This is a genomic window from Stenotrophomonas sp. NPDC077421 (assembly GCF_049545505.1).
GTDB classification, from domain to species: Bacteria; Pseudomonadota; Gammaproteobacteria; order Xanthomonadales; family Xanthomonadaceae; genus Stenotrophomonas; species Stenotrophomonas nematodicola.
This window is the reverse complement of sequence record NZ_JBMWDP010000008.1, coordinates 52770-110203: the sequence shown is the minus strand read 5'-3', so window position 1 is coordinate 110203 and position 57434 is coordinate 52770. Positions and strand designations below refer to the sequence as shown.

General features: G+C 67.4%; 49 protein-coding genes (1 of these 49 only partly in view). 27 read left to right on the top strand and 22 right to left on the bottom strand.

The features are described from left to right. Together ACPEH1_RS06405 and ACPEH1_RS06400 are read right to left on the bottom strand one after the other, a co-directional pair. On the bottom strand, window positions 1–273 hold the 5' portion of the coding sequence (locus ACPEH1_RS06405; protein WP_153165413.1) for an SDR family NAD(P)-dependent oxidoreductase. 477 nt of this gene lie to the left of the window's left edge; 273 of the gene's 750 nt are visible here — the first part of the coding sequence; it begins with the start codon at window positions 271–273; its stop codon lies beyond the left edge, outside the window. A 39-nt stretch (window positions 274–312) separates the two neighbouring features. Then, complete coding sequence (locus tag ACPEH1_RS06400; RefSeq protein ID WP_229296571.1) at window positions 313–852, bottom strand: hypothetical protein; 540 nt, start codon at window positions 850–852, stop codon at window positions 313–315. 102 nt (window positions 853–954) lie between these two features. Between ACPEH1_RS06400 and ACPEH1_RS06395 the strand changes: the two genes are divergently transcribed. Beyond that, window positions 955–1425 carry a DUF1456 family protein gene (locus tag ACPEH1_RS06395; protein ID WP_017357042.1) on the top strand — a complete coding sequence of 157 codons (471 nt, stop codon included), beginning with the start codon at window positions 955–957 and terminating at the stop codon, window positions 1423–1425. Here ACPEH1_RS06395 and ACPEH1_RS06390 read toward each other — a convergent pair. Next, window positions 1391–2326: a LysR family transcriptional regulator gene (locus ACPEH1_RS06390; RefSeq protein ID WP_136006796.1), complete on the bottom strand. Its 936-nt coding sequence runs from the start codon at window positions 2324–2326 to the stop codon at window positions 1391–1393. The genes ACPEH1_RS06395 and ACPEH1_RS06390 overlap by 35 nt on opposite strands. 112 nt (window positions 2327–2438) lie before the next feature. On the opposite strand from ACPEH1_RS06390, the gene ACPEH1_RS06385 reads away from it, so the two are divergent. Further along, window positions 2439–3614 (top strand): MFS transporter, encoded by a 1176-nt coding sequence (locus tag ACPEH1_RS06385; protein WP_017357040.1) that lies wholly within the window; start codon window positions 2439–2441, stop codon window positions 3612–3614. 46 nt (window positions 3615–3660) lie between these two features. Here ACPEH1_RS06385 and ACPEH1_RS06380 read toward each other — a convergent pair whose 3' ends face one another. After that, window positions 3661–4299 carry a TorF family putative porin gene (locus ACPEH1_RS06380; protein ID WP_423715476.1) on the bottom strand — a complete coding sequence of 213 codons (639 nt, stop codon included), beginning with the start codon at window positions 4297–4299 and terminating at the stop codon, window positions 3661–3663. 240 nt (window positions 4300–4539) lie between these two features. On the opposite strand from ACPEH1_RS06380, the gene ACPEH1_RS06375 reads away from it, so the two are divergent. Continuing rightward, on the top strand, window positions 4540–4929 hold the full coding sequence (locus tag ACPEH1_RS06375) for a DUF6165 family protein (protein ID WP_017357038.1): 390 nt from the start codon (window positions 4540–4542) through the stop codon (window positions 4927–4929). Between the two features lie 21 nt (window positions 4930–4950). On the opposite strand, the gene ACPEH1_RS06370 is transcribed toward ACPEH1_RS06375, so the two are convergent. Together ACPEH1_RS06370 and ACPEH1_RS06365 are read right to left on the bottom strand one after the other, a co-directional pair. Beyond that, window positions 4951–5694 carry a FadR/GntR family transcriptional regulator gene (locus ACPEH1_RS06370; protein ID WP_136006792.1) on the bottom strand — a complete coding sequence of 248 codons (744 nt, stop codon included), beginning with the start codon at window positions 5692–5694 and terminating at the stop codon, window positions 4951–4953. A 90-nt stretch (window positions 5695–5784) separates the two neighbouring features. Further along, the gene (locus tag ACPEH1_RS06365) at window positions 5785–8676 is read right to left on the bottom strand and encodes a TonB-dependent receptor (RefSeq protein WP_423715469.1); all 2892 of its coding nucleotides are present in this window, start codon (window positions 8674–8676) and stop codon (window positions 5785–5787) included. Between the two features lie 281 nt (window positions 8677–8957). On the opposite strand from ACPEH1_RS06365, the gene ACPEH1_RS06360 reads away from it, so the two are divergent. From ACPEH1_RS06360 to ACPEH1_RS06335, 6 genes are read left to right on the top strand one after another with little or no spacing between them, the layout of a single operon-like run. Continuing rightward, a complete protein-coding gene (locus ACPEH1_RS06360) occupies window positions 8958–11183 on the top strand; it encodes a polysaccharide lyase 6 family protein (protein ID WP_423715467.1) in 2226 nt (741 codons plus the stop codon). Next, complete coding sequence (locus tag ACPEH1_RS06355) at window positions 11183–13420, top strand: oligoalginate lyase (RefSeq protein WP_312708159.1); 2238 nt, start codon at window positions 11183–11185, stop codon at window positions 13418–13420. The genes ACPEH1_RS06360 and ACPEH1_RS06355 overlap by 1 nt, the downstream gene beginning before the upstream one ends. Beyond that, on the top strand, window positions 13417–14709 hold the full coding sequence (locus ACPEH1_RS06350) for an MFS transporter (protein WP_312708123.1): 1293 nt from the start codon (window positions 13417–13419) through the stop codon (window positions 14707–14709). Before ACPEH1_RS06355 ends, ACPEH1_RS06350 begins: the two co-directional genes overlap by 4 nt. Before the next feature lie 42 nt (window positions 14710–14751). Continuing rightward, window positions 14752–15507: an SDR family NAD(P)-dependent oxidoreductase gene (locus ACPEH1_RS06345; protein WP_423715464.1), complete on the top strand. Its 756-nt coding sequence runs from the start codon at window positions 14752–14754 to the stop codon at window positions 15505–15507. 35 nt (window positions 15508–15542) lie between these two features. Further along, window positions 15543–16724, top strand: coding sequence for a GDSL-type esterase/lipase family protein (locus tag ACPEH1_RS06340; protein ID WP_423715462.1), 1182 nt, complete (start codon window positions 15543–15545; stop codon window positions 16722–16724). Continuing rightward, on the top strand, window positions 16721–17824 hold the full coding sequence (locus ACPEH1_RS06335; protein WP_423715460.1) for a sugar kinase: 1104 nt from the start codon (window positions 16721–16723) through the stop codon (window positions 17822–17824). The genes ACPEH1_RS06340 and ACPEH1_RS06335 overlap by 4 nt, the downstream gene beginning before the upstream one ends. A gap of 15 nt (window positions 17825–17839) precedes the next feature. Here ACPEH1_RS06335 and ACPEH1_RS06330 read toward each other — a convergent pair whose 3' ends face one another. Then, a complete protein-coding gene (locus ACPEH1_RS06330; RefSeq protein WP_423715459.1) occupies window positions 17840–18436 on the bottom strand; it encodes a TetR/AcrR family transcriptional regulator in 597 nt (198 codons plus the stop codon). Window positions 18437–18548: 112 nt separating this feature from the next. Here ACPEH1_RS06330 and ACPEH1_RS06325 point away from each other — a divergent pair, with 112 nt between their 5' ends. From ACPEH1_RS06325 to ACPEH1_RS06315, 3 genes are read left to right on the top strand one after another with little or no spacing between them, the layout of a single operon-like run. Then, window positions 18549–19604: a sugar phosphate isomerase/epimerase family protein gene (locus ACPEH1_RS06325; protein ID WP_017355196.1), complete on the top strand. Its 1056-nt coding sequence runs from the start codon at window positions 18549–18551 to the stop codon at window positions 19602–19604. Next, window positions 19604–20497 carry an alpha/beta fold hydrolase gene (locus tag ACPEH1_RS06320; RefSeq protein WP_423715458.1) on the top strand — a complete coding sequence of 298 codons (894 nt, stop codon included), beginning with the start codon at window positions 19604–19606 and terminating at the stop codon, window positions 20495–20497. Before ACPEH1_RS06325 ends, ACPEH1_RS06320 begins: the two co-directional genes overlap by 1 nt. Next, window positions 20494–21426: an alpha/beta hydrolase gene (locus tag ACPEH1_RS06315; RefSeq protein ID WP_017355198.1), complete on the top strand. Its 933-nt coding sequence runs from the start codon at window positions 20494–20496 to the stop codon at window positions 21424–21426. Before ACPEH1_RS06320 ends, ACPEH1_RS06315 begins: the two co-directional genes overlap by 4 nt. Before the next feature lie 114 nt (window positions 21427–21540). On the opposite strand, the gene ACPEH1_RS06310 is transcribed toward ACPEH1_RS06315, so the two are convergent. The 9 genes from ACPEH1_RS06310 to ACPEH1_RS06270 form a co-directional block, all read right to left on the bottom strand. Further along, window positions 21541–22113, bottom strand: coding sequence for an Ax21 family protein (locus ACPEH1_RS06310; RefSeq protein ID WP_017355199.1), 573 nt, complete (start codon window positions 22111–22113; stop codon window positions 21541–21543). 177 nt (window positions 22114–22290) lie between these two features. Further along, complete coding sequence (locus ACPEH1_RS06305) at window positions 22291–22515, bottom strand: hypothetical protein (RefSeq protein WP_423715456.1); 225 nt, start codon at window positions 22513–22515, stop codon at window positions 22291–22293. Further along, window positions 22512–23207 carry an SMI1/KNR4 family protein gene (locus ACPEH1_RS06300; RefSeq protein WP_423715454.1) on the bottom strand — a complete coding sequence of 232 codons (696 nt, stop codon included), beginning with the start codon at window positions 23205–23207 and terminating at the stop codon, window positions 22512–22514. The genes ACPEH1_RS06305 and ACPEH1_RS06300 overlap by 4 nt, the downstream gene beginning before the upstream one ends. Before the next feature lie 338 nt (window positions 23208–23545). Continuing rightward, window positions 23546–23986, bottom strand: a complete 441-nt coding sequence (locus tag ACPEH1_RS06295) for an SMI1/KNR4 family protein (RefSeq protein ID WP_051008574.1) — start codon at window positions 23984–23986, stop codon at window positions 23546–23548. A gap of 366 nt (window positions 23987–24352) precedes the next feature. After that, entirely contained in the window at window positions 24353–24898 is a 546-nt protein-coding gene (locus ACPEH1_RS06290; protein WP_423715452.1) for a DUF4303 domain-containing protein, read from the bottom strand. Window positions 24899–24923: 25 nt separating this feature from the next. Further along, entirely contained in the window at window positions 24924–29609 is a 4686-nt protein-coding gene (locus tag ACPEH1_RS06285) for an RHS repeat-associated core domain-containing protein (protein WP_423715451.1), read from the bottom strand. Between the two features lie 18 nt (window positions 29610–29627). Next, complete coding sequence (locus tag ACPEH1_RS06280) at window positions 29628–29756, bottom strand: hypothetical protein (RefSeq protein ID WP_017355205.1); 129 nt, start codon at window positions 29754–29756, stop codon at window positions 29628–29630. Then, complete coding sequence (locus ACPEH1_RS06275) at window positions 29753–31375, bottom strand: hypothetical protein (RefSeq protein ID WP_165699843.1); 1623 nt, start codon at window positions 31373–31375, stop codon at window positions 29753–29755. The genes ACPEH1_RS06280 and ACPEH1_RS06275 overlap by 4 nt, the downstream gene beginning before the upstream one ends. A gap of 22 nt (window positions 31376–31397) precedes the next feature. Continuing rightward, window positions 31398–33653 (bottom strand): type VI secretion system Vgr family protein, encoded by a 2256-nt coding sequence (locus ACPEH1_RS06270; protein ID WP_423715450.1) that lies wholly within the window; start codon window positions 33651–33653, stop codon window positions 31398–31400. Window positions 33654–33894: 241 nt separating this feature from the next. Between ACPEH1_RS06270 and ACPEH1_RS06265 the strand changes: the two genes are divergently transcribed. Then, window positions 33895–34254 (top strand): DUF1428 domain-containing protein, encoded by a 360-nt coding sequence (locus ACPEH1_RS06265; RefSeq protein ID WP_017355208.1) that lies wholly within the window; start codon window positions 33895–33897, stop codon window positions 34252–34254. 24 nt (window positions 34255–34278) lie between these two features. Here ACPEH1_RS06265 and ACPEH1_RS06260 read toward each other — a convergent pair whose 3' ends face one another. Beyond that, window positions 34279–34950, bottom strand: coding sequence for a hypothetical protein (locus ACPEH1_RS06260; RefSeq protein WP_423715448.1), 672 nt, complete (start codon window positions 34948–34950; stop codon window positions 34279–34281). Window positions 34951–35073: 123 nt separating this feature from the next. Further along, entirely contained in the window at window positions 35074–36015 is a 942-nt protein-coding gene (locus ACPEH1_RS06255) for a histone (protein ID WP_262071722.1), read from the bottom strand. A 608-nt stretch (window positions 36016–36623) separates the two neighbouring features. Here ACPEH1_RS06255 and ACPEH1_RS06250 point away from each other — a divergent pair. The 9 genes from ACPEH1_RS06250 (at window position 36624) to ACPEH1_RS06210 (ending at window position 45404) form a co-directional block, all read left to right on the top strand. After that, the gene (locus ACPEH1_RS06250) at window positions 36624–38051 is read left to right on the top strand and encodes a Do family serine endopeptidase (protein WP_017355211.1); all 1428 of its coding nucleotides are present in this window, start codon (window positions 36624–36626) and stop codon (window positions 38049–38051) included. A 114-nt stretch (window positions 38052–38165) separates the two neighbouring features. Next, a complete protein-coding gene (locus ACPEH1_RS06245; protein ID WP_017355212.1) occupies window positions 38166–38531 on the top strand; it encodes a hypothetical protein in 366 nt (121 codons plus the stop codon). Window positions 38532–38539: 8 nt separating this feature from the next. Beyond that, window positions 38540–39040 (top strand): phage holin family protein, encoded by a 501-nt coding sequence (locus ACPEH1_RS06240; RefSeq protein ID WP_017355213.1) that lies wholly within the window; start codon window positions 38540–38542, stop codon window positions 39038–39040. Beyond that, a complete protein-coding gene (locus ACPEH1_RS06235; protein WP_313243300.1) occupies window positions 39037–39498 on the top strand; it encodes a protein sip-5 in 462 nt (153 codons plus the stop codon). The genes ACPEH1_RS06240 and ACPEH1_RS06235 overlap by 4 nt, the downstream gene beginning before the upstream one ends. 116 nt (window positions 39499–39614) lie before the next feature. Further along, window positions 39615–40706 (top strand): AI-2E family transporter, encoded by a 1092-nt coding sequence (locus tag ACPEH1_RS06230; protein ID WP_017355215.1) that lies wholly within the window; start codon window positions 39615–39617, stop codon window positions 40704–40706. A 174-nt stretch (window positions 40707–40880) separates the two neighbouring features. Next, window positions 40881–41591 carry an HAD family hydrolase gene (locus tag ACPEH1_RS06225; protein ID WP_017355216.1) on the top strand — a complete coding sequence of 237 codons (711 nt, stop codon included), beginning with the start codon at window positions 40881–40883 and terminating at the stop codon, window positions 41589–41591. A 28-nt stretch (window positions 41592–41619) separates the two neighbouring features. Further along, window positions 41620–42987, top strand: coding sequence for a leucyl aminopeptidase family protein (locus ACPEH1_RS06220; RefSeq protein WP_017355217.1), 1368 nt, complete (start codon window positions 41620–41622; stop codon window positions 42985–42987). 774 nt (window positions 42988–43761) lie between these two features. Beyond that, window positions 43762–44874, top strand: coding sequence for a catalase family peroxidase (locus tag ACPEH1_RS06215; protein WP_423715447.1), 1113 nt, complete (start codon window positions 43762–43764; stop codon window positions 44872–44874). Continuing rightward, window positions 44871–45404 carry a cytochrome b gene (locus ACPEH1_RS06210; RefSeq protein WP_153165432.1) on the top strand — a complete coding sequence of 178 codons (534 nt, stop codon included), beginning with the start codon at window positions 44871–44873 and terminating at the stop codon, window positions 45402–45404. The genes ACPEH1_RS06215 and ACPEH1_RS06210 overlap by 4 nt, the downstream gene beginning before the upstream one ends. Window positions 45405–45431: 27 nt before the next feature. Here ACPEH1_RS06210 and ACPEH1_RS06205 read toward each other — a convergent pair whose 3' ends face one another. From ACPEH1_RS06205 to ACPEH1_RS06190, 4 genes are read right to left on the bottom strand one after another with little or no spacing between them, the layout of a single operon-like run. Next, window positions 45432–46034, bottom strand: a complete 603-nt coding sequence (locus ACPEH1_RS06205) for a response regulator transcription factor (protein ID WP_017357033.1) — start codon at window positions 46032–46034, stop codon at window positions 45432–45434. Further along, window positions 46031–47269 carry a sensor histidine kinase gene (locus ACPEH1_RS06200; RefSeq protein WP_153165433.1) on the bottom strand — a complete coding sequence of 413 codons (1239 nt, stop codon included), beginning with the start codon at window positions 47267–47269 and terminating at the stop codon, window positions 46031–46033. Before ACPEH1_RS06200 ends, ACPEH1_RS06205 begins: the two co-directional genes overlap by 4 nt. Window positions 47270–47275: 6 nt before the next feature. Continuing rightward, a complete protein-coding gene (locus ACPEH1_RS06195) occupies window positions 47276–48046 on the bottom strand; it encodes an ABC transporter permease (RefSeq protein WP_313243241.1) in 771 nt (256 codons plus the stop codon). Continuing rightward, on the bottom strand, window positions 48043–48942 hold the full coding sequence (locus tag ACPEH1_RS06190; RefSeq protein WP_017354751.1) for an ABC transporter ATP-binding protein: 900 nt from the start codon (window positions 48940–48942) through the stop codon (window positions 48043–48045). The genes ACPEH1_RS06195 and ACPEH1_RS06190 overlap by 4 nt, the downstream gene beginning before the upstream one ends. A gap of 216 nt (window positions 48943–49158) precedes the next feature. Between ACPEH1_RS06190 and ACPEH1_RS06185 the strand changes: the two genes are divergently transcribed. The 5 genes from ACPEH1_RS06185 to ACPEH1_RS06165 all read left to right on the top strand — a co-directional run bounded on the left by ACPEH1_RS06185 (window position 49159) and on the right by ACPEH1_RS06165 (window position 57011). Next, window positions 49159–50385, top strand: coding sequence for an efflux RND transporter periplasmic adaptor subunit (locus ACPEH1_RS06185; RefSeq protein ID WP_423715446.1), 1227 nt, complete (start codon window positions 49159–49161; stop codon window positions 50383–50385). Window positions 50386–50541: 156 nt separating this feature from the next. Further along, window positions 50542–51231: an ABC transporter ATP-binding protein gene (locus ACPEH1_RS06180; RefSeq protein ID WP_017354749.1), complete on the top strand. Its 690-nt coding sequence runs from the start codon at window positions 50542–50544 to the stop codon at window positions 51229–51231. A 14-nt stretch (window positions 51232–51245) separates the two neighbouring features. Further along, window positions 51246–52403: an ABC transporter permease gene (locus ACPEH1_RS06175; protein WP_017354748.1), complete on the top strand. Its 1158-nt coding sequence runs from the start codon at window positions 51246–51248 to the stop codon at window positions 52401–52403. A 15-nt stretch (window positions 52404–52418) separates the two neighbouring features. Next, the gene (locus ACPEH1_RS06170; RefSeq protein WP_136006666.1) at window positions 52419–53729 is read left to right on the top strand and encodes an ABC transporter permease; all 1311 of its coding nucleotides are present in this window, start codon (window positions 52419–52421) and stop codon (window positions 53727–53729) included. Between the two features lie 432 nt (window positions 53730–54161). Further along, the gene (locus ACPEH1_RS06165) at window positions 54162–57011 is read left to right on the top strand and encodes a TonB-dependent receptor plug domain-containing protein (protein WP_313243245.1); all 2850 of its coding nucleotides are present in this window, start codon (window positions 54162–54164) and stop codon (window positions 57009–57011) included. Window positions 57012–57434: the final 423 nt, after the last annotated feature.

The following is a 57434-nucleotide window of genomic DNA, read 5'->3' as shown; positions in this document are numbered from 1 at the left end:
GGTGCCCTGGGCCAGGCCGGCATTGTTGACCAGCAGGTCGATGGCGGCGAAGTCCGCCGGCAGGGCGGCCAGCGCGGCCTCCATCGCGGCGGTGTCGCGCACGTCGAAGACGGCGGCATGTACGCGCTCGGCACCATAGGCGTCAACCAGCGGCTGCAGCCGTTCGGCACGTCGCCCGGTGGCGATGACGCGCCAACCGGCCTGGGCGAAGCGATGGACGGTGGCAGCGCCAAAGCCGGAGGTGGCGCCGGTAATCAGAGCGGTACGGGTCATCGGGGTACTCCGTGGGAATCCCCTGCATTTTCGCACCGATCAGCGGATGCGGAACACGCGCGCCTTGGGCAGGTCTTCATCCACCTGCAGGAACCAGCGCCCGGCGATGCCAGGTACCACCACGATGTCGGGGTTGCTGCGACTGGCCTTGAGTGTGATCTCGCCCTTGAGCACCTGCCACTGCTGGCCGTTGTCCAGGGTGAACACGGTACCGGGCGCCCAGCCATCCACCTGGCCGGTGACCTTGGCCTTGATCGGCCCGTCATCCAGGCCGGGGAACATCGCACCCGGTGCCGGACCTCCCGCGGCAGCCATCGGCGCCGCAGCCACCGGCACCGCCGGGGTGCGGGCATCGGCCTCGCGCAGCAGGCGGTTCAGAGCCTCCAGCTGAGCCGGGCTGAGCCCCACCTGCGCCAGTTCCTGCGGGTCCACGCGCGCTTCAATTGCCACATACGGGACCTGGGCGGCGGCCGTTCCGGCCAGCCACAGCATCCCCACACCCGCCACCGACTGCCACCTGCGCATTGCCTGCTCCACTGCCTGTACGGGCTCGATGGCGGCACTGTGCTTCACTTTCATGGCAGCCAGATGACAGCCACGCCGGTCGCGCCGGGCACAGAGGCCGGCAGGGGGTAAAATGGCGGCCAGCCGCGCAGCCGCGCCGGCGGTATTGGACGTCACATGATCAACAACGATGTACTGCGCAGCATCCGCTACATGCTCGACCTCAGCGACGGCATGATCGTCGACACCTGTGCCCTGGCCGATCCGGCCTTCGTGGTCGACAAGGCCGACGTGGCCGGGTGGCTGCGCAAGGAAGACGAGGAAGGCTTCGTGGCCTGCGACGACCGCACACTGGCGCACTTCCTGGACGGACTGATCGTGCACTTCCGTGGCCGCGACGAGAGCCAGCCGCTGCGCCCCGTGGAAAAGCGCATCACCAACAACCTGGTGCTGAAGAAGCTGCGCGTGGCCTTCCAGCTGAAGGACGTGGACATGCACGAGATCTTCCAGCAGGCCGGTTTCCCGGTGTCCAAGCCGGAGCTGTCGGCGCTGTTCCGCCAGCCGGACCACAAGAACTACCGTGCCTGCGGCGACCAGCTGCTGCGCAACTTCCTCAAGGGCCTGACCCTGCGCGTGCGCGGCGCCTGAGCCCCACGCCGGTACGTGGCTCCGCCTGCGGCGCCACGTGCTGCAGCAGTTCGTCCATGAACGCCCGCGCCGCCGGTGTGGGCAGTTTCGACCACACCGCATGCACGCGCCGCACCGGCGCATCCTGGATGGCGACACAGGCCACGCCGGTAAAGCCGGCGGCGATCTGCGCGGGCACGATGCCCACCGCCAGGCCCTGCTGCACGAAGCGCTCGATCAGCGACATGTGGTTGATCTCGAACGGCACCCGGTGTGGCAACCCGGCCGCGGCAAAGGCTTCGTCGGTCTGCCGGCGCGCGCCGCTGCCGTACTGGAAATCCACCAGCGGCAGCTCGGCCAGCGCGGCCAGCGACAGCCGTCTGCGGTTGGCCAGCGGGTGCGCGGGCGGCAGCACGGCCACCATCGATTCCTCGGCCAGCAGGCGATGGCAGGCGCCGTCGATGGCGGTGCCCGGCGACAGGCCGACCAGGGCGACATCCACGCGACGCTCGCGTACGTCGTCCATCAGCACTTCGCTCCTGTCCATGCGCAGACGGAATTCCACCTGCGGGTAGCGCGTGTGGAAGGCCGCGAGGCAGGCGACCAGGTCCACGGCGGTGAGCGAGGTGATCTGGCCGATGGTGAGCGTGCCGCGCACCTGGCCCGCCACGGCCGCGACGTCTTCGCGCAAATGGCGCAGCGCGTCGAGCACCTGGCGCGCGTGAGTGAGCAGGACCTCACCGGCCGGGGTGACCCGTACCTGGCGCGGCAGGCGTTCGAACAGGGTCGCCTGCAGCTCTTCTTCGAGGTGCGCGATCTGGTGGCTGAGGGCGGACTGCACCACATGGCAACGCGCGGCGGCCCGGGTGAAGCTGCGCTCTTCGGCCAGGGCCACGCAGAATTCGAGCTGTTTGAGGTTCACGCCGGCATCTCCACCACCCATCTCATTTTCAGATGCGTTGGATGATAACTATTCATTTCCATCATCACGCAGGGAGGCGGACACTGGCGTCCCCCTGAAGTCTGGAAGCCGCATGACCGCCGATGTCCACACCCCCCTGAGCCGCTGGCAGGTGCTGCTGATGGCCTTTGCCACGGGCGTGGCGGTGGCCAGCAACTACTACGCCCAGCCACTGCTGCACACCATCGCCAGTGAGTTCGGGGTGTCGTTCGGGCGCGCCGGGATGCTGGTGACGGCCGCGCAGTTGAGCTATGGCCTGGGCGTGGTGCTGCTGGTGCCGCTGGGCGACATGTTCGAGCGGCGGCGGTTGATCGTGGTGATGTCGCTGTTGTCGGCGGCCGGGCTGGTGGTGAGCGCAGTGAGCCATACGTTTGTCTGGCTGGTGGTGGGTACGGCGATCACCGGCCTGTTCTCGGTGGTGGCGCAGGTGCTGGTCCCGTTCGCGGCAACGCTGGCGCGGCCGGAAGAGCGTGGCCGGGTGGTGGGCACGGTGATGAGCGGGCTGCTGCTGGGCATCCTGCTGGCACGCACGGTGGCCGGCGCACTGTCGTCGCTGGGCGACTGGCGCTGGGTGTACTGGATGGCGGCGGGCACGCTGGTGCTCACCACGTGGGTGCTGTATCGCGTGCTGCCGCGCTTCCATCAGCACGCGGGCCTGGGCTATGGCGCGCTGCTGCGCTCGATCGGCACGCTGTTCGTGGAGGAGCCGGTGTTCCGCCTGCGCACACTGCTCGGCGCGCTGAGCTTTGCGATGTTCGCGATGTTCTGGACACCACTGGCCTTCCTGCTGGCGGGTGCGCCGTACCACTACAGCGATGCGACGATCGGGCTGTTCGGCCTGGTGGGCGCGGCAGGTACGTTGGCGGCAGGCGTGGCAGGCCGGATGGCCGACCGTGGCAAGGCGGCCCTGGCGACGACGCTGGCGCTGGTGCTGCTGGCCGCGTCGTGGCTGCCGCTGGGCTTCTCGACGCAGTCGCTGGTGGCGCTGGTGGTGGGCGTGCTGCTGCTGGACCTGGCGGCGCAGCTGCTGCACGTGAGCAACCAGAACGTGGTGTTCGCGTTGCGCCCGGAGGCGCGCAACCGGCTCAACGCGGGCTACATGACCGGGTACTTCATCGGCGGTTCGGTGGGCTCGCTGGTGTCGGCGCAGGTATACGGCGCATACGGGTGGACCGGCGTGTGCGTGACCGGCGCCGGTGTGGCGGCGATGGCGATGGCGGTATGGGCGATGGCCCGCGGGCGCGGGTAGCACCCGAGGGCAGCAGCCGACCCACGGTCGGCGCTGCCTGTTGGTGTCAGAAGGTGGTCTGCAGCGCGAACTCGACGCGGGAGCCGGCGTTGCCGGGGAACAGGCGTTGGGCGGCGCGGTCGGTGTCGTGCGCGGTCAGGCGCAGCTCCCACGGGCCGTGGACGCGCCAGACGGCGCTGAGCTGGCCATGCAGGTAGTCATCGCTCTGTGCGCTGTCGAGCCAATAGTGGCCGATGGCACCTTCAAGCCGCCACGCCTCGCCCAGCGGCAGGCGTGCGCCGAGCTGGGCATACATGCCCCCGTGGCCGCCGGCCAATGCGTTGTCCGATACGCCCACCTGCAGCCAGTAGCGCTGCTGCCAGGTCAGCGTGCCGTTGAGCTCGGTCCAGTCCAGGTCCACGTTGGCAGACGGGTACAGGTAGCGGGTCAGGTTGACGTCCACCGCCCAGTCGTTGGCCACGGCACCGCTCCACCCGGCCACCAGATCGAATTCGCTGCGTGCACCGTTGTCGGGCTGGAACGACACGCCCGAGCCCCAGGCCGAGGCATACCAGCCGCGCGAACTGGTCAGCTTCACGCCGGCCTGCGCCGCCGGATCGCCATCGCTCTGCGAACTGCCGCGCCAGACGTAATCGGAGGTCAGGCTGGCGTTGCCCTCCACTGCGGCCGCCGCCGCACCACTCATCGCCAGGCCCACCAGCAGGCCGCTGCAGCGGCGCACCAGGCGCCCTTTCACTTGTTCAACCACCACGTTTCCACTCCAGGGACGGCGGCGCCGTCGAGGCGTGCAGTGTTCCCGGGGCGGCCGTAAAGCCGCTATGGCGCACCGGCCGGATCGGCGCAAAATCGCTGTAAATCCTGCGTTTCGGGATGGCGCGAGGGGCGCGCGGTATCATGGCTGCTCCGACCTGCTGCGAGTAATCACGTGGACGCGATCCTGACCCCGGTATCGATTGGCGAGCTGATCGACAAGATCACCATCCTGGAAATCAAGGCCGAGCGCATCACCGATGCGGCCAAGAACGCCAACGTGCGCCTGGAACTGGAGGGGCTGTTGCCGCTGTGGCAGGAACTGCTGGCCGCGCAGCCGGGCCTGGAGGCGCTGAAGTCGGCGCTGAAAGTGATCAATGCCCGCATGTGGGACATCCAGGACCAGCTCCGCGACAAGGAAGCGGCCCAGGACTTCGATGCGGTGTTCATCCAGCTCGCGCGCGGTGTTTACGGCACCAATGGTGAACGCGTCAAAGTGAAGAACGAGATCAACCGCATCGCCGGCTCGCAGCTGGTCGAGGAAAAGCAGTACCAGGGCGAGTAGACCCTCGGCCCGACGCCGGGCCTACAGCCCGGTGGCGGCCATGAAGCGTTCGCGATCCTGCTGGGTACGCCGCCGGATCTCGGCGAGCGCCTCGTTCTCGGTGGCTTCCAGCATCGACTCGAACAGCCGCTGGAAGTGGTTGCGCATGGCCAGCCGGGCCGCAGCCGGGTCGCGCTGGCGCAGGGCGTCGAGAATGGCGGTGTGTTCTTCGTCGCGGGTGTCGTCGTCGTTGTGGCAGACGTTGGCATAGACCTGCTTGACGCGCGGCAGCTCGTTGCGCATCCGCCAGATCAACTGCACGCAATGCTCCACCACCGGGTTGCCGGCGATGCGGGCGATGGACAGGTGGAACTGCCGGTCGGCCTCGCTGGCGGCGGCCTCGCCCGAAGCCGGGTCGACCATCGCGGCGATCAGGCCGGCCAGATCCTGCAGTTCCTCATCGGTGATGCGGCTGGCCGCCATCGCCGCCGCTTCGGCCTCGATCACCGCGCGGGCGGCGGTGAGGTCGAAGGCCGAGACATCCGGCAATGCGCCCGGTGCCTGCGACGGACGGGCCTTCACATAGACGCCCGAGCCGGTCTTGATGGTGATCAGCCCCTGCGCTTCCAGCGCGATTTCCGCCTCGCGCACCGTCACCCGGCTGACGCCCAGGCGTTCGGCCAGGTCGCGTTCACCCGGCAGGCGCGAGCCCGGCGGGAATTCGCCTTTCTCGATCAGCGCGACGATTTCGGCGGCAATGGACTGGTACAGACGGGGTTCGGACATCATCAAAGGCCTGGCTGACAGGTGGCTGGGGACCGACACGCGGGCCGCGCCCTCAGAGAGCGGCGCGGTCCTGGAACCGCGCCACTGACCTCAGAAGCGGTAGCGCACCCCCAGATAATAGCGCCGCCCGTAGGTGGTGTACTCGCGGAAGCTGCCGAGGATGGGCATATCCGACACCCGCGGCTCGTCGGTGAGGTTGCTGGCCGACAGCGATACCGACAGGTGCTTGTTCACCTTGTAGGTGGCGCGGAAGTCCAGCGCGCCATTGTCCCGCACGTAGCGGTTCTGCGACGGGTCGCCGACGAACTGCTGGTAATAGTCCGAGCGGTACTTGTAGATCGCCTGCAGATCCAGCTTGCCCAGACCCCAGTAAACCTGCGCCGATGCCACATGCCTGGACAGGCCGAAGATGTTGGCCGGCTCGACGATGCCCGGGGTGACCACGCCGGTGGCGGGGTTGGTGGACTCGCCCAGGCGCAGGTCTTCGGTCCTGAAGTTGGAATCGGCGTAGTTGTAGCTGGCCTTCACACCCAGCCCGGAGAAGATGCCCGGCAGGTAGGAGAAGCTGTGCGAGGCGGTGAACTCCACGCCGAACAGATCGCTCTTCTGGTCGCTGGTGGCCAGCTGTTCCACCGGCACGGTCACGCGCTGGCCGTCGATGTCGAAGGTCTCATCAACGATCACCGGCATGGAGCCGCCGTTGAACTGCTTGTAGTACAGCGCCGTGGACACCATCGTGTCCGCGTTGGCGTACCACTCCAGCGACACGTCGGCATTCCACGACATCAGCGGCGTGGCGCGCGGGTTGCCGGTGGCGGTGATGCTGCGCAGCGCGTCGGCGACGCTGCTGAACTCGGCATCCACCTCGCCCAGGTTGAACGTGCGGCCGAAGCCTTCGGCGGCCAGGTCCGGGCGCGACATCGCCCGGTAGGCACCCACGCGCAGCAGCAGGTCCGGGTGCAGTTCGAAGGCGGCATTGAAGCTGGGCAGCCACTCGGTATTGCTGGACTTGAGCACCTGCGAGGTGAAATCGCCGGTGGGCTGCAGGGTCACGGTGCCATCGGGGTTGTTGACCACGTCCAGGCCGCTGCGTAGTCCCACCGAACGCACCTCGGTACGCACCCCGCGCACGCCGATGTTGCCGGTGACCGGCAGGCCGAACCACTCGGCGCTGTAGTCGCCCATCAGGTACAGCGCGCTGGTTTTCTCGGTCACATCGTTGTTGGCCGGGTTGCGCAGGTCTTCGCTCAGGCCGGTGTCGTCCTGGCCGGTGAAGGCCTTGAACAGGCAGCGGCTGTCGAAGCTGGCCCAGCGGTCGATGGTGTTGCCGCTGGCATTGGCCAGGAAGTCGTCCTGCGGGAAGTCCTGGCGGCAGGCGAGGTTCGCGGCGCGGATCGCGGCGACGTTGGTGGTGGTCACGTCCACCGTGTCGGTGTAGTCGGTGTAGGTCGCCTCGGAGCGGCGCAGGCCACCCTTGATCGCGGTGAAGAAGCCGCTTTCCGGAGTGAACGCGGCATCGAAGCGGCCGGCGCGGATGGTGTGTTCGCGATGCTGCTGGCGGCGGCGCACCAGGGCCGAGTCGGTGAAGTTGTCCGGGTTGTTCACATCGAATGCCGGGTCCAGGATGATGCTCGGCACATCACCGCTGTAGTCGTAGGTGTAGTCGACGTAGCGGGTGTTCTTGATGCCGCCCACCGGTCTGCCGTTGACGTCGGTGCGGCCGGCGCGCAGGCGGGTGGAGCGTTCGATCTGGTCGCGGCGCGTGTTGGAGTAGGACAGGTCGGTGGAGAGCGTCCACGCCGGGGTCGGCCGGAAGATCACGTTGAGGCCGCCGCCGGTGTACTCCTCTTTGCGCTCCAGGAAGTTGCCGGTGGAATCGACCGTGGTGCTGCCGGTGTGGTGCAGCAGCGCGCCGTCGTCACTGACCACGCGGTTGTTGAGGTTGCGCATCATCGAGGACAGCGACAGGTCCGAGCGGTCTTCGGTGTAGTCGCGCTTGGAGAACTGGTAGTCCAGGTTCACCTCGACCGCATCGTTGGGCCGCCACTGCAGCGCGGCGAACTGCGAGTCGCGCTTGTCGTGCTCGATGAACTGGCGGTAGATGCGGCTGCCGGGCACCAGGTAGTACGGCACGCCGTTGGCCACCTGGTTGCCGTTGACCTGGGTGCAGTTGCGGGTGGCGCCCACCACTTCGCGGCCGTCGCAGGCCACCCAGGTGGAGCTGCTGGAGAACATTTCTTCCGGGTTGCTGCCTTCCAGCGCCTGCACGCCGATGGACACGCCGAGCTTGCCGGCCGCGCCCATGTCGAACTGGTCGATGTAGCTGGCCGTGCCGCGCCAGCCCACACCGTCCTTGTCCTTGAGCCGATCGTCGTACTCCTGCCACGTGCCGCGGCCATCCACCTGGAAGGTGCGCTTGCCGTACTCCAGCGGTTTGACCGTTTCCATGTTGACCGTACCGGCCACGCCGCCTTCGACGAAGTCGGCGCGCTGGGTCTTGTAGATGGCCACGGTGTTGATCAGTTCGGACGGGAACTGGTTGAAGTTCACCGAGCGGTCGCCGCTGCCGTTGGTCGCCTCGCGGCCATTGAAGGTGGACGAGCCGAGGAACGGCCCCAGACCGCGGATCGAAATTTCCGACGCGCCGCCCTTCTCGCGGTGCGTGGAGGCGCCGGTGATGGTTTCGATGGCCTCACCGATCGACAGCGCGGGCAGGTCGCCGATGTCCTCGGCCGCCAGCACATCGGAGACCACGGTCTCCTCGCGCTTCTTGTCGATCGAGGTCTGGATCGTGCCGCGGATACCGGTCACCTGGACCTGGTCCAGGGTGGTGGCCTGCGCCGGCGGGGTCGCCGGGGCATCGGCATCCTGTGCGTGAGCCAGCGGCAGGGCCGCGGTGGCGCACAGGGCGTAAAGCAGTGCGCCATGCAGCGCGGTGTGGCGAAGGCCTCGTGGCGAGGCCGTACGGCGGTCATGCAACATCGTGATCTCCCTCCCAGGATGGATCGTCCGACTACACGGATTCGATCCGGACAATTCACGGTTGCTGGACCAATGTCAATGAATTGGTACTAAAGTCTACCCCTGTGATCCACCCAGACCACTTTGGCGGTATTTAATGTGCGGATGCAGCAGGAATATGCGCAACAGGCCAACCACATGCACCTAAAGTGGTATGCGATTGTGGTTGACGAACGCCGCGCACGACCTGTTACGATCCGGACTCGCGTTGGACGCCACGGTTGATCTGGGAGGGTAAGCCTGTGACTTTGCACCATTCGCATGCGCCACGGGCGCTGCGCCCGCTTGCGGCGGCACTGGCCGCAGGCCTGCTGCTCGGCGCCCTGCCAGCGGTCGGGGCAGATCATCTGGTCCACGACGCCGCCGGCTATGCGCAGGTGGCCGGCCGGCTGCAGCCGGGTGATACCGTGATCCTGGCCAACGGCGTCTGGCGTGATATTGACCTGCTGCTGCGCGGAACCGGCAAAATTGGTCAACCAATTAGATTGACGGCACAGACGCCGGGCCAGGTGATCCTCAGCGGCCAGTCGCAGCTCCGGCTTGCCGGCGCGTACCTGGAGGTGTCCAACCTGGTGTTCCGCGATGGCTGGGCGCCGGGCGGCGAGGTGGTCTCCTTCCGCGCCTCGTCGAAGGAGTGGGCCAACCACAGCCGGGTGACCGGCGTGGTGATCGACCGCTACAACAAGCCGGACCGCCAGCAGTCGGACAACTGGGTGGGGATGTACGGCCAGCACAACCGCTTCGACCACAATCAGCTGGTGGGCAAGACCAATGCCGGCACCACCCTGGTGGTGGTGCGCAACGCCACCAGCGGGCTCGACAACCGCCACCGCATCGACCACAACTGGTTTGGCCCGCGCCCCAACCTGGGCAGCAACGGCGGGGAAACCCTGCGCGTGGGCACCAGCCACGATTCGCAGTCCGAGTCGCACACGGTGGTGGAGAACAACTGGTTCGAACACTGCGACGGCGAGGTGGAGATCGTCTCCAACAAGTCCGGCGGCAACCTGTACCGCGGCAACGTGTTCTTCGAATCGCGCGGCTCGCTGGTGCTGCGCCACGGCCACGGCAACGTGGTGGAACGCAATGTGTTCCTGGGCAACAACAAGCCGCACACCGGTGGCGTGCGGGTGATCAACCGCGGCCAGGTCGTGCGCGACAACTATGTCGAGAACGTGGCCGGCGACAACTTCGCCGCCGCGCTGGCGGTGATGGCCGGCACCCGCGACGCGCCGCTGAACCGCTACGAGCAGGTGGCCGATGCGGTGATCGAGCGCAACAGTTTCATCAACGTGCGCCAGCTGTTCCTGGGTGCCGGGCTGGATGACGAGCGCAACGCGATGCCGGTCAACAGCCGCATGACGGCCAACCTGTTCATCGGAGACGGCAAGCAGACCCTGCTGCGCAGCCAGGGCGACCTGTCGGGCATCGCCTTCAGCGCCAACGTGCAGAGCCCCGCCGTTTCGGACGGCTTCCCGGGCGGGGTGAGCGCGGCCAACGTGACCCTGCAGCGCGCGCCCAACGGCCTGCAGTACCCGGTGGACCCCATCGCTGCCGGTGCACCGCGCGACCTGGCACCGATCGCCCGCGACCAGGTCGGGGTGGCGTGGTACCCGAAGGCGCTGGACACCACCGCACTGGGCAGCGGCAGCCTGCGCCAGGTGGCGCCGGGCGAGGACACCCTCACCCGCGCCATCGCGGCCAGCGCACCGGGCGACCGCCTGCAGCTGCAGCGCGGCCAGTACCGGGTGGACCAGGTGCTGGGCGTGAACCACCCGCTGAGCGTGATTGGACCGGCGCGCGGCCAGGCGCGCCTGCAGTTCACCCGCCCCTCCCTGTTCGAGATCCGTGCGGGTGGCTCGCTGAAGCTGTCGCGACTGGACATCGACGGCGCACTCGCCCCGGACACCGCCGGCAATGCGGTGGTCCGCATCGCCCCGGGCAGCCAGGCGTTCAACTACACCCTGCTGATCGAGGACAGCCGCGTCCACGGGCTCACCGCCAACAAGGCGTTCGATGTGGTCAATGCCGGCAAAGGCAGCCTCGCCGCGCGCATCGGCATCAGCAACACCACGGTGGACGACATCAGCGGCAGCGTGATCGCCGCCGCCGCCGAAACCGATGACCTGGGCACGTACAACGCCGAACAGGTGGACATCGTCGATTCGCGCTTCACCCGCATCGGCGGGCCGCTGCTGGACCTGTATCGCGGCGGCACCGACGAGAGCACCTTCGGCCCCTCCCTGCGTGTGCAGGGCAACCAGCTGCAGGCCGTGGGCGTGGCCGACGACACCAGCCTGCGCCTGCATGGCGTGCAGCAGGCCACGCTGGTGGACAACCACTTCGCGCACAGCGGCCGGGTGCGCTTCAGCCACCGCGTCGGCGAGCCGCGTCTGCGCACCCGCGACAACGTGCTCACCGCGACCGCGGCGATGCAGTCCGATACCCCAGCCGAGACCCTGCCATGATGCGTTCCACGCCCCTGTTGCTGCTGCTGGCCGCTTCCCTCGGTCCGGCCGTGCTGCCCAGCGCGCACGCCGCACCCGCCCGTACCCAGCAGGCAGCCGCCGATGCGACCGCCCCGGTGCTGGTGACGCCCGCGCAATGGACGCAGATGCGCCAGGACGGCGCGCGCGCGCCCCTGTTCGCACGGGAACAGCAGCGCGCCGAACAGCGCGTGCGCGCGATGATGAAGGCAGGCATCGATGTGCCCGTCCCGAAGGACAAGGGTGGCGGTTACACCCATGAACAGCACAAGCGCAACTACCAGGCCATCCAGGCCGCCGGCGCGCTGTACCGGTTGACCGGCGACACCGCCTATGCCGACTACGCGCGCGACCTGCTGCTGGGCTACGCCAAGCTCTATCCCGGTCTGGGCGCGCATCCGCAGGGACGCGGGCAGATTCCCGGCCGGCTGTTCTGGCAGACCCTCAACGATTCGGTGTGGCTGGTCAGCGCGGTGCAGGGCTACGACGCGATCCGCGACACCCTCAGCGCTGCCGACCGCGCCACCATCGACAACAACGTGTTCCGCCCGATGGCCGACTTCCTGAGCGGTACGCCGGAGAACTTCGACAAGATCCACAACCACGCCACCTGGGCGGTGGCCGCGGTGGGCATGACCGGCTACGTGCTGCGCGACCCCACCTACGTGGACAAGGCGCTGAAGGGCAGCCGGCGCGATGGCAGCGCCGGTTTCCTCAAACAGGTGGACCAGCTGTTCTCGCCGGACGGCTATTACGAAGAAGGCCCCTACTACCAGCGCTATGCGCTCGCACCGTTCATCCTGTTCGCCAACGCCATCGAGCGCAACGCCCCGCAGCAGGACATTTTCAAACGGCGCGACGGGGTGCTGCTGAAGGCGGTGGATGCACTGGTGCAGACCAGCTACGGCGGCTACTTCTTCCCGATCAACGACGCCATCCTGGACAAGGGCCTGGACACCGAGGAACTGGTGGCCGGCATCGACATCGCCTACGCGCAGACCGCCGATGCGCGCCTGCTCTCGGTGGCCAAGGCACAGAAGCGCGTACTGCTCTCGCCCGAGGGCCTGCAGGTGGCCCAGGCGCTGGCGCAGGACAAGGCCACGCCGTTCGACTTCGTCCCCACCCTGCTGCGCGACGGACCGGAGGGTACTGAAGGCGCGCTGGCGATCCTGCGCATGGGCGGTGCCGATGGCCAGGCGCTGGTGATGAAGAACACCAAGCAGGGCATGGGCCACGGCCACTTCGACAAGCTCAACTGGCTGTTCTACGACAACGGCCAGCGCGTGGTCACCGATTACGGCGCGGCGCGCTTCCTCAACATCGAGGCCAAGTCCGGCGGCATCTACCTGCCGGAGAACACCAGTTGGGCACGCCAGACCATCGCCCACAACACGCTGGTGGTGAACGAGCAGAGCCATTTCGGCGGCGACTGGAAGAAGGGCCAGGCGCTGGCACCGACGCCGCTGCTGTTCGCCACCGGCCACGATACGCAGATCGCCTCGGCGCGCATGGTGGGTGCCTACGACGGCGTCGCCTTCACCCGCACACAAGCGCTGCTGTCGCACCCGGCACTGGGCGAACCGGTGGTGCTGGACCTGCTGCGTGTCACCGGCAGCAAGGCGGCACGCTACGACCTGCCGCTGCATTTCAATGGCCACATCATGGAGGTCGGGTTCAAGACCCAGTCCGCAGTGACGGCGCGGCCGGTGCTGGGCAAGGCCAACGGTTACCAGCATGTGTGGATCGATGCGGCCAGCGAGCCCACGAGCGAGGCGCGCAGCCTCACCTGGCTGCTTGGCGGCCGCTTCTACACCTACCGCTTCGCCAGCACCGCGCCCTCGCGTGCGCTGATCGGCGAGAGCGGCGCCAACGACCCCGCGTTCAACCTGCGCCGCGAACCGATGCTGCTGCAGCGCGTGGACGGCCAGGCCGCCACCACCTTCTACGGCGTGCTGGAACCGCACGGCAGGTACGACGGCACCGCCGAAACCGTGCGCGGCGCCAACAGCCGCATCGACCGTATCGCCCACTACCGCGGCAAGGATGCCGACGTGCTGGTGCTCGACCTGGCCGGCGGCCAGCGCATCGCGCTGGGCATCGCCGACGAACCGGGCAAGGCCGGCAGCCATGAGGTCAGCGGCGACGGACAGCGCTGGCGCTGGGAGGGCGGCTGGAAGCGCTTCGACACCGGCACCGCTACCGGCAAGGACAGCAAATGAAGGTCACCACGCAGGCCCGTACCTACGTCCGCTGGCTGATCGTGGGTTTGATCGCCGTGGCCACGGTGATCAACTACATCGACCGCAATGCCCTGGCCGTGATGTGGCCGCAGATATCCAAGGACGTCGGCGCGACCAAGGAAGACTACGCGCTGCTGGTCACCGTGTTCATGCTGTTCTACGCGGCCGGGCAGTTCGTGTTCGGGCGGCTGTTCGACATCATAGGTACCCGGCTGGGCTTCGCCCTGTCGATCGCGGTGTGGTCGATCTCCATCGCCCTGCATTCGGTCACCCATTCGATCCTGTCCTTCAGCCTGGTCCGCGCCCTGCTCGGCATCAGCGAAGCCGGCGCATGGCCGGGTGCGGTGAAAGCCAACGCAGAGTGGTTCCCGGCACGTGAGCGGGCGCTGGCGCAGGGCGTGTTCAATGCCGGCGCGTCGATCGGCGCAATCGTGTCGGCACCGCTGATTGCCGTGCTGTTCCTGTGGCTGGGCTGGCGCGGCACCTTCATCCTGATCGGCGCGATCGGCTTTGTGTGGCTGCTGCCCTGGCTGATCATCTACCGCGCCGGCCCCGACAAGCACCCGTGGGTGAGCGCGGCCGAGCGTGCGCTGATCCTGGATGCCCCCACCGAAACGCCGGCCGTGCCCAAGGCGGAGTACGTGCCCAACGTGCGCCAGCTGCTGGGCCATCGGCAGACCTGGGGCATCCTGATCTCGCGGTTCTTCCTGGACCCGATCTGGTGGCTGTTCGTATCGTGGCTGCCGATCTACCTGGCCGACACCTTCGGCTTCGACATCAAGCAGATCGGCATCTTCGCCTGGGTGCCCTATGTGGGCGCGATGATCGGCAGCCTGGGTGGCGGCTGGTTGTCCGGCCGCCTGATCGGCGCCGGCTGGAGCGTGGACAAGGCGCGCAAAGTGGTCATCACCCTGGGGGGCGCGATCATGGCCCCGGCGCTTCTCGGCGCCGTGCTCGCCACCGACCCGGTGTGGGCCGTCATCACCATCGCCTTCGTGCTGTTCGGCTTCCAGATCGCCATCGGCAACATCCAGACCCTGCCCGGCGACATCTTCAGCGGCAAATCCGTCGGCTCGGTGGCCGGCCTGGGCGGCATGGCCGCGGTGGCCGGCACGCTGATCACCACCTGGCTGGTACCGGCCATGACCCACCAGTCCTATGCCCCCATTTTCATCCTGGTGGCGGCGCTCGTGCCGGCCTCGCTGCTGGCGCTGTGGCTGGTCACCGGCCGCGTCGAAAAACTCGACGGCCCGACCACCCCGCGCTGAGCCTTCGTTCCCTTTCCCCCAACGCACTACCGGAGTATTTCCATGTCCCAATTCAACGACAAGGTGGCCATCGTCACCGGTGGCGGCCGTGACATCGGCCGCGAGATCTCGCTCAAGCTGGCCGCTGCCGGCGCCAAGGTCTGCATCAACTACGCCAACGACGAAGCCAGCGCGCAGGACACCCTGGCGCAGATCCAGGCCGCGGGCGGCACCGCGATCGTGCACCGCGCCGACGTTACCGACGCCGCCGCCGTTGCCGGCATGGTCGCGGCCACCCAGGCCGCGTTCGGCGAGCGCATCGACGTGCTGGTCAACGTTGCCGGCGGCATGGTGCAGCGCCGCCCGCTGGCCGAGATCGACGAAGCGTTCTTCCACAAGGTGATGGACCTCAACATGAGCTCGGTCTTCCTCACCACCCACGCGGTGGTGCCGCACATGCCCGAGGGCGGCGCGATCGTGAACTTCGCGTCGCAGGCCGGCCGTGATGGCGGTGGCCCGGGTGCGTCGATCTACGCCACGGCCAAGGCGGCAGTGATGACCTTCACCCGTGCGATGGCCAAGGAACTCGGCCCGCGCGGCATCCGCGTCAACGCGCTGTGCTGCGGCATGATCGCCACCCGCTTCCACGATGAATTCACCAAGCCGGAAGTGCGTACCGCCGTGGCCGGCAACACCCCGCTGCGCCGCCAGGGTCGCCCGCAGGAAGCGGCCGATACCGCCGTGTACCTGGCCTCGGACGCCGCCGGCTTCATCACCGGCGCCAACGTCGACGTCAACGGCGGCACCTACTTCTCCTGATAGACACGTTCCGCTGACCGCCTGGGAGGGCTGCCATGCTGCGCTGGATCACTGCATTGTCGATTGCACTTGCCACCAGCGCCGCTGCGCTGCCCGCCCATGCCCAGGTCTGGGTGCCGGCGTGGACCGCCTCACCGGCACCCGACCGCAAGGACGGTACGCCCGACGCACCCGTACAGTTCGCCAACCAGACGGTACGCCAGGACATGCGCCTGGCCAGTTCCGCCACGGCGCTGCGCTTCCGCATCAGCAACGAACTGGGCGATGCGCCGCTGACCATCGGCGGCGTCACCGCTCACCGCACCGGCACGGCCACACCGGCCAAGCTGGTCACCTTCAATGGTCGCAACGCGGTGGTGGTGCCGGTCGGCGCCGCCCTGCTCAGCGACCCGGTCGCGATGACGGTGCCGGCATTGGCCGATGTATCGCTGACCGTGTACTTCCCCGAGCCGACCCGGCCTGCGGTGCGGCGCACCGCGCTGCGCATCGCCGACGGCCGCCAGGCCGAGGTGGGCGACAAGGTCAAACTCGCCTACCGGCAGAACGTCGTATCGGCCGTGCTGGCCGAGCGCGCCACCAGGCCGGTGGTGGTGGTCGCCCTGGGCGATTCGATCACCGAAGGCGCCACCGCCACGCGCGGCAGCAACGGCGACTGGCCGGCACTGCTGGCCACCCGCCTGCAGCAGGCCTGCCCGGACCAGGTGGTGGTGGTCAACGCCGGCATCAGCGGCAACAAGGTCATGGACCACGGCCGCAGCCACAGCTCGCTGGCGCGGCTGGACCGCGATGTGATCGCCCTGCCCAACGTGAGCAAGGTGATCGTGTTCGAAGGCATCAACGACATCCGCCACGATGGCGGCACCCCGCCCAAGGCCGGCCGCAACGCCGAGGACATGGTGCTGGGCTACCGCCAGATCGCCGAGCGCCTGCACGGCAACGGCATCGGCGCGATCGCCGCCACCATCACCCCGTTCGGCGGCTCGGACCGCTACGAACCGCTGTCGGCGGCGACCCGCACCACGCTCAACACCTGGATGCGCGGCGGCCGCAGCGGCTACGACGCGCTGATCGACTTCGATGCGGTCCTGCGCGATCCGTCCACCCCGGAGAACCTGCCCGAGGACATCACCCGCGATCACCTGCACCCCAACGACGAGGGCTACCGGCGCATGGCTGCCGGCATCGACCTGGGCCTGCTCGGGTGCAAGGCACGATGAGCGCGCAGCAGTTCGCGGTGGCGGCATCGACCGGCCAGCGCTGGGATGCCCTGGCACTGGGCGAGGTGATGCTGCGCTTCGATCCGGGCGAAGGCCGCGTGCGCAACGCGCGCCAGTTCAGCGTGTGGGAAGGCGGCGGCGAGTACAACGTGGCGCGCGGCCTGTGCAGCACGTTCGGACACCGCAGCGCGGTGTTGACCGCGCTGCCGCGCAACGCGCTGGGCGAATTGGCCCGGCAGTTGATCCAGGCCGGTGGCGTGGATGCCAGCCAGATCCTCTGGCGCGATTACGACGGCATCGGCCGCAACACACGCATGGGGCTCAACTTCACCGAACGCGGCTTCGGCGTGCGCGCGCCGCTGGGGGTATCCGACCGCGCGGGTTCGGCTGCCGCGCAGCTGCAGCCGCACGAGATCGACTGGGAGACGGTGTTCGGTCGCGATGGCGCACGTTGGCTGCATACCGGCGGCATCTTCGCGGCCCTCTCCGAACACAGCGCGCAGACCGCGATCAACGCCGTGCGGGCCGCGCGCCGGCACGGGGTAGCAGTGTCCTACGACCTCAACTACCGCGCCAGCCTGTGGGAAAGCCATCCCGATCCGGACGCGGCGCGCCATGCCAACTGCGCGATCGCCGCCGAGTGCGACCTGCTGGTGGGCGACGAGTATTCCTTTGCCGCGTGCCTGGGCATGGACCTGGACGACCTGGGCAAGCGGACCACACCGATGGACGTGGGCCCGGCCGATGCCGCCGCGCTGCGGGCGCTGACGCGCTTCCCGAATCTGCAGGCGGTGGCGTTCACCCTGCGCGATGCCGCCACGGCCGCGCGCCACGGCTGGGCCGGTGCGCTGCGCACCCGCGAGCGGCTGTTCCTCTCGCGCACGCGCGAGGTGGACCTGTTGGACCGGGTGGGCGGCGGCGATGCATTCGTGGCCGGCGTGGTCCACGCCCTGCTCAGCGGCAAGGGCGAACAGGCCGCCGTGGACCTGGGCGCGGCGCATGGCGCACTGGCCATGTCCACGCCGGGTGACACCGCGTGCGCCAGCCTGCAGGAAGTGGAGGCGGTGGCCCGCGGCGACGGCGCGGCGGCGCGGCGCTGAGCCGCGCCGGGTTCATCAGGCCGTTGGCCGCACCGGCAACGCCTGCATCGCCACGCTCACGGCGGCCAGCAGGCGCGCGCGGCTGGCGCCATCGCGTGCCTGGGTGGAAATGCCGTGCAGTACGGTGGCGTAGTAGTCACCCAGCGCCTGTACGTCGCTGCCGTCGGGCAGTTCGCCGGCGCTGGCCGCCTGCCGCAGGCGCGTGATGATCTGCGCGGTGCGCTGGCGGCGGTGCTCGGCCAGCCAGTCCATCACCGCCTCGTTCTCGGGTGCGGTGCTGGTGGCCGCCGACACCACCAGGCAGCCCTGCGCGCGGCCGCGCCGCGTGTAGGTCAGCACGGCATCGTGCAGCATGCGCTCGATCGCCGGGCGCACCGCCTGCTCGCGCAGTGCCCGGTCGGCAAAGCAGCCATCGCCCGCTTCGTAAAGCGCCACCGCCTCGCGGAACAACTGCTCCTTGCTGCCGAAGGCCGCATAGATACGCGCCGAGGCGATGCCCAGCGCCTCCACCAGCGCCGACATCGAGGTGCCCTCATACCCGCGCTCCCAGAACAGCAGCATCGCCTGCTTGAGGGCGTGGTCCTTGTCGAATTCGCGGGGGCGGCCGGCCATGAGCATCACTACGGATTGAAGCGGTGCGGCGATTCTATCCAAACCGGGCGTTGACCGGAACGAATCTGCGGCCTATTCTTTGTCGTTCGACAAATAATAAGGCAACACCTTCATGCGTACCCTTAAAGGCCCCAGCCTGCATCTGGCCCAGTTCAGCGCCGATCAGGCTCCCTTCAATGACCTGCCTTCCATCGCCGCGTGGGCCGCCGGCCAGGGCTTCAAGGCCCTGCAGATTCCGGCGTGGGACGAACGTCTGTTCGATGTGGAACAGGCCGCGCACAGCCAGCAGTACTGCGACGACCTGATCGCGATGCTGGCCAGCCACGGGCTGGTGATCAGCGAACTCACCACCCACATCTTCGGCCAGCTGGTGGCGGTGCACCCTGCCTATGACGCGCTCTGCGACAGCTTCGCGCCGGCCGCCCTGCACGGCGACCCGGCCGCACGCACCGCGTGGGCGGTGGAACGGCTCAAACTGGCCGCGAAAGCCTCGCAGCGGCTGGGCCTGGACCGGATGGGCACCTTCTCCGGCGCCTTCGCCTGGCCGTACCTGTTCCCGTTCCCGCAGCGGCCGGAAGGGCTCATCGACGCCGCGTTCGAGGAACTGGCGCGGCGCTGGTTGCCGATCCTGGATGTCTGCGACGCGCACGGCATCGACCTCTGCTACGAGATCCATCCCAGCGAAGACCTGCACGACGGCACCAGCTTCGAGCGCTTCCATGCCGCCGTGGGCATGCACCGTCGCTGCCGGATCCTGTTCGATCCCAGCCACTTCGTCCTGCAGCAGCTGGACTACCTGAGCTTCCTGGACATCTACCGCGATTTCATCGGCATGGTCCACATCAAGGATGCCGAATTCAATCCGAGCGGGCGCCAGGGCATCTACGGCGGCTACAGCGGCTGGACCGAACGCGCCGGACGTTTCCGCTCCCTCGGCGACGGCCAGGTGGACTTCAAGGGCATCTTCTCCAAGCTGGCCCAGTACGACTACGACGGCTGGGCCACGCTGGAATGGGAGTGCTGCCTGAAAAACCAGGAGGACGGCGCGCGCGAGGGCGTGGCGTTCATCAATGCACACATCATCAAGGTCACCGATCGCATCTTCGACGACTTCGCCGGTGCCCCGGTCAGCCGTGCGCAGATCCACGGCATGCTGGGGATCCACTGATGAAGACCGTACACGACCATTCCACCTCCGCCGCGCTGGACGGCGTGGTGCACCGCCATGTCCGCATCGAGGGGCGCAGCGTGCACTGCGCGATCCTCGGCCAGGGGCGGCCGGTGCTGCTGATCCCCGGCTGGCCGCAGACCTGGTATGCCTGGCGGCACATCATGCAGGCGCTCGCCGCACAGGGGTTCCAGGCGATTGCCGTGGACCCGCCGGGCACCGGCGATTCGGACACGCCGGCGCACGGCTACGACACCGGCGCCACCGCCGCCACCCTGCACCTGCTGATGCAGCAGCTTGGCCACGCGCGCTACCAGGTGGTGGGCCACGATGTCGGCATGTGGGTGGCCTATGCGCTGGCCAGCGACCAGCCCGACGCCGTGCAGCGGCTGGCGATCACCGAAGCGGTGATTCCCGGCCTGGCCGAGGCGCCGCCGGTGTTCGTGGCACCGGAAGACAACATCTTCCTGTGGCACTTCATGTTCAACCAGGTACGCGACCTGCCCGAGGCGCTGATCGCCGGGCGCGAGCGTGCCTACCTGACCTTCATGTTCGACCGCTGGGCGCATCGCCGCGAAGCGGTGGCCTGCGAGGTGTACATCCGCGCGTACTCGGCACCGGGCGGGCTCAGTGGTGGCTTCGGCTACTACCGCGCCATTCCCGAAACGATCCGCCAGAACCGTCAACGTGCGCTCACCCCGCTGGCGATGCCGGTCCTGGCGATCGGGGCCGAGCACGCCACCGCCGACATGCCGATGGACACCATGCGCGCCCATGCCAGCGACCTGCGCGGGGCGATGATTGCCGACTGCGGCCACTTCGTCATGGAAGAAGCGCCCGAGGCCTTCCTGGCCCAGCTGCTGCCGTTCCTGCTGCCGGCGTGCCAGGCATGAGCCTGGACCCGGATATCGCGCGCTTCCTGGCTGCACTGCCACCGCCGTCGGCAGTGGCCGAGGCATCGCTGCTGGACCTCCGCGCGGCCAGCGAGACGGCACTGCCGGCACTGCAGGGCCCACTTGAGGACGTCGCGGCAGTCCGCGACGTCCTCGTGGCCGCCACCGATGGCCACGCCATCGGCGTACGGGTGTACTGGCCCGCCGGACACAGGCCTGGCCACGCGCGGCCAGGCCTGGTGTTCGCGCATGGCGGTGGCTGGTTCCAGGGCTCGCTGGCGGTGTACGACAACCCGTGCCGTGCCTTGGCCAATGCGAGCGGCTGCGTGGTGATCGCGATGGCCTATCGGTTGGCACCGGAGCACCCCTTCCCGGTGCCGCTGGAAGACGTGTATGCGGTGCTGGACTGGAGCCACCGCACCGCCGCCGCCCTCGATGTCGATCCTTCCCGCCTGCTGGTCGGCGGTGACAGCGCCGGCGGCAACCTCGCCGCCGGCGTGGCGCTGCTGGCGCGCGACCGCGGCGGCCCGCCCATCCATCACCAGCTGCTGCTGTACCCGGCACTGGATACGGCGGTGGACACCGACAGCCACCGCCGCTACGGCGAAGGCCACTTTCTCACCACCGCACTGATGCAGCGCTGCTGGGAGGCCTATGTGGGCGCCCACAGCCTGGCCAGCCCGTACGCGGTGCCTGCACGCGCGCAGGACCTGACCGGGCTGCCCGCCGCCAGCATCCTGGTCTGCGACCACGACCCGCTGCGCGATGAGGGCGAGCACTACGCGCGCCGCCTGCAGCTGGCCGGGGTACCGGTACGGTGCGAGCGGTTGCCGGGCATGGTGCATGCGTGCCTGCACCTGCTGGGCGCCGCACCGGCATCGCGCATCCTGCTGGACCGCAGTGCGGCCCTGCTGGCCGAGGTGATGTAGGCGGTCCTGCGGCGTGCGCACAGGCGTGGTGGTAGCGCCCACGAAAAAGGCCCGGCAGTGCCGGGCCTTTTCTGCCACACCAGTACGGCGCGTGGCGATGCCGTCAGACAGCGCTTACCAGCTGAAGCGCGGGCCGACCGACCATTCCTTGTCACCGTGGCGATCCATCTTGATATCGCCGTTGATGCCCCAGTTCTGGTTCAGCTTCACCTGGCCACCCAGGCGGCCGTAGAACTGGCCATCCGGATTGATGCCGTGCTTCTTGCTGTAGTCCTCGTAGCCCGCCATTGCGTAGACTTCGGCGTGCTGGCCGAACGCGGTACGGATACCGGCTTCAGCGCTGTAGCCGTTGAAGTCCAGGCCTTCCTTCGGGTCGAACTTGTTGTAGGCCACGCGGCCCACGAAGTCGGTGCTGTTGCCGATTTCCTGGTTGTAGCCCACGCCCACGCGCCACTGATCAACCTTGAAGTTGCCGATGTCGGTCTTCTGCTGGTTGTACTCGCCAAAGGCGTGGAAGTTCGGCAGGAACCCGTAGGAACCCTTCACGCCCCAACCGTCGGCCTTGCCGCCGTCGGCGTCGGTCTTGACGTAATCGCCTTCAGCGTAGTTGTAGGACAGGCCTTCGGCAGCGGACGCGGCGAACGGCAGGGCGGCGGCGAGCGCCAGAGCAATCAGGGAAGTCTTCATGGGGGGGTACACCTCTGTTCTTGCAGCGGCGCACTGCGTGCCGCCTTGGAAATGTAAATTCTCCGTTATTCGCCCGAACCCGCCCTGAAAGCGGCCGCTGCGCGAACCGTGAATTTTCTGCAGCGGTTCAGGCGCGCTCTGGCATACGCGCGCCTGCGCAGGTGCGTTGCTGGCGCCCTAGAACTGGGTGAAGCCCGCTGCCACCTCCACCACCTCACCGCCGATGCCGCGCTTCCCATACACGCATAGAGCGCCATAACCGAATGGATAGTCGCCAAGCACGAACCCCTCCGGAAATCCGTTCTCGTCCACCTGAAGGAGGAACTCGCAGCCATCGCGAATCAAGGCGCGTACGTAGTAATCCTCTTCCTGGATCCGTCGGCGCCCACTGCCAACCTTCACGAACCATGCCCCGTCGATGTCACCGCCCCCGGTTGCGGGAAGTCGGACCCCGCGAGGCACACGAAGAACCGTGCACCGGGACGTGCCTGCCCGGACTTCACCAGCGCATCCGGCGAACATCCGCCTACCCTGGAACTGCCCGCATCCCCGGGAACAAGATCAAAGTATCTGTCGCTTCCCATCATCGGCTCCTGCCGGACTGAGAAGTGCACAGGATAGCGGGCAAGGCGCCGCGCAAGACCCGATCGGTACACGTGCACCAACGTGATCATGAACTCGAGGAAGGACGGAGAGAAAAAGTGAAACACACCTTCATCATGATCAAACCTGACGACAGGGTACTCCCCCTCCTTCAACCCTCCCCTTGTATCAAAATAGAACGCTTCATCTGACCCCGGAATAAAAACTGGGAGAAGACCAAGCGGAGGAAATCCATTTCCCACGGCAAGGCGGGTGTTGTACACCAGATCATCATCGGCGATATCCCGGTCCTCTATGGGCGCAAGTGTGAACACCTGCGTGTCGCCAACACTCAGATTCCCGTACCTGAGCAGCCACGCCTTATACGTATCGGGCAACGGGATGCCGAGCTCACGCTCCGCATCCTCAATCAGGGCGTGGGGCACGCCCTGCCCTGGGAACACTTTCAACCGGGCAGACTTAGCTACCACGTCATCAATGACATCGAACATTGCCACGCTCCCGAACATCAATGGACACGCCACGCGTCAGAACGCAGCACGCACCTTCCTCAATACGCAACGCAACCATGTTGCGAACTGGCATCACTTCACCGCAATCGATAATTGACGGAGGGAGCTCCGGAGCTATCCAGCGTAAGCGACAAAAACTGAGCCAGCCGCCACCTATCTGAAGTATGTATCAGACGCTCCACCCCGCACCCGCCCGTTGGAAGCGGAATCGCAAACACGTCACCAACCGCAATATTGATCTTCTTCGCCATTTCAGCCACTCGAACCCAACTCTAGACCTCGATGCCTGGCAACGATTACCCATGAATTTGAATCAATCACAAGCCGTCAAACCTAGGAAGCAGAGGAGCGTACCCGGACCTCATCACATCCTTGATGGATCCACTGCATAGTTTCTCAAGCAGTTCGCCCAGTGACTCTGCCGCATACCGAAGACCCGCCATTCGAGCACCAATACAGTAGATCGAATACTCACCCGCGCGCTTTTCGTTGATATCCCAGGCAAAGCACTCACCGTTCTCGCTGGCTGCAAAGGGATACAGGCGAGCGGCGATTTCATTATCTCCGTCCGGCTCGAACTCGAAGTAGTCATCGGCGACAGCATCATTTATGAACCCTTTGGCGCGTGCGCCCTGAACTAGAATTGAATCTTGGTGTTCGGGCACGCCCGAATAGATGATGGCCAAGCCGCCAAAGCGGCCATAACCGAGCGTCGCTGCAAATTCGCAGTAGGATCCCGGGAGCCTGAAACCTTCCACGCGAATTAGGTCAAGTGAGCTTCTAGCAGCCACTGAACTTGAAGGATCAATTGTTTGAGTATTCTTTCGTCCATCTCAGACCCCAAATCCTGCAGCTTTGCTTGACGTGTCGAGACCCATTCGTAGCAGTCGCATCCACAAGAACATTTTCCCAAGCATCTATGACGTACATAGTTACTGACCTTGGAACTAGTTCATCACCCTAGCAATCAGTGATCACTTCCATCAGCACGGCATTTCCTTTGTTCATGTGTCGACGCACAACGCCCTTTTCCTGGTGAGGTCGCCGGTAGCGCCGTCGAAGTGGCGGGTTCCTTAGAGCCTCTTCATGCGCACTCCAAAGCAAGAAGGAATATGCAAACGAACTCAATCGTCCACTTCTGCAGCCTCCTCCAACCACTGCTTGAAGATTTGCGAGTCAGTGTCGTTCAGCCGCGCCACGCGGTCTACGTTGGAAGGCACTGGAGGCATGATCTCCACTGCGACAAGTAGCTTGCTGCGACGCTGCCCTGTGCCGAATGCACCCTCTTCATCCAACTGGCGTGCGGCCTGCTCTACAGCAGCCATGCGGAACTCAATCTCCCTTTCCCACTCATCGATACTGAGGTCTTGTAGGTTCGGCCTGGCGAGGAAGGGCGCGCGAAGCTCTTCAGTGTGTTCGCTTCCAAAGTCAACGTATGGAGAATCTGCATACGACCATTTCAGTTCCGCAGCTACTTCCGGGCCTTCGCCGCTTTCGTCCACTGCCCTTGCAAGTGCCTCTTCAGACCACGCCGAAAGAAATGGCGCGTGGCCTTCCTCCGTCATGACGAAGGTGCAGTAGTAGAAGTTCTCACCACTTCTAAACAAGTGGAGTAACGCAGGCCGAAATGCCTTGACGACCAAGTTCACCAAAATATTGACATCTTCCATTCTCAAATCTCCGCGAGTCGTCTTGCTAACCTCGGCACGAAGCCGTGAACTCTCTACCAATTTGCCGCAACTCTCTTCGGAGGGCACTCCTCGTCGCACGATGACCATATCCAGCTGCAGACATCCTGTCGACGACCGCAGTCAGTCGCGCCTTCACATCCATGTGGAATTTCCTCGTGTGCATTTTATTGTGCGGCCGCGGATGATCCACTGGAACACCATTAGCGGCATCATTGATCTCAATGTCATATGCCGAAAGGATATCTCTCGAGTCTGCGGCTGCAGCCCAGTGTCCCTTGGATCCTGTTGACGCAACGATGTGACCTGCGGCTTGCCCAGGAGCGACCGCTCTCCCTTCTCGGTTCATGTTTCGGCGAAGGATGTCGGCGTTTTCCCCGGTCGTTCGGCCGCCAGTCAGACCCAAAGGATCTGTCCAATTTATGTAATTGAGTCCGTAAGCGTAAAGATTTGTTCCTCCACTGAGCCCAATCGGATCGGCCGAACAGAACTGACTCGACTCCCGGTCAAAGTAGCGCGCAAGGTTGTAAACCAATCCGGTTTCCACATCGTGATACTGACCGAGCGAACGAACGCAGCTCAGTTCGTCATCGCAACCGTCATCACGCGTGTCTTCAGACGGAGCAACCCAAGCTACCCTGCCTTGAGCTGTAAAAATTCGATTGGGGCACCCATTGGGATCACACTGGTACAGGAAAAATCTATTGCTCGCTCCGTTTAGCGTCTCCGTAGATGCATGGACCGCGTCTAGTAGTCGCCCATCTGATTCGGTATGCACCAACTCATCGGGTGCCGTGCCGCTTTCGGACAATGGACGAGCCGGATTACGGTGCGTCGTAGGAGTCTGGTGCCCAAGAGGCTTAACCGCATCTTTGGGGTTCGATGCCACCGTTCTATCGGGTCCAAGACCAGTAGCCCCCAGCCTGGTACCCCAAGCACTCTCGGGCTGCAAACTGGCTTGCCCAGCTCTTTCGACAGGCAAGCCAATCGCCGCGTCTTGATTCGCAAGCGAGAGGTTGCCAAGCGTACCCAATCCGTTTGCGCTGTAGTCCGCTGAGCGTAGTCTTCCAGGCGGAGAGCTGTCACGTTCTGGACGCTGACCGGAGCCGTCGGCTGTCGTTACGACGCTAGAAAGCGAAACAGACGGGGACTGCGCGTCACGCCCAACAGTGTCAACTCGATAGTAAGGTTCTGACTCCAGTTCACTACCAGTGCCGGCAGATGAATCACCTCGCCTCTCCAGCATCGCCAACGGCACGAAGCTTCGCGGGTAGTACACATACTCCCGCACCCCCTCATGCAACTTCTCCAACCGTCGTTGCCGCCGCTTCACTTCGATCAGGCTGGCCACGTTGTCCACCCACACCGGTGCAGCGTCCTCGGCGTCGTTGGCCTGCTTCACCTCGCCCAGCAGTGCATCGCCGTCCCAGAAGAACCACGTGGTCTCCGTCGGGTTGCGCTTGAACACACGGCGGCCCAGCGGGTCGTAGCCGTAGTACGTGCTCTTGCCGTCCCGCCGGCTCTCGGCCAAACGATGGTTGGCATCCCAGATCAGCTCCAGGTCGCTCGCATCCCCGCCCCCCGGGCTGCCCTTGCGTACCATGTCGCCGGCGCGGTCGAACACGTAGTGCACGCCCTGGTAGGTGCCCTCGCGCGTCCACAGCACCTCGGCCTGGTCATCGCCGCCAGCCACCTTGCGCATACGCACTTCGCGGATGTCGGTGCGCAGGCGATCGCCGGCCGGGTCGTTGTAGTACTGGTGCAGCACGCCCTTCGGATCGGTATGCGCGAGCAGTCGCCCTATGGCGTCGTAGCGGTACTCGTCCACGCCTTGCGCACTGTCCTGGCGGCGGGTGAGGTTGCCGGTGCGATCGTAGTCGTAGCGGGTGTCGAACAGCGGGGCGGCGTCACGTAGTACGGTCTGCGCGGTGAGCAGGTTGCGCGCGTCGTAGTCGAAGCGTCGCTCAAGGTGCGGGCTCAGCTGCTCGCGCGTGGTGCGTCCCAGCGCGTCGCGCTCGAGGGTGATCGGCACTTCGTCGTTGATGCCGATCTCGCTGACCTGGTCGCACAGATCGTAGGCGAACGCGATGGCATTGCCGGCGCTGGTCTGTCGCTGGGTGCGGTTGCCGGCCTCGTCGTAGGCGTAGCCGACACGGAAGCCATCCTGGATCTCCTCCAGCAACTGGCCCAGCGGGTCGAAGCGGCGGGTGACGTGGCGGTGCGCGTTGCGCAGGTCGACAAGCTGGCCGCGCGCGTCGTACTGGAAGGTTTCCTTGACCTGGCGACCCGGCTGGCGGATGTCCGGCAGGGTCTTGGCGGTGATGCGCCCGAGCTTGTCGGTGGCGAAGACGATGCGTTGGCCAAGCGGGTCCACGGTGGTGGTGAGGCGTCCAGCGGCATCGTAGCTGTAATGGCGCGACTGGCCCCAGTAGTCGATTTCCTCGACGATCCGGCCGAGCGGATCGCGGTTGAGCAGGTAGTGCTCGCCGCGCTGGTTGACCACGCCGATCAGCTGCTCTTCGGTGTCGTAGCGGTACTCGACCACGTGCCCATCGGCCTGCACGCGCTTGCCGATCTGGCCGATGCCCACGTACTGCAGGCGGGTGCGCGCGCCCGCTTCGTCCAGGTAGGTGATGAGCTGGTCTTCGGCGTCGTACTCACAGCGCACGCCGCTGCTGTCGGGCGCCTGCACGCCCAGCAGGCGGCCCTTGGCGTCGTACTCGTAGGCCGTGGTCTGGCCAAGCGGGTCGGTCTGGTACAGCAGACGCCCCAGCGGGTCGTGCTGGTACCGGCTTTGGTGGCCAAGCGGGTCCAGCACACTGGTCACCAGGCCGTGGCGGTCGTAGCCGACGGCGGTGACGGCGCCGCGGGGGCTGGTCTGGGCCTGCAGCAGGCCGTAGGCATCGTACGTGTAGCGGGTGGCGGCCTGCAGTGGGTCGGTCTGCTCGATGAGCAGGCCGCGGGTGTCGTAGTGCTGCTGCCAGGTGTTGCCCTCCGGATCGGTGACGGCGAGCAGCTGGTCCTGGTCATCGAACTGCTGCTGCAGCGTGGTTCCATCCGCCCGCACCAGCACCACCAGGTTCCCGCGTTCGTCGTACTCGAAGCCGGTGCGCAGTCCCTCCGGGTCGGTCACCGCCACGGTGCGGCCAACATCGTCGTACTCGAAGATGGTCACCCCATCCAGCGGGTCGATCTCGCACAGCGGCAGACGGTTTTCATCGAACTTGACCAGCGACACGTTGCCCAGCGAGTCGGTGATGCGGGTTTCGCGCAGCAGCGCGTCGTAGTCGAAGTGGTAGTCGTACAGACCGCCGTCGCCCCAGGAGTGCACCACGCGCCACTGTGCGTCGAACGCGTAGTAGAAGGACAGGCCGACGCGGTCGGTGTGGCGCACCATGTGGTGCTGGGTGTAGCCGAAGGTACGCGGGGCGCCGAGCGGGTCCACGGCGGCGATCAGGTCGCCGTCGGTGTAGCGGTAGCTCACCAGCGGGTGGTTCAGGCCGGTGGCGGGATCGTGCAGCTGCAGGTCGTCGATCCGCCCGTGGCGCGCGGTGACGGCGATGTAGCGGCCCTGCTGGTCGTCCACGCCGCGTTCGACGATGCGCACCAGATGGCCATCGCGGCGCTCGAAGCGCCAGAAGTTGCCGCAGCTGTCTTCGATGCGCTCGATCGGCAGGTGCTGCTCCTGCGGCAGCTGGGCCACGCCGGGCGCGGCAGCGCCGTCGAAGCGGTAGTGCAGGCCGCCCTTGAACCGCACGATCCACTGGCCCTGCTGCCGCCACAGGCGCGCGCCATCGACGAAGTCCAGGACCGCCACGTCGGCGCCGTCGCGGCGCGGCAGCTCGGGGAAGAAGGCCACCTGGTCCGGGCCGGACAGCCAGGCGCTGCCATCCGGGGCCAGTGCCAGCGCGATGTCGGCCGGGGTCTGCCAGCCGAAGCCGCAGGCGCCTTGGCGCTGTGCGTGGCGCGAGGCGTACACGCGGCGCCAGGCCAGCGGCAGGCGGCCGGGGATGCTGAAGTCGTCGTGGGTGACCGAGACGCTGCCGTCGCGGATGTCCACCGGCTCGGCGCGCAGCACCTTGCACTTGAGCGTGCCCGACGGCAGGTGCCCCCAGCGGGCGCGGCGCCATTGCGCGAAGGCATCCATCTTCTTGCGGAAGAAATCGCTTTTGCGCAGCTTGCCGAGGCCGGCAAAGGCGGCGCGGAAGGCCAGCGCGGTCCACGATACGGTGGGCGGGCCACCGATCTTGACGCTGGTGGGAATGGCCACGTTCAAGCCGGTGGGCAGCGACATCGCGCGCAGCGGCTTCTTCGGCTTCTTGACCCGGAACGGGTTGATCATGCCGGCCAGGTTGCAGTCCAGCACGGGCATGGCCAGGCGCGAGAACGGCTCGCCATCGGCCGACACGGTGCGGCTGCCCATGAAGATCTCCTCGCCGTCGAACTGCGGGCCCATCGGCGCGGCCAGCGGCGGGCCCCACACGCCCAGCGGGATGTGGATGTCCAGGCCACCGGTCCCGGCGGTGCCGCGGTGAACGCCGTTGACCTTGACCGTGGAGCCGATGAAGGGGATGTAGTCGAACGGGTCCAGCACCAGGCCGATGTGCGGGGTGGGCAGCGGGCACGGCGGCACCGCGTACATATGGATGTCGATGCCCAGCTGCGGATCGAAATGTTTGGCGGCGATGCTCATGGCGGCCCTCCGTGGCCTTTACAGCGCGCGCAGCAGCGCGCGCAGGAACGCCTTGACCTCGTCGCGGTACTCCACGCCGAGCCAGACCACGATGGCCATGCCCAGCAGCACAGCGACGGTCATCAGCAGGGTCTTGTTGGCATTCATGCGGCGACAACTCCGTTGGGTGCCGCAGCGGAAGCGACGGTGGGAGCATGCTGGGGATCCAGCAGCGGGGCGGGATCGGGCAGAGGCTGCATGGCCGGCGGTTCGCTCCATACCGGGATGTCGTGGTCCAGCGGGTGCTGGATCGCCGGCAGACCGTTCCAGCCCGGGTCGAGGAAGTCGCGGCCGACCGCGACGATGCGGCGGAAGAACTCGTCGCCGCCCTGGATCAGGCGCTCGCGCTCACGCTGCACGCGGTGGAAGGTCTGCTCCAGCGCGCTGTGCAGCTGGGCCTGGATGACGTCCAGCGGCGGTCGCGCCGGCTGCGTGCCGAGGCGGGCGGCGGCATCCTCGGCCTGCCCGTGCAGCGCGGTGGTCTGTTCCAGGTAGGTGCGCGCGGTGTCCTGCAGCCGCTCGCAGCGGCGTGGGTCCTGCAGCTGCAGCAGGTCCCACAGGGCCTGCGGCAGGGTGGTGGCGTGGCGGTCCTGCGGCGAGAGCGGCGTGGCAATGCGGATGGCCTCCAGCAGCTGGGTGCGGGCTTCCTCGCGCTTGCCCTGCTGGAGCAGGCAGTAGCCGGCCATGCGCTGGCCTTCAAGCTGGAACATGGGGTGCGGAATGCTGGCCGCGGCCGTGGCGGCCTGCAGGTAGCCCTGCGTGGCCTGGCCCGGATTGTTGGCGGCGAGCCAGCAGCCGGCTTCGCCGAACCAGCTCTGCATCACCAGCTCCGGTGCGGCCGCGTGGCCCTGGCTGCGCGCGGTCTGGGCGGCGCTGCGTGCCTGGCGGTACGCGTTGATCGCCTGCCCGTGGTCGCCGCCTTTGAGCCAGGCTCCAGCCACCATCATCTGCACGACCGCCTGCTGGTCCTGCCAGCCGTGGCGGTGGGCCAGCCCCAGCGCGCGCTCGGCACGGGCGGCCACCTGCTGCGGGCTGCCGCGCTCGAGCAGCAGCATCAGGTCGGCAAGCAGTTGGCGGTACAGCACCTCCGGGCCGGTGCCGGCGGACTGGGCTGCGGTGTCGCGGGCGATGGCGAACAGGTCCACCGGTGCCTCGATGCGCGCCGCCACGTGGGCATGGCGTTCCAGCAGGGGCTGCCAGCGCGGGTCTTCGTCGGTGTCCAGCAGCACCAGCCGCAGGCACTCGCCCGGCGCGGCGGCCAAGGCGGCGTCGATCCAGCGCGCGAGACCATCGCCGGGCACGCAGCGCTCCGGGTCGATCACCACGGCCAGCAGGCGCAGATGGCGTTGATGATGGGTGGCGAAGCTGTCCAGGACCTGCACCACGCCGTGCGCACTGTCCGGGTGCGCGTCGTGCGGGCCGCGCCAGCCCAGCGCGACACCCTGCGCGCGCAGTTCGTCCTGGCTGCCGAGGTAGCGTTCAAGCAGGCTCTGCTTCACCTCGCGGCTGTAGGCGAAGCCGGTTTCAAACGCGGTATCCAGGCGCAGGAAATAGTCCGGCGTGTCGCGGCCTTCGTCGTGGCGCTGGGTCTCGAAGAACGCGGCGAGCAGGCGGCTGGCGTTGGCCGGCACGCGCCACACCAGCAGGCGCCGGGTCGGATCGGCGCTGGCGTTGAGCCAGGCCTCGCCCAGGCGTTGGATGGCGCGCAGCATGGGAGTGTCGTGCATGGAAGTCCCTCCGTTGGACCGGTCAGCAGTTGAGCTTGATCTCGCTGCCGTTGACCGACACGCCGCCGCTGTTGATGACCACCTCCGAGCCGCCGGCGGAGATCCGGATCTCACCGTCGGTGACCTCGATGAAGGCACCGCCCACCGCTGCGGTCAGCTTGCTGGCCGAGCCGAGGGTCATGTCGCCGTTGGACAGCTGGCTGTGGGTACCGGTGACTTCATGATCGAAGGTGCCGTCCACTCCCACGGTGCGTGCGCCGATGTTGGTGTCCTCCACCGCGCCCTGCACACCGCGCTTGTCCAGGCCGGTGATGGTGGTCTCGCGCCCGGCCGCGTACTCCTGGGTGACCTTGCCGAGCACCTGGCGCAGCGAGGTGGCGGTGACGGTCTCCTTCCAGGTGCCGGTGCGCTGGCTGGTGTAGTTGCCGGTGAGGGTGGTACCGAAGTCGCCGGTGATGGTCTCGGTATAGCCGGCGGCGGCAATCGTCTTGGTCTGCCCGGCCTGGTAGGCCTCGGTGACTGCGCCGGTCACGTTGGTGGTGCGCGTGCCGGTCACGCCGAGGGTGTCGGTGCCGGTCACGGTGATGCCGCGGTTGGCGCCGACGCTGATGTCCTGGTTGGCGCCCACGCTCATGCTGTGGTTGACCGCCACGGCGGTGGACTTGTTGTTCTGGATGCTGGCGTTCTGGTCGTTGAGCACGGTGGTGACCATGTCGCGCTGCGCGCGCATGTTCAGCAGCTCGCCACCGGCCGTGTCATGCATGGTCATTTCGTTCCAGCCGGCACCCTTGACCGTCTTGGACTTCAGGCCGCTCACTTCCAGCCCGAACGGCGGCATGTTCTCTTCGTTGTAGACGCGACCGGTGATGATCGGCCGGTCCGGGTCGCCGTCGAGAAAGTCCACCACCACCTCCTGGCCCACGCGCGGCGGCGACACGCCGCCCATGTCGGCACCTGCCCAGGGGCTGGCGCTGCGGATCCAGCAGGAGCTGTTCTCCGCGCCATTGTCGCGGCGGTCTTCCTTGCGGTCCCAGTGGAACTGCACCTTCACCCGCCCGTAGGCATCGGCATGCAGCTCTTCGCCGGGCGGGCCGACCACGGTGGCGGTCTGCGGGCCCGGCATGCGCGGCCACGGGGTCTGGCGCAGCGGGCGGTACGGAATCCGGCGGCGCAGCACCTCGGCCTCGACGGTGTGGCTGGGCGCGTCGGCGCTGCCGAAGTCACTGGCGAAGTTGTTGCGCCCCTCCCGCTGCAGGCGCACCACGAAGAACTGGCGGTCCTCGGCGCCACGGCCGATGAAATCCGGCTGCTGCTCCAGGGCGAAGCAGCCGCCGGCCTGCAGGCCGGCCACATTGCCGGCACATTCGAACAGCTTGGTCGGCCAGGCGGCCTCTTCGTTGCGCACCGCCGCCAGCGCCTCGCCGATGCGGCTGTCGGCAAAGCGCGCGGCACCGTCGTAGCGGTACTGGGTGAATTCGGGCAGTACGCCGCGCGGGGCCTCGTTGCCGCGCACCACCCGCAGCGGCGTGCTGGGCTGCTTGAAATCAAAACTGCTCAGCGACTGCGCCCCCGGGCCCACGCGGCGGCGCGCGCCCCAGCGATGCAGCCCGGTCTGCAGCTGCACGCCCTGGTCGGCACGGAAGTACACCGGCGCCGGTTCGCCGAGCGCCACGCTCAGGGTGGAGTCGTCGCTGAGCACCAGGCTGTGGCCGTCGGCATCGTGGCGGACGCTGTAGTAGATGCCGGCGTCTTCAAGCAGGCGCGAGACGAAAGCGAAGTCCGATTCGTTGTACTGCACGCAGTACGCGAGCCTGGTCAGCCGCCCGGCATCGAGATCCAGATCGAAACGCGCCAGGTCCGGGTAGTCGGCGAACACCGCCTCCACGATCTGCAGTGCGGTCATGTCCTGGAAGATCCTGCAGTTGCTGGTGTAGTCCAGGAAGGCGAACCAGGGCGCGATCTCGGCGCGGTAGCAGGTGAACTGCGCTTCGCGGCCGACGCTGGCAAACTCGCGTACATAGCCATGCACGCTCTGGCCGTCGAACTCGTCACCCAACTGCAGGCGCAGTGGCTGGCCCACCAGTTGCTTGAGCTCGAGGCGCGGCTCGGTGGAGAGCAGCTCGATCTGGTAGGCGAACGGCTGGGAGACCTGTTCGCTGCCCTGAAAGCGTTTGACCAGGAAAGTCTGCGGGTCCAGCACGGTGTCCACACGGATCAGGCGGTGGTCCTGCTGCAACCGCGTCAGGGCATGGAGGGGCGCGAGTGATTCGGCATGCATCGGGCGTTCCTTCGTCCCATGATCGTCGAGACCCCGACTGTGCCATCGCACCATGACAGGTGCCAACTTTCTGACGCGAAGATGCGATTCATCCGATAAATGGCTTCAGCTTTGTGGAAGAAAATGCGGTTTTCATCACATTCTCCACGCGCCAATGGGCGCAGCGTGTCGACTTTCCGTGCCGTGGTTCGTCATATCACCGAGGCGCCCATTTCCGGTGCGCCCCTTCCGGAGGTGTTCCATGTCTTACATCGATGGTTTCGTCATTGCCGTCCCCACCGCAAACAAGGAAGCGTTCCTGGCCCATGCCCGCATGGGCGATGCGATCTGCATCGAGCATGGCGCCACCCGCGTGGTGGAGTGCTGGGGCGACGACGTGCCCCACGGCAAGCAGACCGACTTCTATCGCGCGGTGGAGGCCAAGGCCGATGAGACAGTGCTGTTCTCGTGGATCGAGTGGCCGGACAAGGCCACCCGCGATGCGGGCATGCAGAAGATGATGGAAGACCCGCGCATGGACCCTGCACACAATCCGATGCCGTTCGACGGCAAGCGGATGATCTACGGCGGTTTCGTGCCGGTGGTGGAACTGGGCAAGTAGGCGGCCCGGCGCAGGGCGTCGGGATCAGCGTGGGGGGTCGGGCGCGTCGTCGAGGGCCTGCCCGCCGCCCATGCCACCCATGCCGCCACCACCGCCTTTCGCACCGCCCTTGTCGGCCCCGTCGGCCTTGCCTTTGGCAGCGGCCGACGGACGCGCCGGTCCCTGCCGCGGGATCGCGACGCTGGCGGGAATCAGCGCCAGGTCGAGCGCACCACGGATGAAATCGCGCAGCGACACGACCAGTGCCGCCGTCGGCACTGCGCGCCCCTGCGCCAGTTCGGTGGCCGCGTGCGCGGCCAGGCGCACCTGTTCGTCGGTGCCGAGCAGAATGATGTCCGACAGTGCGGCCTCGACGGCATCGCGGATGCGCCGGGCGCGGTCGCTGCCGGCGGTAGCCACGGCGTCGGCCAGACGCAGCGCCGCATCGTCGGGGTGGTCCTCGTGCGGGGCATGGCGCAGGTCGCGCAGGTGGCGTGGGTCCACGTCCAGCGCGCCGGTAAAGGAGCCGCCCAAGGTCTTGTAGGCCGCGATCAGGGTGCGCAGACGTTCGTTGATCTGTCGGTTTTCGCGCTCGCGGCGCTGTTGCAGGGTCTGCATCACCAGCAGGCGGATACCCACGCCAATCAGAGTGATGACCGCCAGCCCGATCAGGGTGGACAGCATGGCCTGCCAGGAACTGAAGTCGAGACCGCGCATGAACACTCCCTCGCTTGGGAGCCTCACCGTAGCAGGCGCCAGGTGAGTGCGGCATCGGCGGCGGGCGGCTGCCTGGCCGCCGCCATGCCGCTCCCGCCCTCGGGCGGGAACGGCACGCAGGTCTTACTTGCGCGCGCGCTTGGCCGGGGCCTTGCGGGCCACGGTCTTGGCAGCGCCGGCACGCTTGGCCGGGGCGGCCTTGCGGGCAGCGGTCTTCTTGGTCACGGCCTTCTTGGCGGTGGCGACCTTCTTGCCGACAACCTTCTTGGCGGCGGCGGTCTTCCTGCCGACAACCTTCTTGGCAGCGACGGTCTTCTTGCCGACGACCTTTTTGGCAGCCGCGGTCTTCTTGCCGACAACCTTCTTGGCAGCCGCGGTCTTCTTGCCGACAACCTTCTTGGCGGCCGCGGTCTTCCTGCCGACAACCTTCTTGGCAGCCGTGGTCTTCTTGCCGACAACCTTCTTGGCAGCCGTGGTCTTCTTGGCGACGGCCTTCTTGGCGGTGGCGACCTTCCTGGTCACGGCCTTCTTGGCGGCGACAGTCTTCTTGCCAGCCACCTTCTTGGCGGTCGCGGTCTTCTTGGCGACAGCCTTCTTGGCGGTGGCGACCTTCTTGGTCACGGTCTTCTTGGCAGCGGCGGCCTTCTTGGTCACAGCCTTCTTGGCGGTGGTGGCCTTCTTGCCGGCAGCCTTGGTGGTCTTGGTCACGGCCTTTTCAGCGGCGACCTTCTTCTTGGCGACCTGCTTCTTCAGCGCGGCGGCCTCGGCCTTGGCGTTGCTCTTGGCGGTTTCCAGCTTCTTCTTGGCGGAGGCCAGGGTCTTGCCGACCGACTTGGCCGCCTTGTCGGCCTTCTTGGCGACGGTCTTCTCGGCCTTCTTGACGGCCTTCTTGACCTTGGCGACCTGGGTGGTCGCGGCCTTGCGGGCGCGCTTGACGGTCTTCTTCACCGACGCCACGGCATCTTCAGCGGTGGTGGCGATGGTCTCGCCCACTTTGCCGGCCACTTCTTTCACTTCTTCGACGCCCTGCGACAGGGTCGCGGTCACACCATTACCGTTGCTCATGATTGCCTCCTAAGGGGCCTGGTCAGTTAAATCGCTGGCGATGCTATACCGGCGCGGTCCATCGTGGAACGGTCTTGTCGCAGCCCGTGAGCCGCATCTGTGCTTGGCGCGCGGCCGACGCGGCGGCCCCTGCACCAGGTGGTGCACGGCAAACTGCTTGAAAACAGCTTCCGTGCTTGTGTCGACCGGTGCGGCAACCGTCGTTCCGTCGTCTGTCGAACGGGGTGGAGGCGGCGTGCATTTCCGCGTCGCGCATGATCGGTTCGTTGCCCCTTGCCTCCACAACTGCGCCGATTGCGAACACGAAACCGACCACGATGGGCGTGTCGGCAACCGGCGGCGGAGCCTCGGGAGGGTGGGGTGGAAGCATGCCGGTCGCGATCGACCGGCCGCCGATGCGAGGGCAACGACACGGCCTCCGCGCGGGCCATCGCCACGGGGGGAGACGGGCTGTTGAAGGCAGCCTCCCCCGCTCCAGAACAGATCAACCGGCGTCGGGTGCGCGTTTTTTCATGGCGCGTTTAGCCGCGAGCGGACACACTCATTCAGCTTGCACTACCGTATAGCCGCTTTCCCGCCCTGCACCCTCGTTACGGAACCGCCGGACCATGCGACCGATCCCGACCCTGCTGACCCTTGCCCTCGCCGCCGCATTCGGTGGATTCGTCGCCACCGCCATCACCGCGCAGCTGGACAACCGCGCTGCCGCATCGCCTGCATCGCTGGCCATTCCGGCCACCGCCGCCCTGCCCGCAGCGGTAGCCGGCCAGCCGGTGCCCTCGCTGGCGCCGATGCTGGAGCGGGCGATGCCGGCGGTGGTGAGCGTCAACACCAAGCAGGTGGTCCGGGTGCGCAACCCGTACTTCAACGATCCGTTCTTCCGCCGCCTGTTCCCGGAAGTGCCGCAGGAACGCATCAACGAATCGCTCGGTTCGGGCGTGATCATCGATGCCGCCGAAGGCCTGGTGCTGACCAATCACCACGTCATCGACAACGCCGACGACGTGCAGGTCACCCTCGCCGACGGGCGCACGGTCAAAGCCGAGTTCATCGGTTCGGACCGGGATACCGACGTGGCACTGATCCGCATTCCGGCCGACAAGCTCACCGCCCTGCCGCTGGGCAACAGCGACCAGCTGCGCGTAGGCGACTTCGTGGTGGCCATCGGCAACCCGTTTGGCTTCAGCCAGACCGTCACTTCCGGCATCGTCTCGGCGGTGGGCCGCAGCGGCATTCGCGGGCTGGGCTACCAGAACTTCATCCAGACCGACGCATCGATCAACCCGGGCAACTCCGGCGGCGCGCTGGTCAACCTGCAGGGCCAGCTGGTGGGCATCAACACCGCCAGCTTCAACCCGCAGGGCAGCATGGCCGGCAACATCGGCCTGGGCCTGGCCATTCCCTCCAACCTGGCGCGCGACGTGGTGGACCAGTTGGTCAAGCACGGCGTAGTGGTGCGCGGCACCCTCGGCATCGAGGCACAGAACCTGACCCCGCAGATCGCCCAGGGCCTGGGCTTGACCGAAGTCCGCGGCGCGCTGGTGACCCGCGTGCTGGCCGGGTCCGGTGCGGCTGCCGCCGGCCTCAAGCCGGGCGATGTGGTGGTCGCCGCCAACGGCCAGCGCGTGGACAGCGCGCAGGCGCTGCACAACGTGGAAGGCCTGCAGCCGGTGGGCAGCACGCTCACGCTGGATCTGCGCCGCGACGGCAAAGCCCTTCAGCTCAAGGTGGCGCTGAAGGAACAGGCGCGCGCGGTCACGGGCGACACCCTCGACCCGCGGCTGGGCGGTGCCACCTTCGTCGACCTTCCCGAAACGCTGCGCCAGGCCGGCGTCAGCGGCGTGCTGGTCAGCGAGGTGAAGCGCGGCAGCCGCGCCGCCGCCTCCGGCCTGCAGCAGGGCGATGTGGTCACCGAGGCCACGGTGGGCGAGTTTGCCGACCTGGCCAGCTGGCGCGCCAACTTCCAGAACCGACCGCAGCAGCTGGTGCTGCGCATCGTGCGCGGCAACGTGCGCGGCGAGCTGGTGATGCGCTGAACGGGTCAGGATGCCGTAACGCCCCTTACACCCGCGCGGTGCTATTACCTTGTGTTCCTCGCCGTCCGGTTTCGTCCGCGGTCACCATCCCCCATCGCATACAGGAGATACACGATGAGCCCCACCAATACCGAGAACCTGAAGGAACACCTGGGTGAAGCCGGTTCGCACCTGAAGTCGGCGGCCACCGCCGCAGGCGGCGCGATCAAGGGCGCCACCGGTGCCGCCACCGACGAACTGCGCATCGGCAAGGCCAACGTCAAGGCCGAGCTGTCCGACACCGCGCTGTCGGGCCTGGCCGCCGCCGAGTTCGGCGGTGCCGCGGCCAAGGAGCAGGTCGATGCGCTGATGGACAAGGGCAAGGACCTGGTCGACAGCGCGGCCGAACTGATCCGTGAGCGTCCGCTGGCCTCCTTCGGCGTGGCCTTCGCGGCCGGCTGGATCATCGCCAAGCTGGCCCGCAGCGGCGGCGACAAGTAAGCGTCGGCGTGAGCGATCAAGCCCACACGGCCGCCAACGGTGGTGCGGATTCCCCGCCACCGGATGGCGGCGACACCGCACCCCGGCTCGATGAGAGCATCCGCCAGGTCGGCCAGGCCGGGCGCGCCACCGTGGACTCGGCCAAGCATACGCTGCGCTCGCTGCGGCGCTTGGCATCGGCCGATTTCGCCCTGGCGCGCAGTGCGTTCGGGCGGGCGTTGGCATGGAGCGGCGTGGCGATCGTGTTCGGTGCGTCGGCGTGGCTGCTGCTGGCCGGCACGCTGATCGCGCTGATGCAGCATTGGGGCCTGTCCTGGTTCCAGTCGCTGCTGATCACCTCGATCCTCAGCCTGGCCGTTACCGGCTATGCGATCTGGCGCGTGTCGTTCTTCTTCCGCCACACCGGCATGCATGCCACCCGCCGCCAGCTGTCGCGGCTGGGCCTGTACGACGAACCCACCGACGACGATCCCGATGCCCATGTGGGCAGGGCGGAGGGCACACCATGAATTTCGAAGCCCTGCGCCGCCGCGTCAAGCGCGCCGAACAGGTGGTGTCGATCCGGGTCGATGAGACCCAGTGCAACTGGTTCACCCTCAGCCAGGTCTGGCGCGCCGGGTGGACACCGTTGCGCATCATCACCGTGGGCCTCGCCGGCGGTTTCCTGGCCGGCAAGCTGGAGCCGGGCACCGCGAAGTTCCACGGCGCCCGGTGGCTGCAGATGATCGGCTCGGTGTCCAATCTGATGGCCAGCGCACAGGCGGCCTTCGCCTCGATGCAGGCCAGCGAAGCGGCCGATACCGCCGAGCAGGCAGCCGACAAGGTCGACGAGGCCGCCGACGACGTGGCCTCGCCTGCCGCCGCCACGCGCCCCACATCGCCTCCACCGGCGCCACCGCGCCCGGCAGCCGCACCGTCCCAGCAACCGCAGCCCGCAGAAGCGGCCACGGATCTGTCCGAACGTTGAACCCGGCACGCCCTGCCGCACCGTGCGGCGGGGCCTCGCCTGGTCTGCACGGCCACAACACGCCGCGCGCACCCGCCCTGCCCAATAATGACGCTCCCTTCCTGCCTGCGACCTGCATGAGCGTCCCTGCCCCCCCTTCGCCCGATGCGGTCGCCGCACTGCCACCGCCCCGTCCACGCGCCCCGATGTCGCTGGTGGTGCTGGCCACGCTGGCCGTCGGTTTCACCTTGTGGGCGGCGCAGGAGGTGATCCTGCCGGTGCTCCTGGCCATGTTCTTCGCGCTGGTCGGCAACCCGATCCTGCGCCTGCTGCAGAGGATCTGGATCCCGCGCTTTCTTGGCGCGGTCCTGGTGTTGGGGGTGGGCCTGAGCGGTGCGGCCGCGTTGGGCGTGCAGCTGGTGGGGCCGGCGATGGAATGGGCCGAGGAAGCCCCGCAACAGCTGCGCAAGGTGGCTCGACAGGTGCAGAACCTGACCAAGCCGGTGCAGCAGGCCAACCAGGCGGCGGAGAACTTCGCGCGCGTGGCCGGCGGTGAAGGCAACCGCCGCGTGCAGGTGGTGCGTACCCAGCTCGACGATCCCTACAAGGTACTGACCCTGGCGCCACGCCTGGCGGCCTCGGTGCTGGCGGTAGTGCTGCTGACACTGTTCTTCATGATCTACGGGCAAAGCCTGCAGAAGCACGCCATCGCCCTGTTTCCCAGCCGTCAGCAGCAACGGTTCACCACCGACATCCTGCGCTCGATCGAACGTGAGGTTTCGCGCTATGTGCTGACCATCACCGTCATCAATACGCTGGTCGGCCTGGTGTTCTCCGGCGTTCTGCTGCTGCTCGGGATCAGTCTGCAGGAGGCCCTGCTGTGGGGCACGGTGGCGGCGCTGCTCAACTTCGCGCCCTACGTGGGCCCGTTGATCGGCGTGGCACTGATGCTGCTGATGGGCTTTGTGGAGTTCAGCGATCCGTTCCAGGCGCTGCTGCCGGCGGCCGCCTATCTGGCCCTGCACACGGTCGAGGGCCAGGTGGTCACGCCGATCGTGCTGGGCCGGCGCATGGCGATTTCGCCGCTGATCCTGATCCTCGCGCTGATGGTGTTCGGCTGGCTCTGGGGCATGGTCGGATTGCTGTTGGCAGTACCGCTGCTGGTGTGCATCAAGCTGGTGCTGGCGCGGCTGGACGGCATGCAGGGCTGGGCGCGGCTGCTGGAATGAGCGTGTCATGCCACTGGCCACTCCCCCTGGACGCGGGTCGGCGTGACCTCAGCGTGCAGCCGGACGATGGCCACGCATCCGTCAACCGCGCCTGCCACCTGCGCTGAACGGCCGGTGCCCGCGCCTGCCCGGGTGCGCCATGAAAGCCCGCGCGGGCAGGCGTAGAATAGCGGGGTGAAATTCCCTGTCCTTGCCATCACCCTCGACCTCGACGATACGCTGTGGCCGTTCGCCCCCATCGGCGCCCGCATCGACCAGGTCCTGTACGACTGGATGCGTGAACACAGCCCCGCCACCGCCGCGATGTATCCGGTAGCGGCCATGCGGGAGCTGCGCGAGCGTTCTTTCCATGACAACCCACAACTGCACCATGACCTGAGCGCGCTGCGCCGGCTGACCCTGCGCGAAGCGCTGGAGAACAGCGGTGCCGACCTTGCTCTGCTGGAGCCGGCCTATGAGGCCTTCTACGCCGCGCGCAACCAGGTGGAGTTCTACCCGGATGCCCTGGACGCGCTGGCCCGGATTGCCGCCAAGGTGCCGGTGGCCGCGCTCAGCAACGGCAATGCCGACCTGCAGCGCATCGGCCTGGCCCACCACTTCAGTTTCCAGCTCGGTTCGCGCGAACATGGCGCGGCCAAGCCCGCAGCCAGCATCTTCCATGCCGCCTGCGACCGCCTGGGTGTGCCGCCGGCCCATGTGCTGCACGTGGGCGACCATGTGGACATGGACGTGGTCGGCGCGATGCAGGCCGGCCTGCGTGGCTGCTGGATCAACCGCGTCGAACACACCTGGAACCACCCTTCGCTGCAGCCCGACCTGCAGTTCGACACCCTGACCGGGCTGGCCGACTGGCTGGATGCAGACGCATCCGTCCCACACGCCTGACCCCGCCGCGAACGGAGCCCTTTTCCGCATGACCCCGATCAACGCTTTCACCCCCGATACCGCCCAGGCGCTGCCGCTGCATGTGATGAACCGCGAGCAGTTCGCCGCGTGGCGGGGGCAGCAGTCCCCGGCGCTGGTCGCCTGGCTCGACGCGCAGCACTTCAACGGCAGTGGCGGCAGCGTGGTGCTGCTGCCCGGCGAGCACGGCCTCGCCGGCGCGATCATCGGCGTCGGCGACGCGGGCGATGCGTACGCCTACGCGCACGCCCCGTTCGCCCTGCCCGAAGGCAGCGTGTGGCAACTGGCCGACGCGCTGCCGGCGGAGATCGAAACCCTGCTGCACCTTGGCTGGGGCCTGGGCAGTTACCGCTTCGCGCGCTACCGCACGCCGAACCGCGCGCCGGCGCAGCTGGCCGCCACGCCCTCGGCCGAGGTGCGCGATGTGATCGCCGCCAGCCTGCGCGTGCGCGACTGGGTCAACACCCCCACCGAAGACATGGGCCCGCAGCAGCTGGAAGACGCCGCGCGCGAACTGGCCAGCGCACACGGTGCGCAGATCGAGGTGATCGCCGGCGATGCGCTGCTGGAGCAGAATTTCCCGTCCATCCACGCGGTCGGCCGCGCCTCGCACCGCGCGCCGCGCCTGATCGTGCTGCGCTGGGGCAACGCGGGCCAGCCGCACGTGGCGCTGGTCGGCAAGGGCGTGTGCTTCGATACCGGCGGGCTGGACATCAAGCCGGCCGACGGCATGCGCAACATGAAGAAGGACATGGGCGGCGCCGCGCACGCGCTGGGCCTGGCCGGGCTGATCATGGCGCAGGCATTGCCGGTGCAGCTGACCCTGCTGATCCCGGCGGTGGAAAACGCGATCGGCCCGGACGCGTTCCGCCCCGGCGAAGTGATCGCCACCCGCAAGGGGCTGAGCATCGAGATCGACAACACCGACGCCGAAGGCCGGGTGATCCTGGCCGATGCGCTGACCTACGCCAGCGAACAGCAGCCGGAGATCGTGCTCGATTTCGCCACCCTCACCGGTGCGGCACGCATCGCGCTGGGCCCGGACCTGCCGGCGCTCTTCAGCAACGATGACACCCTGGCCCAGCAATGGCTGCAGGCCGGTGAAAGCACGCGCGATCCGGTCTGGCGCATGCCGTTGTGGCGCCCGTACCTGCGCTACCTGCACAGCAACATCGCCGACCTGGCCAACGCCGGCTCGCGCATGGCCGGCTCGGTCACCGCCGCGCTGTACCTGGAGCGGTTCATCGCGGACGGGCAGAAATGGGCGCATCTGGATGTCTACGCCTGGAACGACGGCGAGCGCCCGGGCCGCCCGGCCGGTGGCGAAGCACTGGCGCTGCGCTCGGCATGGGCCATGCTCAAGGCCCGCTACGCGTAACCCGCGTAGAGCCGGGTTCTACCCGGCGGCCTTTCGATGGGCATCGCGGGCGCTGATGCAAGCCGCGTAGAGCCGGGTTCCACCCGGCTGCCTTTCGTTGGGTATCACGGAGGCTGACGCAAGCCGCGTAGAGCCGGGTTCTACCCGGCTGCCTTTCGTTGGGTATCACGGAGGCTGACGCAAGCCGCGTAGAGCCGGGTTCCACCCGGCTGCCTTTCGTTGGGTATCACGGGGGCTGATGCAAGCCGCGTGGAGCAGGGTTCTACCCGGCTGCCTTTCGTTGGGTATCGCGAGCGCTGACGCAAGCCGGGTAGAGCCGGGTTCTACCCGGCTGCCTTTCGTTGGGTATCACGGGGGCTGACGCAAGCCGCGTAGAGCCGGGTTCTACCCGGCTGCCTTTCGTTGGGTATCGCGAGCACTGACGCAAGCCGGGTAGAACCCGGCTCTACGGGGTTGCCTTTCGTTGGGTATCGCGAGGGCTGACGCAAGCCGCGTAGAGCCGGGTTCTACCCGGCTGCCTTTCGTTGGGTATCACGGGGGCTGACGCAAGCCGGGTAGAACCCGGTTCTACGGGGCTGCCTTTCGTTGGGTATCGCGGGGACTGACGCAAGCCGGGTAGAACCCGGCTCTACGGGGTTGCCGTTGGTTCGGCTTTATCTGGCTTGGCTATCTGCCGACGGATTCTTGTCGAAAATGTGAATATCGGCCGCGCGGCGGTTCTGACACCATGCAGGGGTCGCCACCCACACGTATCGTGAAGGCAGGAACCCGGACATGTCGCTATTCGGCTATACCCGCGCCGGCCAGGAGCCAGGCGCCCCCCGCCTGCCTTCGCCGCTGCTGTGGCTGGCACTGATCGCTCTGATCGCCGGTGTGCTGGTACTGGCGTTCGCCTGGCTGGCCGGCTGGATCGGGCGTGATCGCGCCACCGCGCAGGTCTTCACCGACAGCATCGAAGCCACCGGCCCACCGCATCCCGGCTTCCGCCGTGCGCATACCAAGGGCGTGTGCGTCAGCGGCAGTTTCCAGGGCACGCCGGAGGGTGCCGCGCTGAGTTCGGCACGGGTCTTCCGCCAGTCCCAGGTGCCGGTGCTGGGCCGCCTGTCGATCGGGGGCGGTGACCCGCATGGCGCCGACGCCAACGCGCGCGTGCGCAGCATGGCATTGCAGCTGGTCAGCGACGATGGTCAGGAATGGCGCACGGCAATGAACAGCTTCCCGTTCTTCGCCGTGCCAACCGCCGCCGCCTTCCTTGAACAGACCCGCGCGGGCATTCCCGATCCGGCCACCGGCAAACCGGACCCGGCGAAGATGGCCGCGGTGCTGGAAAAGTACCCGACGGCGCGCGCGTTCCAGCAGTGGGCCAAGACTGCCCCGTGGTCCAACAGCTGGGCCAATACCGACTACAACGGCGTCAACAGCTTCCGCTTCACCGCTGCCGATGGCAGCCACCGTTACGTGCGCTGGAGCATGCGCCCGCAGGCTCCGTTCGTGGCGATGACCGCCGAACAGCGCGCGCAGGCCGGTCTGGACTATCTGGCTGAGGAGTTCGGGCAGCGGCTGGCGCAGGGTCCGGTACGCTGGGACATGTGGGTGACAATCGCCGAGGACGGCGACCCGATCGATGATCCCTCGCAGGTGTGGCCCGCGCAGCGTCGCCAGGTGAAGGTGGGCACGCTCAGCCTGGTGGCGATGCAGCCGCAGGCCGAGGGCGCCTGCCGCGACCTCAATTACGATCCGTTGATCCTGCCCAGCGGCATTGCCGGATCGGACGACCCGATCCTGGCCGCACGGTCGGCGGTGTACTCGCAGTCCTTCAACCGCCGCGAGCGCGAAATCGCCAACGGCAAGGGTGCTGCCGCCACCGGCAGGGAGCGTGGGCAATGAAGCACGGCAACGGACACTTCAATCTCACCGCCCGCGTCCTGCACTGGCTGATGGCGGCGATGATCCTGACCATGCTGTTCGTCGGGGTGACGATGGTGGCCTCGCTGCAGTGGCGGCCGGCACTGATCGATCTGCACCGCCCGCTTGGCATCGCGATCCTCCTGCTGGCGGTGGTGCGCCTGGTCAACCGCGTGCGCCACCGTCCGCCACCGCTGCCGGCAGACCTGCCGGCGTGGCAGGCGGCCGCCGCCCATGCCTCGCACTGGGTGCTGTACGCGCTGATGCTGGCCATGCCGCTGATCGGCTGGGCGATGCTGTCGGCCGGCGGCTACCCGATCGTGATGTGGTCCGGGGTCCACCTGCCGGCAATCGTGCCGCACGACCCGGCGCTGTACGCCGCGCTGCGCAACGCGCACAGCCTGCTTGCGTACGTATTGTTCGCCACAGTGGTGGCGCATCTGTCAGCCGCGTTGTTCCACTTGTGGGTGCGCCGCGACGGCGTGTTCCAGGCAATGTCGAAGGGCCGGTAGTGCCGGCCGGGTGCCGGTCGGCCCTGCCTACAGCCAGCCTTTCTGGCGTGCCAGCCGATAGGCCTCGATGCGGTTGGCCACGCCCAGCTTGCCGATGCACTCGGAGAGGTAGTTGCGCACGGTACCGTGCGACAGCCCCAGCTGCGTGGCGATCTCGCTGGCCGAGCGGCCGTCGCCGGACAGGCGCAGCACCTGGCGCTCGCGGTCGTTGAGCGGGTCGGCCTGCGACCACGCATCCAGGGCCAGCTGCGGGTCGATCGCGCGGCCGCCGCGCTGGACCTGGCGCAGTGCATCGGCCAGGTGGTCGGCAGGTGCATCCTTGAGCAGGTAGCCGTACACACCGGCATCCAGCGCGCGGCGCAGGAAGCCCGAGCGGGCGAAGGTAGTGACGATCACCACCTTGACCGGCAGCGCATGGCGGGCGATGCGCTGGGCCAGTTCCAGGCCGGACAGGCCCGGCATCTCGATGTCGGTGACCAGCACGTCCGGGGTGAACCGCTGCACCATCCGCCACGCTTCCTCGCCATCAGCCGCGCTGCCCAGCACCTCGATGTCGGCTTCCAGCCCGAGCAGCGCCGACAGCGCGCCCCGCACCATCGCCTGGTCTTCGGCCAGCACGATGCGGATCATGGCGCACCTCCCGCCGACAGCGGCGTCGGCCCGGCAGGCGTGGCCGGCAGCGCGGCGACGGCGGTGGTGGCCGCCGGCAGCGCGATCCGGACCGAGAGGCAAGTCCCCTCACCGCGTACCGACTGCAGGTGCAGCGTGCCACGCAGCGCCGCCACGCGTTCGCGCATGCCACTGAGGCCGTTGCCATCGGACTGCACGCCGCCGCGGCCATCGTCTCTGATCTGCATCAGCAAGCTGCGGCCGTCCTCCTCGAAGTGCACCCAGGCCTGATGCGCCTGCGCATGCCGGGCGATGTTGGTGGCCGCCTCGCGCAGCACCAGCGACAGCGCGCGCTCGATTTCCACCGGCATCGGCGGCGGCGGTGTGTAGTGCAGGTGCACGTGCTGGCACTCCAGCAGCAGCCGTGCCGAGGCGAGCTCGGCGGCCAGGTCACTGGCACGGATGCCGGTGACCGCGCTGCGCACTTCGGCCAATGCCTGGCGGGCAATCGCCTCGGCTTCGGCGACCTCGCGGCGCGATGCGTCCGGATCGCGGTCGAACAGCTTGCGCGAGAGTTCCAGCTTCAGGGTAATCAACGACAGCGTGTGGCCAAGCAGGTCGTGCAGATCGCGACCGATCCGCTCGCGCTCGGCGGTGGCGGCCAGCCGCCGCACTTCCTCCTGCGACAGCTGCAGGGCCGCGTCACGTTCCTTGTTGAGGCTCTCGACGTTGATGATGATGCCGATGATCAACGCCATCGACGGAATCCACACCACCAGTTGCCATTGATACCCCACCCACAGCGCAATGCCGACGAACAGCGCGTTGAGTGCCAGCAGCTGCAGCAGATAGCGCCACAGGCCGCCGTCCCGGCAGGTGCGCAACATCACGCAACCAAAGATGAAATAACTGATGCCGGACGGGTACCACGGCAGCAGCGCCAGCCCCATCGTCACCATCGCCAGCGCATAGCGCGGGCCGTGGTGGCGCGGAGCGAGCAGCAACCGGCCGTACAACGCCAGGAACACCGGATAGGTCAGCAGCGTCAGCCAGAACCACCGCCAGGAATAGCCGCTGCCGAAGATCGGGGTGAAGAACACCCAGCCGGTCCACAGCAGATGCACCGCGTCGGCCCAGGCCGGTTTGCCGCGGCGCAGGTTGTCGGCCACCGACGAGTCCGGCGCAGGCCGCAGCAGCGTAGCGATCCAGCGCGATGTCACGGGCGGTTCCAGGAGACGAGGGTCAGGCGCGATCATGCCATTTCAGCCCATGCGCCGCAGGCGGCGCCGTGCCAGAGCCAGGGCCACGGCGGTCACGCCCAGCAGCACCCCGACGTGCACCCATGCGCTGCCCTGCGCCGGCTGGCCCACCGCCGGCAGCGCCAGCTGCGCCAGGTGCCAGGTCGGCCACAGTGGCGCCAGGGCGCTGAACAGCGGCGGCAGCATCGACAGCGGCAGCCATAGCCCGGACAGCAGCGCCAGCGGCAGGTAGACCAGATTGACCACCGCCGGCGCTGCGCCGGCACCGACATGGCTGCCGATCAGCAGGCCAATCGCCCCCAGGGGCAACGCCGCGAGCCCGGCCACTGCCAACAGATGCAGCGTTGCCACGGGCGTCACCACCACACCGGCAGCGCTCGCCACCGCAATCAGAAGGGCCGCCACCACGATCGCAAACAGTACCGTCATCAACAGCCGCGCCAGCAGCGGTGCAAGAGGCGGCATCGGCAGCGCACGCTTGAGCGTGAGCAGGCCGCCTTCGCGGTCCAGCGCCAGCTGCACGCCGAAGCCGAACAGCGCCGGTGCCATCGCACCGAACACGCAGTAGGTGGCCAGCAGATACACCGGTGCGTGGCCGCGACCGAGCAGGACCCCGAACAGCGAATAGAACAGCACCGGGAACAGCAGCGACGGCAGGACGAAGCCCGGATAGCGCCAGGCACGGCGCAGCTCGCACAGGATTTCGGCCCGGTAGATCGGCCACGCGGGAGGGAGGTAGGAGGTGGCGGATGTGGCGTGGACGTCGGTGTTCATGCGGCCTCCCGGGTCAGTTCGACGAAGGCGTCGGCCAGGCCGCCGCCATGCACGTCCAGCTCCTGCAGCTGCGGGTCTTCGGCGAGCAGCCGCGCGACCACCGGCTCGGCCGGCTCGGCCAGCAGGTGCAACCGCAGGCCATCGCGCCGCACCTCGCGTACGCCCGGCCACTGCCGCACTGCCGCCTCGTCGAGCGCGCTGCGGCAGCGGATGCGGCGCGGCGCACGCTGCGGGCGGAACTGCGCCAGCGGGCCATCGGCCAGCACCCGACCCTGCTCGATGACCACCACGCGCTGCGCCAGCGCCTCGGCTTCCTCCAGGTAATGGGTGGTCAGTAGCACCCCGCAGCCCTCGCCGGCCAGCTGCCGGATCGCCTGCCACAGGGCCTGCCGGGCCTGGATGTCCAGGCCGGTGGTGGGTTCATCGAGAAACAGCAGGCGCGGCCGCCCGCAGATGGCAATGGCGAACTGCACCCGCCGTTGCTGCCCGCCGGACAGCCGGCCGTAGCGGCGCGATGCCAGGTCGGTGAGGCCGGCCAGCGCCAGACACTCGTCCAGCGGACGGGGATCGGCGTAACAGACGCGCGCCAGGTCGATCAGCTCGGCCACCTGCAGCACCGGCGGCAGCGCGGTGCTCTGCAGCATCACGCCGATGCCCGCGCGGCTGGCGCGGTCCTGTGGATCGCCCCCGAGCAGCTCGGCACTGCCGGCATCCAGGCGGCGCAGACCCAGCAGGACGGAAATCGCCGTGCTCTTGCCGGCCCCGTTGCGGCCCAGCAGCGCGAGGATCTCGCCGCGCTGCAGGGAGAATCCCACGCCCTGCAGCGCGGCCACGGCACCATAGTGAACCTGCGCCTGGTGCAGCCGGGCCAGGGGAGACGCAACGGGATCGGACATGGGACACGCTCCGGGACGGGATGGGATGGGATGGGAACAGCCTCCGCTGTCGCCTTTGCCCCGGACAGTGGCCGTCGTCAGCGCATGCGGGTGACAGCTGTCACTGCCGCTGCGCCAGTCGTACGCGCATGCTGTGCACCACCCGGCGCCCCTGCCGGATTGCCCGAGGACCGCCGTTGCGGTCACACTCGGCCCGATTCCCCGTCCAGGCTCACGATGAACGCATCTGCTGAACTGCTCAAGGAACTCCGCATCGACCGCAAGACCCCGCCGCCGCCCTCGTCCGGGCGCGGCCGCTGGATCGTGCTGGCAGTGGTGGCGGTGCTGCTGCTCGGCGTGATCGGCTGGTTTGTCGCCGGCCGCGAGCGCCCGATCGAGGTGACCACCGCGCCGGTGGTGGCGATGGGCCAGGGCGGCGGCAGCAGCACCGTGCTGGATGCCAGCGGCTACGTGGTGGCCCGGCGCATGGCCACGGTCTCGGCCAAGATCACCGGCAAGGTCCGCGAAGTGATGATCGAAGAAGGCATGCGCGTGGAGGAAGGCCAGGTCATGGCGACGCTGGATCCGATCGACGCCAACGCCCAGCGCAGCCTGTCGGCGTCGCAGCTGGAGGCCGCGCGCAGCCAGCTGGCCGGGCTGCAGGCCCAGGTGGCCCAGGCCGAGGCCGAGGCCGGACGCCTGCAGTCACTGGTCGGCCAGCAACTGGTGTCGCGCTCGCAATACGACCTGGCCATCGCCCAGCGCGAGAGCCTGCGCGCACAGCTGCGGACCGCCCAGCGCAACACCAGCGTGGCCAGCGACGCGTTGGCCATCGCCGACCTGGGTGTGGACAACAATATCGTGCGCGCGCCGTTCTCCGGCGTGGTCACTGCCAAGTCCGCGCAACCCGGCGAGATCGTGTCGCCACTGTCGGCCGGCGGCGGGTTCACCCGCACCGGCATCGGCACCATCGTGGACATGGATTCCCTGGAGATCGAGGTCGAGGTCGGTGAGGCCTTCATCGGCCGCGTGCAGCCGAAGATGTCGGTCGAAGCCACCCTCAATGCGTACCCGGACTGGAAGATTCCCGGCGAGGTGATCGCGATCATTCCCACCGCCGATCGTGGCAAGGCGACCGTCAAGGTGCGCGTGGCGCTGAAGACCAAGGACCCGCGCATCGTGCCGGAGATGGGCGTGCGGGTGAGCTTCCTGGAAGCGGCCAAGCCCCGGTCGGCCGCGCCCAAGGGCGTGCGTGCGCCGGCCTCGGCGCTGGTCGAGCGCGGCGAGCAGACCGTGGCCTTCGTGGTGGGCGACGACCAGCGCGTGCAGCAGCGTACGGTCACCCTCGGCACGGTGTTGAACAACGACCGCCAGGTCACCGCCGGCCTGCGCGCGGGTGAGGTGGTGGTCACCGACCCGCCACCCGCGCTGCGCGACGGCAGCGCGGTCGTGGAAAAGCAATGACGGCCTGAGGCCCGCGGCAGGCGCCTGTCCTGCCGCTCGCCCGCCGATGCGTGTACGCGGCCCCGGCGTGGTTCCGGTGGCGGCGCGATGTGCGATTCCTGCGTGTCGCCCCGGCGCGCGCCTGTCCTCTTTTCACCGATCTCCGGAGAACCGTCCATGTCCACCCTGGTTTCGCTCCGCAACATCACCAAGACCTACCAGCGCGGCCCCGAGAAGGTGCAGGTGCTGCACGGCATCCACCTGGACATCCAGCGCGGCGATTTCGTCGCCCTGATGGGCCCGTCCGGTTCGGGCAAGACCACACTGCTGAACCTGATCGGGGGGCTGGACACGCCCAGCGGCGGCGAGATCGAGATCGAGGGCGAGCGCATCGACCAGATGAGTGGCGGCCAGCTGTCGACGTGGCGCAGCCACCATGTCGGCTTCGTGTTCCAGTTCTACAACCTGATGCCGATGCTGACCGCACAGAAGAACGTGGAACTGCCGCTGCTGCTGACCCACCTCGGTGCGGCCCAGCGCAGGCGCAATGCCGAGATCGCGCTGACCCTGGTCGGCCTTGCCGATCGCCGCAGCCACCGGCCCAACGAACTCTCCGGTGGCCAGCAGCAGCGCGTGGCGATCGCCCGGGCCATCGTCTCCGATCCCACCTTCCTGATCTGCGACGAGCCCACCGGCGACCTGGACCGGCAGTCGGCCGAGGAGATCCTGCACCTGCTGCAGCAGCTCAACCGCGAGCATGGCAAGACCATCATCATGGTCACCCACGATCCCAAGGCCGCCGAGTACGCCACCCACACCGTGCACCTGGACAAGGGCGAACTGGCCGACGCGCCAGCGGCCCACTGACGGAGGATGCCGCGATGAAATACCTCTCGCTGGTGTGGGCCCAGCTGTTCCGCAGCAAGACCCGCACCCTGCTGACGCTGCTGTCGGTCGTGGCCGCTTTCCTGCTGTTCGGCATGCTCGACTCGGTACGCGTGGCGTTCACCTCCGGCGGCAGCGTCGAAGGCGTCAACCGCCTGGTGGTGACCTCGCGCCTGTCGATCACCCAATCGCTGCCGATCCGGCTGGACCCGCAGATCCGCCAGGTCGACGGCGTGCGCGACGTGACCTCGGCCATGTGGTTCGGCGGCATCTACCGGGACCCGAAGAACTTCTTCGCCAATTTCTCGGTGGCGCCCAACTACTTCGACGTCTACCGGGAACTGCAGTTGCCGCCGGCCCAGCTCAAGGCCTTCCAGGACACCCGCACCGGCGCGGTGGTGGGTGAGAGCCTGGCCAAGGAGTTCGGCTGGAAGATCGGCGACACCATTCCGCTGCAGGCCACGATCTTCCCGCGGGGGGGCAGCAACGACTGGCCGCTGCAGCTGGTCGGCATCTACCGCTCCAAGGACCGGGCGCTGGCGGCCAACGAGGAACGCCAGTTGATGATGAACTGGAAATACTTCGACGAATCCAACGACTACATCAAGAACCAGGTGAGCTGGTACACGGTGACGCTGGACAACCCCGACCACGCCTCACGGGTGGCACAGGCCATCGACGCGATCTCGGCCAACTCCGACCACGAAACCAAGTCGCAGACCGAATCGGCGTTCCAGCAGGCCTTCGTCAAGCAGTTTGCCGACATCGGCATGATCGTCACCTCGATCATGGGCGCGGTGTTCTTCACCCTGCTGCTGCTCACCGGCAACACGATGGCGCAGGCGGTGCGCGAGCGCATCCCCGAACTGGCCACGCTCAAGACCCTGGGCTTCCAGGATGCGACCGTGCTGGTGCTGGTGATGGTCGAGGCGGTCCTGCTGATCGGACTGGGCGGTGCGATCGGGATGGGACTGGCCGCCCTCGTGCTGCCGATCCTCGCACCGATGACGATGGGCCTGCTGCCACCGCAGGTACCGCTGCAGACCTGGCTCATGGGCATCGGCCTGATCCTGGTCATCGGCGTGGTGGTGGGCCTGCTGCCGGCGCTGCGCGCCAAGCGGCTGAAGATCGTCGACGCATTGGCCGGGCGCTGAGCCCAGGAGAACGACATGAAGAAGCATTGGATGGGAAACGCACTGTCGATTCTGCTGCTGGGCGTGGGCCTGGCGGTCTGGGTCGCGCTGCCGTGGTTCGGCGTGCTTGTCGTCGCCGTGGCGATCGCGCTGTGGCTGGCGGTCACCCGCAGCGGGCGGCTGGCCTTGGCGGCCACCCGCATCGGCATCGCCAGCCTGCCGCAGCGGTGGGGCGCCTCCTCGGTGATCGTGGTCGGCATCGCCGGCGTGGTCGGCGTGCTGGTGGCCATGCTGGCGATGGGCGAAGGTTTCCAGGCCACGCTCAACAGCACCGGCGATGACAGCACCGCCATCGTGCTGCGAGGCGGCTCGCAGGCCGAGACCAACTCGGTCATCACCCGCGACCAGGTGCCGTTGCTGTCCACGCTGCCGGGCGTGGCCAAGGACGCGCAGGGACGCGCGCTGATCTCGCCGGAGCTGTCGCAGGTGGTCAACGTGGCCTCCCGGGCCGACGGCACCGACGTGAACGCGCAGTTCCGTGGTGTCGGCGAGATGGCGTGGGCGGTACACGACAAGATGAAGATCATCGAAGGTCGCCGTTTCAACACCGGTCTGCGCGAGATCGTGGTCGGCAAGGGCGCACAGGCGCAGTTCCAGGGGCTGGAGATTGGCAGGACGCTGACGCTGGGCAACCAGGCCTGGACGGTGGTGGGCGTGTTCGCCTCCGGCGACGCGCACGAGTCGGAACTGTGGACCGACGCGGAGACCCTGGCCGCGACCTACCAGCGCAGCGCCTGGCAGTCGATCAGCGTACGCACCGAGGGCAAGGCCGGTTTCGAGCAGTTCAAGGCGGCGGTCGCCGGCGACCCCCGCCTCAAGCTCGATGTTGAAACCACCCGCGCTTACTACGCCAAGCAGGGCGGTGGCCTCAGCACGTTGATCAGCGTGCTCGGCACCGTGATCGGCGCGATCATGGCGATCGGCGCGGTGTTCGGCGCGCTCAACACCATGTATGCCGCCGTGGCTACCCGGGCCCGCGAGATCGCCACGATGCGCGCGATCGGCTTCCGCGGCCTGCCGGTGGTCACCGCCGTGATGCTGGAGACCATGCTGCTCGCCCTCCTCGGCGGTCTGCTGGGCGGCGCGGTGGCCTGGGCGATCTTCAACGGCTACAGCGTGTCCACCATCGGCAGCAACTTCAGCCAGGTGGTGTTCCAGTTCAAGGTCTCGCCGGAGCTGCTGTGGAGCGGTTTGAAGTGGGCGCTCGGCATCGGCCTGGTCGGTGGACTGTTCCCGGCACTGCGTGCCGCACGCCTGCCGATCACCACCGCCCTGCGCGACGGTTGACGCACTGGCAATGAACACGCGTGCGCAGGCGCGCGCACGGGATAGCAATGAGGGAACCGCATGCGCAAGCGTGCGGTTCTTTTTTTTGGCGTGTGTTCATTGCGCGTTTAGTTGCGCCGCACAGTGCGCGATACCGCTTGTTTTTCGAGGTGCGGCGCAGTGTCGCAGGCATTCAAGATGCGCCGGCCGTCGCCGCTATGGATGCGTCCACGTGTCGTGGCGGCGTGCGTGCGCATGCGCGATGCGTGCAGATGAAAAAGGTTTCGTCTGAATGCGCGCATTTGTCAGCGCGTGTTCATTTAAGGCCTTTTTCATGCTTTCAGATGAAAGTAAAAATTTTGAAAAGTCATTAGAATCCCGCCCCCCACGTCGTGGTGTTGTCCCCACGCCGCCCCCAGGGCGAACGATTTTTTTGAGAAAGAGAACGCACGGATGTATTTGAAGACCAATCCGCTGCGCAACGCGATCGCCATCGCGCTTGTCGCCAGCTGCAGTGCCCCCGCCTTCGCACAGAATGCCGCGGACGGCACCACCAACCTCGACCGCATTGAAATCACCGGTTCGCGCATCCGCCAGGCCAGCGTCGAAACCGCGCAGCCGGTCGTGGCGCTGAACCGCGCCGAGATCGAGAAGAAGGGCTACGTCAACGTTGCCGACATCCTGCAGGACGTCACCGCCGCCGGTTCGCCGAGCATGAGCCGTGCGTCTTCGCTGACCTCCTCGCGCGACTTCGGCGGCATGTACGTCAGCCTGCGCAACCTGGGTCCGGAACGCAGCCTGGTGCTGATCGATGGCCGCCGCATGGGCGTCAGCGCCGGCGGTTACTCCGACCTGGCCTCCATCCCGTCCTCGATCGTGGACCGTGTGGAAGTGCTGACCGACGGCGCCTCGGCGCTGTACGGCTCGGATGCCATCGCCGGTGTGGTCAACATCATCACCCGCAAGAACTTCGACGGCGCTGAAGTCAATGCCTACGTCGGCCAGTACGGCCAGGGCGACGGTCAGAAGACCTCCTACAGCGCGACCTTCGGCAAGACCTTCGATCGCGGCTGGTTCACCGTGGGCGGCGAGTACACCGACGAAGATCCGGTGCTGGGCAGCGCGCGTGAGTTCACTGCCTACCCGAACGGCCCGGCACACCCGACCGACGGCCTGAGCGGCATCACCGAGTGGGGCTACGCCACCGTCGGCGGCACCAACATCAGCGTCGGCCCGGGCGGCGATCCGTCGCAGCCGGGCAACTTCAAGCCGGTCGACAAGGCCAACGACAGCAACGCCAAGAGCAACATGAGCCTGCTCACCGGCCTGCAGCGCAAGTCGGTGTTTGCCAACGGCGGTTTCTCCATCACCGACAACCTGCGCCTCGTCGCCGATGCGCTGTACAGCGAGCGTGAGTCGACCAAGCAGCTGGCCGGCTACCCGTACTCGGTCTCGGCCGCACAGGCCCGCAACGGCACCCGTGCCGCCCTGTCCAAGGACAGCGCGTTCAACCATTGGGGCCAGGACGTGCTGTTCGCGCACCGCACCGAGGAAATGCCGCGCGGCACCGAGAACAACCTGACCACCAAGCGTGCCAGCCTGGGTCTGGAAGGCAGCTTCGAAACCGGTTCGCGTTACTGGGACTGGAACGTCAGCTACATGTACAACCGCAATGAAGGCGAGCGCATCGGCACGGGCAGCATGTACCAGCCGAACGTGAACCTGGCCGTCGGCCCGTCGTTCATCGACAGCCAGGGCGTGGCGCACTGCGGCACCGTCGGCAATGTGATCGCCGGCTGCACCCCGTGGAACCCGTTGGCGCCGATGGGCTCCAACAGCGCCGGTTCGCTGAGCCGCCAGGAAGTGCAGGATTTCCTGTTCACCCGTTTCGTCGACAAGATGCAGAGCACCACCAAGGTTGCCAGCGCGAACATCTCCGGTTCGCTGTTCTCGCTGCCGGCCGGTGACATCATGGGTGCGATGGGCGTCGAGCACCGCAGCGAAGAGGCCAGCTACACCCCGGACCAGATGGTGCAGAATGGCCGGATCGCCGGTACCAGTGGCAAGCCGACCCGCGGCGACTACTCGCTCAACGAGGTGTACCTGGAGTTCCAGGTGCCGCTGCTGGCCGACATGGCCTTTGCCCGCGAACTGTCGCTGGACCTGGCCGGTCGCTACTCGGACTACAACAACTTCGGTGCCACCACCAACAGCAAGTTCGGCCTGAAGTGGAAGCCGATCGACAGCCTGCTGGTACGCGCCACCTACGGCACCGGGTTCCGCGCGCCGACCGTGGATGACCTCTACGGCGGCACCGTCACCACGCGCGATTCGTTCACCGATCCGTGCGACACGCTGTTCGGTGCGGCCGCCAAGAGCCCCGACGTCGCTGCGCGCTGCGCGGTCAACGTGCCGGCGAACTTCCGCCAGCAGAGCGCCGACGGCAGCAATGCGATGGTGCCGGGCCAGCAGGCGACCACCGATTTCAACTCGGGTTCCAACCCGGCGCTGAAGCCGGAAACCGCCAAGACCTGGACCGTTGGCGTTGTGTACAGCCCGGAATTCGTCTCCGGCCTGGACCTGAGCCTGGACTGGTGGAAGATCCGCATCAACAACGTGATCGTGGGTGAGTCGGCAACGGACATCCTCAACCAGTGCTACATCCAGGGCAACCAGTCCGCATGCGGCCGCTTCACCCGCTCCACCTCTGGCAAGAACATCGGCCAGGTGACCGCACTGGACCGCACCCTGAACAACGCCGGTTTCCAGGAAACCGCCGGCTATGACCTCAGCGTGCGCTACCGCCTGCCGGAACTGGCGATCGGCAAGTTCGCGATCTCCTGGAACACCACCTATGTGGATTACCTGGAGCGCAAGAGCGACAACATCGACACCACGCCGGTCGAGCAGTTCACCGGCTGGGGCGGCAACTTCCGCGTCCGTTCCAACCTCAACGTGGACTGGACCTACGGCAACCTGGGCATCGGCTGGACCGCGCGCTACTACTCCAGCATGAAGGAGAAGTGCTCGTACGACCTGACCGGCGGCCCCGAATGCAACCTGCCGGACTTCAACTCGGTCTATACCGACGCGCAGCCGAGCAACAAGGTGGGCTCCAACACCTTCCACGACCTGCAGGTGCGTTACGTGCTGCCGTGGAACGGCACCGTGTCGATGGGCGTGAACAATGTGTTCAACCACCAGGGTCCGATCATGTACAGCCAGCCGAACAGCAGCTTCACCTACTACGGTGGCTTCGACATCGGCCGCTTCATGTACATGAAGTACCAGCAGCGTTTCTGATCCAGCGTTTCTGATCCACGGCTTACTCTCTCCAAGCCGTTGATGGAAGTAAGGCGGCGCCCTCGGGCGCCGTCTTTTTTTTTGCGCATCGCCTGGTAGAGCCGACCGTTGGTCGGCTGGCCGCGCGCGGCGCGGCAATGGTCGTTGCCGGCATTGCGCCGACGGCAGCCGGGTAGAACCCGGCTCTACGGGGGCGGGCGCGGCGATGATCGCGGACGGCGTTGCGCCGACGGCAGCCGGGTGGAACCCGGCTCTACGGGGGCGGGCGCGGCGATGATCGTGGACGGCGTTGCGCCTGCGGCAGCCGGGTGGAACCCGGCTCTACCGGGGGCGGGCGCGGCGATGATCGCGGACGGCGTTGCGCCGACGGCAGCCGGGTGGAACCCGGCTCTACGGGGGCGGGCGCGGCGATGATCGTGGACG

Bases quoted from the DNA above. Each gene is read 5' to 3' on its own strand.
- ACPEH1_RS06400 (WP_229296571.1), bottom strand. From the start codon at position 852: ATGAAAGTGAAGCACAGTGCCGCCATCGAGCCCGTACAGGCAGTGGAG.
- ACPEH1_RS06395 (WP_017357042.1), top strand. From the start codon at position 955: ATGATCAACAACGATGTACTGCGCAGCATCCGCTACATGCTCGACCTC.
- ACPEH1_RS06385 (WP_017357040.1), top strand. From the start codon at position 2,439: ATGACCGCCGATGTCCACACCCCCCTGAGCCGCTGGCAGGTGCTGCTG.
- ACPEH1_RS06380 (WP_423715476.1), bottom strand. From the start codon at position 4,299: ATGAGTGGTGCGGCGGCGGCCGCAGTGGAGGGCAACGCCAGCCTGACC.
- ACPEH1_RS06370 (WP_136006792.1), bottom strand. From the start codon at position 5,694: ATGTCCGAACCCCGTCTGTACCAGTCCATTGCCGCCGAAATCGTCGCG.
- ACPEH1_RS06365 (WP_423715469.1), bottom strand. From the start codon at position 8,676: ATGTTGCATGACCGCCGTACGGCCTCGCCACGAGGCCTTCGCCACACC.
- ACPEH1_RS06355 (WP_312708159.1), top strand. From the start codon at position 11,183: ATGCGTTCCACGCCCCTGTTGCTGCTGCTGGCCGCTTCCCTCGGTCCG.
- ACPEH1_RS06350 (WP_312708123.1), top strand. From the start codon at position 13,417: ATGAAGGTCACCACGCAGGCCCGTACCTACGTCCGCTGGCTGATCGTG.
- ACPEH1_RS06345 (WP_423715464.1), top strand. From the start codon at position 14,752: ATGTCCCAATTCAACGACAAGGTGGCCATCGTCACCGGTGGCGGCCGT.
- ACPEH1_RS06340 (WP_423715462.1), top strand. From the start codon at position 15,543: ATGCTGCGCTGGATCACTGCATTGTCGATTGCACTTGCCACCAGCGCC.
- ACPEH1_RS06335 (WP_423715460.1), top strand. From the start codon at position 16,721: ATGAGCGCGCAGCAGTTCGCGGTGGCGGCATCGACCGGCCAGCGCTGG.
- ACPEH1_RS06330 (WP_423715459.1), bottom strand. From the start codon at position 18,436: ATGGCCGGCCGCCCCCGCGAATTCGACAAGGACCACGCCCTCAAGCAG.
- ACPEH1_RS06325 (WP_017355196.1), top strand. From the start codon at position 18,549: ATGCGTACCCTTAAAGGCCCCAGCCTGCATCTGGCCCAGTTCAGCGCC.
- ACPEH1_RS06320 (WP_423715458.1), top strand. From the start codon at position 19,604: ATGAAGACCGTACACGACCATTCCACCTCCGCCGCGCTGGACGGCGTG.
- ACPEH1_RS06315 (WP_017355198.1), top strand. From the start codon at position 20,494: ATGAGCCTGGACCCGGATATCGCGCGCTTCCTGGCTGCACTGCCACCG.
- ACPEH1_RS06310 (WP_017355199.1), bottom strand. From the start codon at position 22,113: ATGAAGACTTCCCTGATTGCTCTGGCGCTCGCCGCCGCCCTGCCGTTC.
- ACPEH1_RS06300 (WP_423715454.1), bottom strand. From the start codon at position 23,207: ATGTTCGATGTCATTGATGACGTGGTAGCTAAGTCTGCCCGGTTGAAA.
- ACPEH1_RS06290 (WP_423715452.1), bottom strand. From the start codon at position 24,898: ATGGAAGATGTCAATATTTTGGTGAACTTGGTCGTCAAGGCATTTCGG.
- ACPEH1_RS06285 (WP_423715451.1), bottom strand. From the start codon at position 29,609: ATGAGCATCGCCGCCAAACATTTCGATCCGCAGCTGGGCATCGACATC.
- ACPEH1_RS06280 (WP_017355205.1), bottom strand. From the start codon at position 29,756: ATGAATGCCAACAAGACCCTGCTGATGACCGTCGCTGTGCTGCTGGGC.
- ACPEH1_RS06275 (WP_165699843.1), bottom strand. From the start codon at position 31,375: ATGCACGACACTCCCATGCTGCGCGCCATCCAACGCCTGGGCGAGGCC.
- ACPEH1_RS06270 (WP_423715450.1), bottom strand. From the start codon at position 33,653: ATGCATGCCGAATCACTCGCGCCCCTCCATGCCCTGACGCGGTTGCAG.
- ACPEH1_RS06265 (WP_017355208.1), top strand. From the start codon at position 33,895: ATGTCTTACATCGATGGTTTCGTCATTGCCGTCCCCACCGCAAACAAG.
- ACPEH1_RS06260 (WP_423715448.1), bottom strand. From the start codon at position 34,950: ATGCGCGGTCTCGACTTCAGTTCCTGGCAGGCCATGCTGTCCACCCTG.
- ACPEH1_RS06255 (WP_262071722.1), bottom strand. From the start codon at position 36,015: ATGAGCAACGGTAATGGTGTGACCGCGACCCTGTCGCAGGGCGTCGAA.
- ACPEH1_RS06250 (WP_017355211.1), top strand. From the start codon at position 36,624: ATGCGACCGATCCCGACCCTGCTGACCCTTGCCCTCGCCGCCGCATTC.
- ACPEH1_RS06245 (WP_017355212.1), top strand. From the start codon at position 38,166: ATGAGCCCCACCAATACCGAGAACCTGAAGGAACACCTGGGTGAAGCC.
- ACPEH1_RS06235 (WP_313243300.1), top strand. From the start codon at position 39,037: ATGAATTTCGAAGCCCTGCGCCGCCGCGTCAAGCGCGCCGAACAGGTG.
- ACPEH1_RS06230 (WP_017355215.1), top strand. From the start codon at position 39,615: ATGAGCGTCCCTGCCCCCCCTTCGCCCGATGCGGTCGCCGCACTGCCA.
- ACPEH1_RS06220 (WP_017355217.1), top strand. From the start codon at position 41,620: ATGACCCCGATCAACGCTTTCACCCCCGATACCGCCCAGGCGCTGCCG.
- ACPEH1_RS06215 (WP_423715447.1), top strand. From the start codon at position 43,762: ATGTCGCTATTCGGCTATACCCGCGCCGGCCAGGAGCCAGGCGCCCCC.
- ACPEH1_RS06210 (WP_153165432.1), top strand. From the start codon at position 44,871: ATGAAGCACGGCAACGGACACTTCAATCTCACCGCCCGCGTCCTGCAC.
- ACPEH1_RS06205 (WP_017357033.1), bottom strand. From the start codon at position 46,034: ATGATCCGCATCGTGCTGGCCGAAGACCAGGCGATGGTGCGGGGCGCG.
- ACPEH1_RS06200 (WP_153165433.1), bottom strand. From the start codon at position 47,269: ATGATCGCGCCTGACCCTCGTCTCCTGGAACCGCCCGTGACATCGCGC.
- ACPEH1_RS06195 (WP_313243241.1), bottom strand. From the start codon at position 48,046: ATGAACACCGACGTCCACGCCACATCCGCCACCTCCTACCTCCCTCCC.
- ACPEH1_RS06190 (WP_017354751.1), bottom strand. From the start codon at position 48,942: ATGTCCGATCCCGTTGCGTCTCCCCTGGCCCGGCTGCACCAGGCGCAG.
- ACPEH1_RS06185 (WP_423715446.1), top strand. From the start codon at position 49,159: ATGAACGCATCTGCTGAACTGCTCAAGGAACTCCGCATCGACCGCAAG.
- ACPEH1_RS06180 (WP_017354749.1), top strand. From the start codon at position 50,542: ATGTCCACCCTGGTTTCGCTCCGCAACATCACCAAGACCTACCAGCGC.
- ACPEH1_RS06175 (WP_017354748.1), top strand. From the start codon at position 51,246: ATGAAATACCTCTCGCTGGTGTGGGCCCAGCTGTTCCGCAGCAAGACC.
- ACPEH1_RS06170 (WP_136006666.1), top strand. From the start codon at position 52,419: ATGAAGAAGCATTGGATGGGAAACGCACTGTCGATTCTGCTGCTGGGC.
- ACPEH1_RS06165 (WP_313243245.1), top strand. From the start codon at position 54,162: ATGTATTTGAAGACCAATCCGCTGCGCAACGCGATCGCCATCGCGCTT.